The sequence below is a fragment of the Dermacoccus sp. BD5 genome, from assembly GCF_044878485.1.
Classification (GTDB): Bacteria; Actinomycetota; Actinomycetes; order Actinomycetales; family Dermatophilaceae; genus Dermacoccus; species Dermacoccus nishinomiyaensis.
The window spans coordinates 230687-288020 of record NZ_JANJER010000001.1 but is presented as its reverse complement, the minus strand read 5'-3'; the positions used below and the strand labels follow the sequence as shown (position 1 = coordinate 288020).

General features: G+C 69.0%; 48 protein-coding genes and 2 riboswitches (2 of these 50 cut by a window edge). Of the genes, 33 read left to right on the top strand and 15 right to left on the bottom strand.

The window, feature by feature from the left end; all coding sequences use genetic code 11:
* Positions 1 to 1120: the 3' portion of an ATP-dependent Clp protease ATP-binding subunit ClpX gene (gene clpX / locus NQ706_RS01175; protein ID WP_038567554.1), read on the top strand. 122 nt of this gene lie to the left of the window's left edge; only the last 1120 of its 1242 coding nucleotides appear in the window; its start codon lies off the left edge, out of view; the stop codon is at positions 1118 to 1120.
* A gap of 66 nt (positions 1121 to 1186) precedes the next feature.
* Here clpX and valS read toward each other — a convergent pair whose 3' ends face one another.
* Positions 1187 to 3901 (bottom strand): valine--tRNA ligase, encoded by a 2715-nt coding sequence (valS, locus tag NQ706_RS01170; RefSeq protein WP_038567557.1) that lies wholly within the window; start codon positions 3899 to 3901, stop codon positions 1187 to 1189.
* Positions 3902 to 4077: 176 nt separating this feature from the next.
* Between valS and NQ706_RS01165 the strand changes: the two genes are divergently transcribed.
* The 4 genes from NQ706_RS01165 (at position 4078) to NQ706_RS01150 (ending at position 7730) form a co-directional block, all read left to right on the top strand.
* Complete coding sequence (locus tag NQ706_RS01165; protein WP_006944396.1) at positions 4078 to 4665, top strand: GAD-like domain-containing protein; 588 nt, start codon at positions 4078 to 4080, stop codon at positions 4663 to 4665.
* Positions 4666 to 5009: 344 nt separating this feature from the next.
* Positions 5010 to 5270 (top strand): hypothetical protein, encoded by a 261-nt coding sequence (locus NQ706_RS01160; RefSeq protein WP_038567561.1) that lies wholly within the window; start codon positions 5010 to 5012, stop codon positions 5268 to 5270.
* A gap of 91 nt (positions 5271 to 5361) precedes the next feature.
* A complete protein-coding gene (glmS, locus tag NQ706_RS01155) occupies positions 5362 to 7182 on the top strand; it encodes a glutamine--fructose-6-phosphate transaminase (isomerizing) (protein WP_038567564.1) in 1821 nt (606 codons plus the stop codon).
* 53 nt (positions 7183 to 7235) lie between these two features.
* Entirely contained in the window at positions 7236 to 7730 is a 495-nt protein-coding gene (locus NQ706_RS01150) for a DUF6584 family protein (protein WP_038567567.1), read from the top strand.
* Positions 7731 to 7767: 37 nt separating this feature from the next.
* Here NQ706_RS01150 and NQ706_RS01145 read toward each other — a convergent pair whose 3' ends face one another.
* On the bottom strand, positions 7768 to 8463 hold the full coding sequence (locus NQ706_RS01145; RefSeq protein ID WP_038567570.1) for an SDR family oxidoreductase: 696 nt from the start codon (positions 8461 to 8463) through the stop codon (positions 7768 to 7770).
* Positions 8464 to 9095: 632 nt separating this feature from the next.
* Here NQ706_RS01145 and ileS point away from each other — a divergent pair.
* The 5 genes from ileS to ndk all read left to right on the top strand — a co-directional run bounded on the left by ileS (position 9096) and on the right by ndk (position 15984).
* Positions 9096 to 12512 (top strand): isoleucine--tRNA ligase, encoded by a 3417-nt coding sequence (gene ileS, locus NQ706_RS01140; RefSeq protein ID WP_404360215.1) that lies wholly within the window; start codon positions 9096 to 9098, stop codon positions 12510 to 12512.
* Positions 12509 to 14200, top strand: a complete 1692-nt coding sequence (locus NQ706_RS01135) for a folylpolyglutamate synthase/dihydrofolate synthase family protein (RefSeq protein ID WP_081873618.1) — start codon at positions 12509 to 12511, stop codon at positions 14198 to 14200. Before ileS ends, NQ706_RS01135 begins: the two co-directional genes overlap by 4 nt.
* A complete protein-coding gene (locus NQ706_RS01130; protein WP_051805758.1) occupies positions 14197 to 14607 on the top strand; it encodes a DUF4233 domain-containing protein in 411 nt (136 codons plus the stop codon). Before NQ706_RS01135 ends, NQ706_RS01130 begins: the two co-directional genes overlap by 4 nt.
* Positions 14604 to 15467 (top strand): undecaprenyl-diphosphate phosphatase, encoded by an 864-nt coding sequence (locus NQ706_RS01125; RefSeq protein ID WP_006944409.1) that lies wholly within the window; start codon positions 14604 to 14606, stop codon positions 15465 to 15467. Before NQ706_RS01130 ends, NQ706_RS01125 begins: the two co-directional genes overlap by 4 nt.
* Positions 15468 to 15564: 97 nt before the next feature.
* The gene (gene ndk, locus NQ706_RS01120) at positions 15565 to 15984 is read left to right on the top strand and encodes a nucleoside-diphosphate kinase (protein ID WP_038567576.1); all 420 of its coding nucleotides are present in this window, start codon (positions 15565 to 15567) and stop codon (positions 15982 to 15984) included.
* A gap of 256 nt (positions 15985 to 16240) precedes the next feature.
* On the opposite strand, the gene NQ706_RS01115 is transcribed toward ndk, so the two are convergent.
* Positions 16241 to 16588 carry a TraR/DksA family transcriptional regulator gene (locus tag NQ706_RS01115; RefSeq protein ID WP_038567579.1) on the bottom strand — a complete coding sequence of 116 codons (348 nt, stop codon included), beginning with the start codon at positions 16586 to 16588 and terminating at the stop codon, positions 16241 to 16243.
* A 151-nt stretch (positions 16589 to 16739) separates the two neighbouring features.
* The gene (locus tag NQ706_RS01110; protein WP_200874245.1) at positions 16740 to 17273 is read right to left on the bottom strand and encodes a DUF2087 domain-containing protein; all 534 of its coding nucleotides are present in this window, start codon (positions 17271 to 17273) and stop codon (positions 16740 to 16742) included.
* A gap of 253 nt (positions 17274 to 17526) precedes the next feature.
* On the opposite strand from NQ706_RS01110, the gene NQ706_RS01105 reads away from it, so the two are divergent.
* The 11 genes from NQ706_RS01105 (at position 17527) to NQ706_RS01055 (ending at position 30316) form a co-directional block, all read left to right on the top strand.
* On the top strand, positions 17527 to 18552 hold the full coding sequence (locus NQ706_RS01105; protein ID WP_038567581.1) for a rod shape-determining protein: 1026 nt from the start codon (positions 17527 to 17529) through the stop codon (positions 18550 to 18552).
* A gap of 146 nt (positions 18553 to 18698) precedes the next feature.
* Positions 18699 to 19457 carry a rod shape-determining protein MreC gene (mreC, locus tag NQ706_RS01100; protein WP_051805761.1) on the top strand — a complete coding sequence of 253 codons (759 nt, stop codon included), beginning with the start codon at positions 18699 to 18701 and terminating at the stop codon, positions 19455 to 19457.
* On the top strand, positions 19454 to 20017 hold the full coding sequence (locus NQ706_RS01095) for a hypothetical protein (RefSeq protein WP_038567584.1): 564 nt from the start codon (positions 19454 to 19456) through the stop codon (positions 20015 to 20017). Before mreC ends, NQ706_RS01095 begins: the two co-directional genes overlap by 4 nt.
* Positions 20018 to 20085: 68 nt before the next feature.
* Positions 20086 to 22191: a penicillin-binding protein 2 gene (locus NQ706_RS01090; protein WP_051805763.1), complete on the top strand. Its 2106-nt coding sequence runs from the start codon at positions 20086 to 20088 to the stop codon at positions 22189 to 22191.
* Positions 22166 to 22663, top strand: coding sequence for a hypothetical protein (locus tag NQ706_RS01085; protein WP_051805765.1), 498 nt, complete (start codon positions 22166 to 22168; stop codon positions 22661 to 22663). Before NQ706_RS01090 ends, NQ706_RS01085 begins: the two co-directional genes overlap by 26 nt.
* A 116-nt stretch (positions 22664 to 22779) precedes the next feature.
* Positions 22780 to 23049: a 30S ribosomal protein S15 gene (gene rpsO, locus NQ706_RS01080; RefSeq protein ID WP_006946370.1), complete on the top strand. Its 270-nt coding sequence runs from the start codon at positions 22780 to 22782 to the stop codon at positions 23047 to 23049.
* A 170-nt stretch (positions 23050 to 23219) separates the two neighbouring features.
* Positions 23220 to 25700, top strand: coding sequence for a polyribonucleotide nucleotidyltransferase (locus NQ706_RS01075; RefSeq protein WP_038567588.1), 2481 nt, complete (start codon positions 23220 to 23222; stop codon positions 25698 to 25700).
* A 135-nt stretch (positions 25701 to 25835) separates the two neighbouring features.
* A complete protein-coding gene (locus tag NQ706_RS01070; protein WP_038567591.1) occupies positions 25836 to 26942 on the top strand; it encodes a YihY/virulence factor BrkB family protein in 1107 nt (368 codons plus the stop codon).
* 14 nt (positions 26943 to 26956) lie between these two features.
* Positions 26957 to 28726, top strand: a complete 1770-nt coding sequence (locus NQ706_RS01065) for an alkaline phosphatase D family protein (protein WP_288756465.1) — start codon at positions 26957 to 26959, stop codon at positions 28724 to 28726.
* Between the two features lie 10 nt (positions 28727 to 28736).
* The gene (gene dapB, locus NQ706_RS01060; RefSeq protein WP_038567606.1) at positions 28737 to 29483 is read left to right on the top strand and encodes a 4-hydroxy-tetrahydrodipicolinate reductase; all 747 of its coding nucleotides are present in this window, start codon (positions 28737 to 28739) and stop codon (positions 29481 to 29483) included.
* Between the two features lie 155 nt (positions 29484 to 29638).
* Entirely contained in the window at positions 29639 to 30316 is a 678-nt protein-coding gene (locus NQ706_RS01055; RefSeq protein ID WP_038567608.1) for a DedA family protein, read from the top strand.
* Here the strand turns inward: NQ706_RS01055 and NQ706_RS01050 are convergent.
* The 3 genes from NQ706_RS01050 to NQ706_RS01040 are packed head-to-tail and all read right to left on the bottom strand — an operon-like array spanning position 30303 to position 33417.
* Positions 30303 to 31022: an LUD domain-containing protein gene (locus NQ706_RS01050; RefSeq protein ID WP_038567611.1), complete on the bottom strand. Its 720-nt coding sequence runs from the start codon at positions 31020 to 31022 to the stop codon at positions 30303 to 30305. The genes NQ706_RS01055 and NQ706_RS01050 overlap by 14 nt on opposite strands.
* Complete coding sequence (locus tag NQ706_RS01045) at positions 31019 to 32659, bottom strand: LutB/LldF family L-lactate oxidation iron-sulfur protein (RefSeq protein ID WP_038567614.1); 1641 nt, start codon at positions 32657 to 32659, stop codon at positions 31019 to 31021. Before NQ706_RS01045 ends, NQ706_RS01050 begins: the two co-directional genes overlap by 4 nt.
* Positions 32656 to 33417, bottom strand: coding sequence for a (Fe-S)-binding protein (locus NQ706_RS01040; protein ID WP_038567617.1), 762 nt, complete (start codon positions 33415 to 33417; stop codon positions 32656 to 32658). Before NQ706_RS01040 ends, NQ706_RS01045 begins: the two co-directional genes overlap by 4 nt.
* A gap of 96 nt (positions 33418 to 33513) precedes the next feature.
* On the opposite strand from NQ706_RS01040, the gene NQ706_RS01035 reads away from it, so the two are divergent.
* Positions 33514 to 34410 (top strand): FadR/GntR family transcriptional regulator, encoded by an 897-nt coding sequence (locus NQ706_RS01035; protein WP_038567618.1) that lies wholly within the window; start codon positions 33514 to 33516, stop codon positions 34408 to 34410.
* A gap of 110 nt (positions 34411 to 34520) precedes the next feature.
* Here the strand turns inward: NQ706_RS01035 and NQ706_RS01030 are convergent, their stop codons facing one another.
* Together NQ706_RS01030 and NQ706_RS01025 are read right to left on the bottom strand one after the other, a co-directional pair.
* Positions 34521 to 35345, bottom strand: coding sequence for a hemolysin III family protein (locus NQ706_RS01030; protein ID WP_038567621.1), 825 nt, complete (start codon positions 35343 to 35345; stop codon positions 34521 to 34523).
* Entirely contained in the window at positions 35342 to 36490 is a 1149-nt protein-coding gene (locus tag NQ706_RS01025) for a helix-turn-helix domain-containing protein (protein WP_038567624.1), read from the bottom strand. The genes NQ706_RS01030 and NQ706_RS01025 overlap by 4 nt, the downstream gene beginning before the upstream one ends.
* An 85-nt stretch (positions 36491 to 36575) precedes the next feature.
* Here NQ706_RS01025 and NQ706_RS01020 point away from each other — a divergent pair, with 85 nt between their 5' ends.
* The 3 genes from NQ706_RS01020 (at position 36576) to NQ706_RS01010 (ending at position 39428) form a co-directional block, all read left to right on the top strand.
* Positions 36576 to 37724, top strand: a complete 1149-nt coding sequence (locus NQ706_RS01020) for a ferredoxin reductase (protein ID WP_404360206.1) — start codon at positions 36576 to 36578, stop codon at positions 37722 to 37724.
* Positions 37725 to 37838: 114 nt separating this feature from the next.
* Positions 37839 to 39002: an acyl-CoA desaturase gene (locus NQ706_RS01015; protein WP_038570627.1), complete on the top strand. Its 1164-nt coding sequence runs from the start codon at positions 37839 to 37841 to the stop codon at positions 39000 to 39002.
* Positions 39003 to 39077: 75 nt separating this feature from the next.
* Complete coding sequence (locus tag NQ706_RS01010) at positions 39078 to 39428, top strand: FitA-like ribbon-helix-helix domain-containing protein (protein WP_404360247.1); 351 nt, start codon at positions 39078 to 39080, stop codon at positions 39426 to 39428.
* 16 nt (positions 39429 to 39444) lie between these two features.
* Here the strand turns inward: NQ706_RS01010 and NQ706_RS01005 are convergent, their stop codons facing one another.
* Genes NQ706_RS01005 through NQ706_RS00990 form a run of 4 tightly spaced genes read right to left on the bottom strand, consistent with a single transcriptional unit; the run spans position 39445 to position 41940 of the window.
* Positions 39445 to 39750, bottom strand: coding sequence for an AzlD domain-containing protein (locus NQ706_RS01005; protein ID WP_038567630.1), 306 nt, complete (start codon positions 39748 to 39750; stop codon positions 39445 to 39447).
* Entirely contained in the window at positions 39747 to 40655 is a 909-nt protein-coding gene (locus NQ706_RS01000) for an AzlC family ABC transporter permease (protein WP_038567633.1), read from the bottom strand. Before NQ706_RS01000 ends, NQ706_RS01005 begins: the two co-directional genes overlap by 4 nt.
* Entirely contained in the window at positions 40652 to 41149 is a 498-nt protein-coding gene (locus NQ706_RS00995) for a dihydrofolate reductase (protein WP_038567635.1), read from the bottom strand. The genes NQ706_RS01000 and NQ706_RS00995 overlap by 4 nt, the downstream gene beginning before the upstream one ends.
* A complete protein-coding gene (locus tag NQ706_RS00990; protein ID WP_038567638.1) occupies positions 41146 to 41940 on the bottom strand; it encodes a thymidylate synthase in 795 nt (264 codons plus the stop codon). Before NQ706_RS00990 ends, NQ706_RS00995 begins: the two co-directional genes overlap by 4 nt.
* A 130-nt stretch (positions 41941 to 42070) precedes the next feature.
* Here NQ706_RS00990 and dapA point away from each other — a divergent pair, with 130 nt between their 5' ends.
* Together dapA and NQ706_RS00980 are read left to right on the top strand one after the other, a co-directional pair.
* Complete coding sequence (dapA, locus tag NQ706_RS00985; protein WP_038567641.1) at positions 42071 to 42961, top strand: 4-hydroxy-tetrahydrodipicolinate synthase; 891 nt, start codon at positions 42071 to 42073, stop codon at positions 42959 to 42961.
* A complete protein-coding gene (locus NQ706_RS00980) occupies positions 42961 to 44640 on the top strand; it encodes a ribonuclease J (protein WP_038567644.1) in 1680 nt (559 codons plus the stop codon). The genes dapA and NQ706_RS00980 overlap by 1 nt, the downstream gene beginning before the upstream one ends.
* A gap of 283 nt (positions 44641 to 44923) precedes the next feature.
* Here the strand turns inward: NQ706_RS00980 and NQ706_RS00975 are convergent, their stop codons facing one another.
* Entirely contained in the window at positions 44924 to 46489 is a 1566-nt protein-coding gene (locus NQ706_RS00975; protein ID WP_038567647.1) for an aminotransferase class V-fold PLP-dependent enzyme, read from the bottom strand.
* A 43-nt stretch (positions 46490 to 46532) separates the two neighbouring features.
* A riboswitch (SAM riboswitch) is annotated at positions 46533 to 46647 on the bottom strand.
* A gap of 319 nt (positions 46648 to 46966) precedes the next feature.
* Between NQ706_RS00975 and NQ706_RS00970 the strand changes: the two genes are divergently transcribed.
* From NQ706_RS00970 to NQ706_RS00950, 5 genes are all read left to right on the top strand, one after another.
* Complete coding sequence (locus NQ706_RS00970; protein WP_081873622.1) at positions 46967 to 50080, top strand: DNA translocase FtsK; 3114 nt, start codon at positions 46967 to 46969, stop codon at positions 50078 to 50080.
* Between the two features lie 185 nt (positions 50081 to 50265).
* A riboswitch (SAM riboswitch) is annotated at positions 50266 to 50355 on the top strand.
* 264 nt (positions 50356 to 50619) lie between these two features.
* Complete coding sequence (locus NQ706_RS00965; RefSeq protein ID WP_081873623.1) at positions 50620 to 51174, top strand: flavin reductase family protein; 555 nt, start codon at positions 50620 to 50622, stop codon at positions 51172 to 51174.
* A complete protein-coding gene (locus tag NQ706_RS00960; protein WP_038570633.1) occupies positions 51174 to 52307 on the top strand; it encodes an LLM class flavin-dependent oxidoreductase in 1134 nt (377 codons plus the stop codon). Before NQ706_RS00965 ends, NQ706_RS00960 begins: the two co-directional genes overlap by 1 nt.
* A 126-nt stretch (positions 52308 to 52433) precedes the next feature.
* Entirely contained in the window at positions 52434 to 53351 is a 918-nt protein-coding gene (locus tag NQ706_RS00955; protein WP_081873624.1) for an ABC transporter permease, read from the top strand.
* Positions 53348 to 55180 (top strand): ATP-binding cassette domain-containing protein, encoded by a 1833-nt coding sequence (locus tag NQ706_RS00950; RefSeq protein WP_081873625.1) that lies wholly within the window; start codon positions 53348 to 53350, stop codon positions 55178 to 55180. Before NQ706_RS00955 ends, NQ706_RS00950 begins: the two co-directional genes overlap by 4 nt.
* A gap of 104 nt (positions 55181 to 55284) precedes the next feature.
* On the opposite strand, the gene NQ706_RS00945 is transcribed toward NQ706_RS00950, so the two are convergent.
* A complete protein-coding gene (locus NQ706_RS00945; protein ID WP_150112737.1) occupies positions 55285 to 56862 on the bottom strand; it encodes a MauE/DoxX family redox-associated membrane protein in 1578 nt (525 codons plus the stop codon).
* Positions 56863 to 56994: 132 nt separating this feature from the next.
* On the opposite strand from NQ706_RS00945, the gene rimO reads away from it, so the two are divergent.
* Positions 56995 to 57334, top strand: the beginning of a protein-coding gene (gene rimO, locus NQ706_RS00940) for a 30S ribosomal protein S12 methylthiotransferase RimO (protein WP_038567661.1). The gene runs 1148 nt beyond the window's last position; 340 of the gene's 1488 nt are visible here — the first part of the coding sequence; it begins with the start codon at positions 56995 to 56997; its stop codon lies beyond the right edge, outside the window.

Genomic DNA, 57334 nt, shown 5'->3' with positions numbered 1-57334 from the left:
GTGCAACGAAATCATCGAGGAAGAGCTGACCGACTCGGTCGACATCGGCCTCGAGAAGCTGCCGAAGCCGCGCGAGATCTTCGACTTCCTGCGTGAGTACGTCATCGGACAGGACGCGGCGAAGCGCTCGCTCGCCGTCGCCGTCTACAACCACTACAAGCGCGTCCAGGCCGCCGAGGCGTCGGGCTCGAAGGATCCGGTCGAGATCGCGAAGTCGAACATCCTGCTCATCGGCCCCACGGGCTGCGGCAAGACCTACCTCGCGCAGACGATGGCGCGCATGCTCAACGTCCCGTTCGCCATCGCCGACGCGACAGCCCTGACGGAGGCCGGCTACGTCGGTGAGGACGTCGAGAACATCCTGCTCAAGCTGCTGCAGGCGAGTGATTTCGACACCAAGCGCGCCGAGACCGGCATCATCTACATCGACGAGATCGACAAGGTGGCGCGCAAGAGCGAGAACCCGTCGATCACGCGTGACGTCTCCGGTGAGGGCGTGCAGCAGGCGCTGCTCAAGATCCTCGAGGGGACGGCCGCGTCGGTGCCGCCGCAGGGCGGGCGCAAGCACCCGCATCAGGAGTTCATCCAGATCGACACGACGAACGTGCTGTTCATCGTCGGTGGCGCGTTCGCGGGCCTGGAGAAGATCATCGAGGACCGCAAGGGCAAGAAGGGGCTCGGCTTCGGCTCGCAGCTGCACCTGCCCGCCGGTGGGGATGCGTCGATGACCGACGTGCAGCCCGAGGACCTCATGAAGTTCGGTCTCATCCCCGAGTTCATCGGCCGCCTGCCCGTCATCACGACCGTCGAGCCGCTCGATCGCGAGGGCATGGTGAGCATCCTCACCGAGCCGAAGAACGCACTCGTCAAGCAGTACAAGCGCATGTTCGAGATCGACGGTGTGCAGCTCGAGTTCACACCAGACGCCCTCGACGCCGTCGCCGAGCAGGCGATGAGCCGCGGCACCGGCGCGCGCGGGTTGCGCGCCATCCTCGAAGAGGTCCTGCTGCCCGTCATGTTCGACGTGCCGAGCGAGGACGACATCGACAAGGTCGTCATCACGCGCGAGGTCGTGCTCGACCGCATCACCCCGACGATCGTGCGACGTCGCGCTGCCTGACGCGCGCGTCCTGACGCACTGAGAGCCGCGATCCTGCCGGGCAGGGTCGCGGCTCTCAGTCGTTCGTCAGTTCTTGACCTTCGGCGGGGGAGCGAGCAGCTCGGTGTCGCGCACGAGCAGGACGCCGTTCTCCGTCTCCTCCTCGACGCTCGTCATGGCGCTGATGCGACCGGCTGCGCGCAGGTCGGCTTCACCCTTGGTTGCGGCGGCGAGGGCCTCCGCCGGGCCGGCGAGCGTCATCGCCGTCACCTCGGCGCGCATGCCGAGCTTGGCCTCTGACTTCGCGCGGCGCACACCGGCGAGAGCCTGAGACACGGCGGTGAGGACGAGCGGGTCACCGTCGGGCAGGGACGCGAGCTCGTCGCGCGTCGGCCAGGTGGCGCGGTGCACCGACTCGGCGTGCTGCCACGACCACACCTCTTCGGTGGCGTACGGCAGGAACGGCGCGAACAGGCGCAGTAGGACATCGAGCGCGATGCGGACGGCGGCACGCGCCGACGCCGACTCGGCCTCGTCGAATGCACCGTCACGGTTGTTGGCGCGCTCCTTGACGAGCTCGATGTAGTCGTCGCAGAACGCCCAGAAGAACGTCTCCGTCAACTCGAGCGAACGCGTGTAGTCCCACGTCTCGAAGCTCTTCGTCGCGTTCTCGACGACGTCGCGCAGGGCCGTCAGCAGCGAGACGTCGAGAGGCTGCGTGACGTGCGGCAGCAGCGCCTCGATCGTCGGTGCGGCGTCGGCATCGGGCGTCACCGGAGGCGTGATGAGCGCGAACTTGGAGGCGTTGAGCACCTTCATCGCGAGGCGACGGCCGACCTTCATCTGGCCCGTGTCGTAGGCGGCATCCGTCCCGAGGCGGCCCGAGGCGGCCCAGTAGCGCACGGCATCGGCGCCGAACTCCCTGACGACGTCCTCCGGTGTCTGCGCATTGCCCTTCGACTTCGACATCTTCTTGCGGTCGGGGTCGAGGATCCAGCCGGAGATGGCGGTGTTCTTCCACGGCACGGTGCCGTTCTCGTGATGGGCGCGCACGACCGTCGCGAACAGCCAGGTGCGGATGATGTCGTGGCCCTGGGGGCGCATGTCCATCGGGAAGATCTTGTCGAACAGCTCGGGGTCGCTCTTGTGCGCGGTGCCGTCGGCGATCGGCCAGCCCGTCGCGATCTGCGGGGAGAGCGACGACGTCGCCCACGTGTCCATGACGTCGGGGTCGGCGATGAACCCGTCGGCCCGGCCGCGCTGGCTCTCGTCGTAGCCCTTCGGCGCCTGGCCCTGCGGGTCGATCGGCAGCTCGGACTCGTCGGGCACGATTGGGTGGTCGTAGTCGGCCTCGCCGTTCGCGTCCAGCGGGTACCAGATCGGGAACGGGACGCCGAAGAAACGCTGACGGCTGATGAGCCAGTCGCCGTTGAGGCCCTCGATCCAGTTCGTGTAGCGGCTCTGCATGAACGCGGGGTGCCAGTCGATCTCGTTGCCGCGTGCGACGAGCGCCGACTGCAGATCCTTGTCACGGCCACCGTTGCGGATGTACCACTGGCGGCTCGTCACGATCTCGAGGGGCTTGTCGCCCTTCTCGAAGAAGTTGGCCTTGCGCTGCGTCTTCTTCGGCTCACCGTCGAGGTCACCGGAGGCGATGAGCGCCTTGACGACGTTCTCGCGTGCGGTGAACGTCGTCTTCGTCGCGAGCTCGTCGGCAAACAGCTGCTCGCCCGGGCCGCCCGCGATCCACTCGGGCACCTCGCCCGTGATGCGGCCGTTGCGCGTGATGATCGAGCGCGTCGGCAGCTGCAGCTCGCGCCACCACTGGACGTCGGTGAGGTCACCGAAGGTGCAGCACATGGCGATGCCGGCGCCCTTGTCCATCTCGGCGCTCGGGTGCGCGAGGACGGGGATCTCGACATCGAACAGCGGGCTCTTGACGCTCGTGCCGAACAGCGGCTGGTAGCGCTCGTCGTCGGGGTGGGCGATGAGGGCGACGCAGGCGGGCAGCAGTTCGGGGCGCGTCGTCTCGATGTAGACGTTCTCGCCGTCGCTCGTGTGGAAGGCGACGCGGTGATAGGCGCCCGGGTAGTCGCGTGCCTCGAGCTCAGCCTGGGCGACGGCCGTCTGGAACGTGACGTCCCACAGCCCCGGTGCCTCCTGCTGGTAGGCCTCGCCGCGCTTCAGGTTGCGCAGGAACGCCTGCTGCGCGACGGCGCGCGAACGCTCGTCTATCGTGCGGTACTGCACGTTCCAGTCGACACTGATGCCGAGGCGGCGGAAGAGTGCCTCGAAGGTCTCCTCGTCCTTGACGGTGAGCACGTCGCACAGCTCGATGAAGTTCTTGCGCCCGATCGGCTGCTGGTCGGCGGCCTTGACGCTCTTGCCCTCGGCGCCCTCGAGTGGCGGGGTGTAGTTCTCGATGTAGGGCTTCGTCGCGTCGCCGCGCACGCCGTAGTAGTTCTGGACGCGACGCTCCGTCGGCAGGCCGTTGTCGTCCCAACCGATCGGGTAGAAGACCTCGCGCCCCTGCATGCGCTGGTAGCGCGCCATGCAGTCGGTGTGGGTGTAGCTGAACACGTGCCCGACGTGCAGGCTGCCCGATGCCGTCGGCGGGGGAGTGTCGATGGCGAAGACCTGCTCGCGCGGCAGCTGCAGGGCGCGCTCGCGGTCGAACGTGTACGTGCCGCGTTCCTTCCATACCTGGCCCCAGACGTCCTCGAGGCCGTCGACGGTGGGCTTGTCGGGCATCGTGCGGGCGCCGGGCGGCGTCTGCTGGGCTGGGGTGGTGTCGGAAGTCATGGGGTCATTTTTCCATGCCTGACGTCCTGGTGCGACCGGCGGCGGCGAGGCGGGCTCGGTGCGACAACGCAGGGGCGGGGGCCTAGGCTATGAGCAGATGGCCGACGACGCGCCCACATGCCGGGCGCGCAGGAGAATCAGGGCGAGACGTCGCTCGGACGAGGGAGCACACGAACATGAACGCCACGCCGCGCGGCGCCGCCGCGATCGAGCCCTTCGTCGCGCGTTTCGCGCCGAGCGACGTCACCCCCGTGGGGCCCGCGTTCGTCGAGTACGCGGCCGACCGGCTGCCGCAGTCGCTGCTCGCGCTGTACCGCGACCACGGCATCGGCTGGTACGGCAAGCAGGAGCTGCAGCTCGTCGACCCCGCCGTGTGGACGCCCGTGCTGCAGGAGTGGTTCGGTGTCGGCGTCGCGAGCATCCCCTTCGCCGTCACGAGCTTCGGCCACGTCTACCACCTCGACGAGGACGGCCGCGTGCAGTGCCTCGACCCGCACTTCCTGACCAACCTCGTCGTTGCAGAGTCGGCCGACGAGTTCTTCGCCGAGCACCTCGTCGGGCCGTCGTCGCACCTCGCGGACCTGCGCGGACCGCACCAGGGTGCGCGCACCAAGCTGGGGCTGCTCGGTGAGGGCGAGCTCTACTCGTTCACGCCGATGCTGCCGCTCGGCGGCACCGTCAGCCCCGACGCACTGACGAAGGGTGACGGCGTCCAGCACGCCCTCCTGACGCACCGCATGGTGCGCGAGCAGCGTCAGCGCTGATCCGTCAGCCTGTGGTCATGCGCTGACCTGCGGGAGCCCCGAACACCCACCTCGGTGAGGATCGACAAAGCACGCCCCACTTCAATGGAAGTGGGGCGTGCTTTGTCATACCGGGCGAATGGCGCGCCAGCGCTGAGCGACTGCCATGCGGTGCGCGCCTTTGCTCGCAGCGGTGTTAGTGGGGGTGAACGGCGACCAGGTCCTAGTCGCACGTGAGCTGGTCCTGGCCGCGGCTGAAGGGCGCGCCCGCGGGATCTGGTTCTGAGAGCGCCGACGGCACGGCTTCGTTGCCCGATTTCGGGCAGATTCTTGGTAATCGCCGTTCTCGGATTCATCGTTGGCTCATGGCCGATGACGAGCTCGTTGAGCGAATCGCAGTGACGACCGGGCTTCCCACCAACGAAGCGACGCGCGTGATCGACGACGTGCTCGCGTGGTACCGCGAGCCCGTCGAGGATTACGTGCGCCGTCGGCACGCTTCGCTTCAGCTCTATGGCACGCGGAATGCCGAGGCGTTTCGTGTCATCGCCTCAGAGTTGGCCGAACGCGCCGTCGCCGCGCCGGCACTGACTGAACGGCAACTGCGCCGCATCATCTACGGCTGAGCGCTCAGCTCACCCCATGGCCGTGACGCCGTGTCGTCGTGTTCGCGGTCGACCCCGGATCAGCCCCAGCAACCCGAAAACAGGAGACACCATGTGCGGAATCGTCGGATACATCGGAGCGCAGCCCGCGGCGCCCTTCCTCATCGAAGGACTGACGCGGCTCGAATATCGTGGCTACGACTCAGCCGGAATCGCGGTTCTCGGCACCAGTCGCACCACGCGCGTGAGGACGGTGGGCCGAGTTCGCGCTCTCGAGGCTTCGCTTCCCAAGCGTCTGAACGGCAAGGTGGGGATCGGCCACACGCGCTGGGCCACTCACGGGCCCGCCGAGGAACGCAATGCCCACCCGCACATCAGCGCCGACGGCCGCATCAGCGTCGTGCACAACGGCATCATCGACAACGCTGCGTCAGTGCGAGCCCAGTTGCAGGCGGACGGCGTTGAGTTCAGCAGCGACACCGACACCGAGGTGCTCGCGCACCTGATCGCGCGTTCGGACGCCACGACGCTCGAAGCTGCGGTCCTCGAAACACTCGGCCGGGTCACAGGCACCTACGCGCTCGCAGTGATCGACGAGCAGCACCCCGAACGCGTCGTCGTCGCGCGAAGCGGCTCGCCGCTCATCATCGGTGTGGGGGAGAAGGAGATGTTCGTCGCCAGTGACGTGGCGGCGCTCGTGCGCCACACCAACCGTGTCGTCCACCTCGAGGATGGCGAACTCGCCACGGTGACGGCCCAGGGATTCCGCACGTTCGACCGGGCGTCCAACGCCACGGACAGGACGCCCGTAGAAATCTCTGTGGCTGCCGAGGACCTGGAACTGTCCGGTCATGAGCACTACATGCTCAAGGAGATGCGCGAACAGCCCGACGCGGCCGAGACCTGCCTACGGGGGCGCCTCGATGAGCGCTTCGCAACGGCCCGACTCGACGGGATCGGTCTGGACGCGCGCGAGATGCGCGGATTCCGACGCGTCAAGGTCCTCGGCTGCGGTTCGGCGTACTACGTCGGGCAGATGGGTGCACAGATGATTGAAGACCTCGCACGCATTCCGGCGGACGCCGAAGCTGCCTCGGAGTTCCGCTACCGACGGCCGATCATCGAACCGGACACCCTGTACGTCGCCGTCAGTCAGAGCGGGGAGACCGCTGACACAGCCTTCGCCGTCAGTGAGATCAAGCGCAAGGGCGGCCGCGTCATCGGGGTGGTCAACGTCGTCGGCTCGACGATCGCCCGGGAGGTGGACGGCGGCATCTACCTGCATGCCGGCCCCGAGATTGCTGTGGCGTCGACGAAGGCGCTGACGAACATGGGGTTGGCGTTCGCGATGCTCGCCCTGCACCTCGGACGTTTGCACGACCTGTCGTTCGCCGACGGCCAGCGCATACTCAGGGGTCTCGAACGCATCCCGGCCCAGATCACGCAGATCCTCGACGACGAGCCGGCCATCGCCGAGGTAGCCGGCGAGATCGCGCAAGCGGCGAGCACGTTCTACATCGGCAGGGTCAGGGGCTTCCCTGTGGCCCGTGAGGGCGCACAAAAACTGAAGGAGATCAGCTACGTCCATGCCGAGGCGTATCAGACGAGCGAGTTGAAGCACGGTCCCCTGGCGCTCATCAACGCGCAGATGCCGACCATCGCCATCATCCCCGGCGACGATCTTGCCAAGCGCAATGTCGCCGCAGCTGAGCAGGTGCTGGCACGCAAGGGGCCCCTCGTCTCGATCACCCACCCCGGCGTCGAACTCGACCACCTGGGCGTGCGATCCATAGTCGTGCCGAAGAACGAGCCGGAGTTGGATCCGATCCTGCTCACCATTCCGACGCAGATCCTTGCCTATCGGGCCGCAGTTGTGCTCGGGCACGACGTCGACAAGCCCCGCAACCTCGCCAAGTCGGTGACGGTGGAATGACGCGCTGAGAATGGGGTCGTGCGTCGGCCCGCCGGTAGGGCATCATCAGGGCCATGACCGCCCTCGACCGAGCCCGCGGCGACATTGCGCAAGGCCGCCTCTGGATGGCTCGTCAGCGCTTGACGAGTTATCTCGTGGAGTCGCCCGACGACGAGGTCATCGCGCTGCTCGCGCAGGTGCACCTCGAGATGGGGGATCTGCCCGCGGCGGGCGCGCTGCTCTTCGTCCTGGGGCGCGACGACGAAGTGGCGCGAGAAGCAATTGCCGCGTGGCGGACCTTCCGCGGAGGGCCTGCGGCGCAGTGGCGCAGCATCCCCAGACGGGTTCGTATGGTGTCCACGGCGCCGCAGGTTGCGCAGTTGCGTGTCGAGGCGGGCGAGCCGCGGCGATGGCACGGGGATCGGGCCCCGCAGGAGTGCTACACAGCCGGCTGGCGTGAACGCGCCGGAGACATCGGGTGCGGATTGACGATGGTGCTGGTCACTTCGTGGTGCCTCTTCCTCATGCTGTGGGGCGCGTGGAGCTTCTCTCAGTGGGTGCTGCACTGACCAGGGACACGCGTGCCCATGGTGTCGCTCAGGTGATTCAGCGCGGGCCGGGGCGGACGGAGATCATGTCGACGTTCGCGTCCGGCGTCGCCGTGAGGGCGAGGCGGACGGCGCTCGCGACCGACTCGGGCCGCAGGTAGTTCGCCTCGTCGTACTCGCGGCCCTCGAAGGAATTGAGCTCCACCTGCATGTCCGTCGCCACCCGCCCCGGGTGCACGGACGAGACGCGAATCCCCATCGGGCGCAGTTCCTCTCGCATCGCGTCCGTGAGGGCGCGGGCTGCGAATTTCGACGCCGAGTAGACGCCGCCGGGCCCACCCGCCGTCAGCCCCGAACCGGAGTTGATGACGACGACGGTGCCGCGAGCCGCCTCCAGGGCGGGCAGGAGCAGCCGTGTCAGATCGGCGACGGCGACGACGTTGATCTCGAACGTGCGGCGCCAGTCGTCCCGACGCAGATCCGTCAGCGCGCCGTTGCCGAGCACGCCGGCGGAGTGGACGACGCCGTCGAGACGCGTCAATCCGAGAGCTTCGACGGCTCGAGTCGTCGAGGCCTCGTCCGCCAAATCCGCGACGAACGGCCGGGCGTTCTCGTATCGCGCACACGCCTCGGCCACGGCGTCGGCAGACGCGCCGCCGATGATGAGGTCGTGATCGGCGGCCAGGGCGTCACAGATGGCGCGGCCGATGCCGCGCGTGCCGCCGGTGACGAGGACGGTGGGGCGAGACGTCATGATGTTCTCCTCAAAAGGGTGGGCCCGTCGACAGGCATGGGTCAGCAGGGCGGCGGGGCTGGACTCACGGTAACGAAGACCTGGCGGCGGGCCCGGCTCCGTCTGCTCGGGGGGCCCGTTGCTGCGCTTCCCGGCCCCACAGACCCCGCCCGCAGCGGCCCGTTTCTCAGCTGCCCGAGAATCGTGCATCTGCACGAGGAATGTGCGTCATGAAAGTCGTGCAGATGCACATTACTCATGCAGTCGGCCCGGGCTGGTCGACTCACCACTGGTGCAGCGGGTCCGGGCTCGTCGAGTCGCTCCGGGGCCGGTGGCAACAGGCCGGGGGCGCCGGCTTGCCCGTGCGATCGAGCACTCCGCCACGGCGGGTAGCATGGTGGCAACGACGTTCGAGCCGTCATCAGCGGCGAGTCCCCGGAAGAACAGGTTGCGCACACCGCGAGCGCACCCCAGTAGAACCGGGCGGGAGTGGCCCGTCACAGCCGGCATGAAGCGGTCATATCGCTCCTCGTGCGCCCGCCACCGGGCGAGAGCGCGGGTTCGAGATGGCAAGCAAGGTGGTACCGCGGCCACCCGGCACACGCCGGCGACGTCGTCCTTGCTCGACGATCTGACGCGCAAAGGATGCCACCATGACCTACCCCAAGGTCGACCTCACGCGAGAGCACGCGGCAGCGACCCCCGATGACGCAGCGGGAGCGGCCGCCACGACCCCCGGCACCGGCGAGGCGTTCGGCATCCCCAAGGGCGTGCCGAGCAGCCCGAACTTCCCGTCCATCGAGAAGGCCGTCCTCGACTACTGGCGGCGCGACGACACGTTCCAGGCCTCGATCGAGCAGCGCGACGCCGGCGAGAACGGCGACAACGAGTTCGTCTTCTACGACGGCCCGCCCTTCGCGAACGGCCTGCCGCACTACGGCCACCTGCTGACGGGTTACGTCAAGGACCTCGTCCCGCGGTACATGACGATGCGCGGAAAGCGCGTCGACCGCGTCTTCGGCTGGGACACGCACGGCCTGCCCGCCGAGCTCGAGGCGATGCGCCAGCTCGGCCTCAAGACCAAGGACGACATCCTCGACATGGGGATCGAGAAGTTCAACGACGCCGCGAAGAAGAGCGTCATGAAATACGCCTCCGACTGGGAGGACTACGTCACCCGCATGGGCCGCTGGGTCGACTTCGAGCGCGGCTACCGCACGTACAACTCGGGCTACATGGAGTCGGTCATCTGGGCGTTCAAGTCGCTCTACGACAAGGGCCTCATCTACGAGGGCCTGCGCGTGCTACCGTACTGCTGGAACGACGAGACGCCGCTGTCCAACCACGAGCTGCGCATGGACGAGGACGTCTACAAGAACCGTCAGGACCCGGCGGTGACGGTCGGTTTCACGCTCGAGACGGGGGAGAAGGCCCTCATCTGGACGACGACGCCGTGGACGCTTCCGAGCAACCTCGCCGTCTCCGTCGGCCCGGACATCGACTACGTCGTCGTCGAGGCCTCCGGCCCGACCGGCAGCGACGAGAAGTACGTCATCGCCGAGGCGCGCCTCGCGGCCTACAGCAAGGACCTGTTCGGCGAGAAGCTCGACGCCGACGCGCTTGCCGCGAAGGTCGTGCGTCGCATGAAGGGCTCCGAGCTCGTCGGCCTCACCTACACCGCGCCGTTCACGTACTTCCTCGACGACGAGCGCGTCGTGGGCAAGGCGTGGCGCATCCTGTCGGCCGACTACGTCACGACCGACGACGGTACGGGCCTCGTCCACATGGCTCCCGCGTTCGGTGAGGAGGACAAGGCCGCGACCGACGCGGCCGGCATCCCCGTCGTCGCGCCCGTCGGCCCCGACGGCCGGTTCACCTACCCGGTGAGCGACTACGAGGGCATGCAGGTGTTCGACGCGAACCCGCACGTCATCGACCACCTCAAAGCGGCGACGAAGGGCGACATTGCGAACGCCGGGCACGCCAGCGACGGCACCGTCCTCGTGCGCCGCGAGAGCTACGACCACTCCTACCCGCACTGCTGGCGCTGCCGTCAGCCGCTCATCTACATGGCGGTGAGCTCCTGGTTCGTCGAGGTGACGGCGATCAAGGAGCGCATGCTCGCGCTCAACGAGGAGATCGACTGGGTGCCGGGCAACGTCAAGCACGGCCAGTTCGGCAAATGGCTCGAGAACGCGCGCGACTGGTCGATCACCCGAAACCGCTTCTGGGGCAGCCCCGTTCCCGTCTGGAAGTCGGACAGTCCCGAGTTCCCGCGCCTCGACGTCTACGGTTCGTTCGACGAGATCGAACGTGACTTCGGCGCCTTGCCCCGCAATGCTGACGGCGAGGTCGACCTGCACCGTCCGTTCGTCGACGAGTTGACGCGCCCGAACCCCGACGACCCGTCGGGGAAGTCGACGATGCGTCGGGTCGACGACGTCCTCGACGTCTGGTTCGACTCGGGCTCGATGAGCTACGCGCAGGTTCACTACCCGATGGAGAACGAGGCGTGGTTCGAGAACCACTTCCCGGCCGACTTCATCGTCGAGTACATCGGTCAGACGCGCGGCTGGTTCTACACGCTGCACATCCTCGCGACGGCGCTGTTCGACAAGCCCGCGTTCTCCTCCGTCATCTGCCACGGCATCGTGCTCGGCAGCGACGGGCAGAAGATGAGCAAGTCGCTGCGCAACTACCCGGACGTGTCCGAGGTGTTCGACCGTGACGGCGCCGACGCGATGCGCTGGTTCCTCATGTCGAGCCCGATCCTGCGCGGCGGCAACCTGTCCGTCACCGAACAGGGCATCCGTGACGGCGTGCGTCAGGTCATGATGCCGCTGTGGAACGCGTACTCGTTCTTCGCGCTCTACGCGAACGCCGCAAACGGTGGTGAGGGTTACGACGCGCAGTGGTCGACGGCGTCGAACGACGTGCTAGACCGTTACCTGCTCGCCAAGCTGCACGACTTCGTCGCGCAGGTGCAGACGCAGATGGACGCATACGACATCGCGGGGGCGTGCGACAGCGTCCGCAGCTTCCTCGACGTGCTGACGAACTGGTACATCCGTCGCAGCCGCGAGCGTTTCTGGGGCACCGGATCGTCCGCGAGCACGGGCACCGAGCACGAGGCGTCGAGCAACGAGGCGTTCGACACGCTCTACACCGCGCTCGAGGTCGTGACGCGCGCCGCGGCGCCGCTGCTGCCGTTCGAGACCGAGCAGATCTGGCGCGGCCTGACGGGCGGACGCTCGGTGCACCTCACCGACTTCCCCGTCGCCGACGACCTGCCCGCCGACGCCGACCTCGTCACGGCGATGGACCGCGCCCGTGAGGTGTGCTCCGCGACGCTCGCCATCCGAAAGGCCGAGAAGCTGCGCGTGCGCCTGCCGCTGGAGTCGGTGACGTTCGTCGGCGAGAACCCGCACCCGCTGGAGCAGTTCGCCGATCTGATCTCCGACGAGGTCAACGTCAAGAACGTCGTGCTCGCCGACTCGGCGAACGTCGACGCGGATGCGCTCGGCGTCAGCCGGCGCCTCACCGTCAACGCTCGCGCGGCCGGCCCTCGGCTCGGCAAGAACGTGCAGCAGGCCATCAAGGGCAGCAAGTCCGGTGACTGGTCGCTGGGCGCCGACGGCGTCGTCACCGCCGGTGGGCTCGCGCTCGAGCAAGGCGAGTACACGGTAGACATGGTCGTCGACACCGAGAAGGCCGGCGCCGACACAGCCGCCGGGATGCTGCCCGGTGGTGGCTTCGTCGTCCTCAACACGCAGGTGACGCCGGAGCTCGCCGCCGAGGGCCTCGCGCGCGACATCGTGCGCGCCGTCCAGCAGGCCCGGCGCGACGCCGGTCTCGACATCTCCGACCGTATCTCGCTCACCATCACCGGTGACGACGAGGTGTGGGCGGCGACCGTCGCGCACCAGGACCTCATCATGCGTGAGACGCTCGCGGTGCAGTTCGGTTCGGCGGGCGCGGCGCACCAGCTGCCCGACGGCGTCGGCACGAGCGCCGAGGTCGGCGACAAGCAGCAGGTGCGTATCGTCGTGAAGAAGGTGGAGAACAAATGAGCGACCAGCGTCCGCGCGACGAGAACGACTACGACGGCGACGGATTCGACGGCGCCGACGTCAACGAACACCTCGTCGAGGGTGAGAGCCCGCGCGACGGGTACGCGACATTCGGCATCCAGGGCGAATCGTTCGGACACGCGAACGAGGAGATGGATCTCGACGAGTACGTCGCCGAGCACGTCATCGGTGACGGCTCGGCCGGCCCGGGTGGTGAGACGGGCGACGCCGCCGACCCCACGGAGCGCGCCCTGACGACGGGCATCGTCGGCGACAACCTCGTGAGCAAGAAGGCCCAGCGCAGCGGCGACCCCCGGGCCGCCGCTCGCGAGGCCGAGGAAGCTGCAGCGCTGCGGCTGCGGGCGCGCGAGATCGAGGACGAGATCCTCGCGCGCACCCCGGAGAACAACCCCGAACCGTCCCTCGAACGTGTGCGTCGCGCGATGGAACTGCTCGGCGACCCGCAGACAAGCTTCCCGATGATCCACCTCACGGGCACGAACGGCAAGACGTCGACGACCCGCATCGTCGAGCGGCTCGTGCGCGAACACGGTTTGAAGACAGGGCGGTTCACCTCACCGCACCTGCACGACTTCCGTGAGCGCATCAGCCTCGACGGCGAACCCGTCGACGTCGAACGACTCGTGCGCGTGTGGGACGACATCGATCCGTTCATCGCGATGGTCGACCACGAGAGCACGAGCAACGGCGGCGTGCGGATGACGTACTTCGAGGTCATCGTCGTCCTCGCCTACGCCGTGTTCGCGGACGCGCCCGTCGACGTCGCAATCGTCGAGGTCGGCCTCGGCGGCGCGTGGGACGCGACGAACGTCGCCGACGGCGTCGTCAGCGTCGTCACGCCCGTGGCGCTCGATCACCAGCGGCTGCTCGGTGACACGGTCGAGGACATCGCGCACGAGAAGAAGGGCATCATCAAGCCCGGCGCGTTCGCCGTCGTCGCCGCGCAGGTGCCCGAGGTCGACGAGATCCTGCGCGAACAGTGCCTCGAGGTCGACGCGACGATGCTGCGCGAGCGCGACGCGTACGCCGTCACCGCGCGCGAGGCGGCCGTCGGCGGGCAGATGATCTCCGTCAAGGGCCTCGCCGGCGAGTACGACGACCTCTTCCTGCCACTGTTCGGCGCGCACCAGGCACACAACGCCGCGACGGCGATCGCCGCCGTCGAGGCGTTCCTCGGGGGAGGAGAGACGAAGATCGACGACGGCGTGCTGCGCGCCGCTCTCGACGCCGTCACCTCGCCCGGGCGACTCGAAGTGGTGCGGCGCTCGCCGACCGTCCTCGTCGACGCCGCCCACAACCCGGCCGGCGCGCAGGCACTGCGTGAGGCGCTCGCGGATTCCTTCCAGTTCAACCGCCTCGTCGGGCTCGTCGCCGTGCTCGCCGACAAGGATGCCGAAGAGCTGCTGCTCGCGCTCGAACCGACGCTCGACCACGTCGTCGTCACGCGCAACACGTCGCCGCGCTCGATGGATCCGCGCGAACTCGGCCAGCTCGCCGCCGAACTGTACGGCGACGATCGCGTCACCGTCGTCGACAGCCTGCCGGACGCCCTCGACCGCGCGGCGGCCCTCGCCGACGACGAAGGCGTCGGAGGTGGCGTCCTCGCGACGGGCTCCGTCGTCACGGCCGCGGACGTGCGCATGCTGCTGGGGGTGACGTCGTCATGATCGCCGAATGGATCCGTCGCCTCCGCTTCACCGGCGTCGGCGAGAAAAAGACGCGACAGCTCGCGGGCGCCGTCATCGGCTGCCAGGCGTTCGTCCTGTTCTTCTTCGCGCTCGTCGCGTGGGGCCTCGACCACTCCCGACACCCCGACGGTGGCGGCAACGCGACGACGTTGCTCTGGGTCGGCATTGCGCTGGCTGTGCTCTGCCTGTATTCCAGCGCGTCGATGCGCAAACCGCTCGGCATTCCGCTGGGATGGGTGCTGCAGGCAGCGACGCTGCTCACCGCGTTCATCGTCCCGTCCATGCTCGTCGTCGGACTCATCTTCCTCGCGCTGTGGATCACCGCGCTCGTACAGGGCGACAAGATGGACGAGCTCACCCGTAACTTCATGAGGGAGTATTCATGAACTGGCTCGAGGCCGTCGTCCTCGGCATCGTGCAAGGGCTCACCGAGTTCCTGCCGATCTCGTCGTCGGCGCACCAACTGCTCGTCGGTCGCGTGTTCTTCGACAACGACGGCGGCGGCGCCGCGTTCACCGCCATCAACCAGCTCGGCACGGAGACGGCCGTCCTCGTGTACTTCTGGAAGGACATCGTCCGCATCATCAAGGCGTGGTTCGGCTCGCTGCGCGGCCACGTCGCGAAGGACGACCCCGACGCGCGGATGGGCTGGCTCGTCATCATCGGCACCCTGCCGATCGGCATCCTGGGCATCCTGTTCAAGAGCGCCATCGAGGGCACGCTGCGCAACCTGTGGATCACCGCGACGATGCTGCTCGTCTTCGCGCTCGTCATCATGCTGGCCGATGTCGTCTCCGACAAGCGCGTCGAGGAAGGCCATCACGAGAAGGGCCTGGACGAGCTGACGTGGGCCGACGGCGTCAAGTACGGCTTCTTCCAGGCGCTCGCCCTCATCCCCGGCGTCTCGCGCTCGGGCGGCACCGTCGCCGGTGGTCTGTTCATGGGCTACTCCCGCCCGGCCGCGGCGCGCTACTCGTTCCTGCTCGCCATCCCGGCCGTGCTGTCGTCCGGTCTGCTCGAACTCATGGACGTCATCAGCAAGGGCAAGGATCACGACTCCGGCAGTTGGGGCATGATCGCCATCGCGACACTGCTCGCGTTCGGTGTCGGCTACGCCGTCATCTCCTGGTTCATGCGATACATCTCGACGCACAACTTCCGCCCGTTCGTCATCTACCGCATCGCGCTCGCACTCGTCGTCTTCGGGCTGCTCGCGACCGGCACGATCGACGCCGCCGTCAACTGAGCGATCCACGCGCCCGCCGCGACGAACGGCATTCATGATCTGCCCCCGACCTTCGATAGGTTGGGGGCAGATCCGCACTCTCTGCCTGGAGGACACCATGACCGCACAGCTCGAACGCTCCCTCGTCATCATCAAGCCCGACGGCTACCGCCGCGGCCTCACCGGCGAGGTGCTGCGCCGCATCGAAGCGAAGGGCTACACGATCGCCAAGCTGCAGGTGACGGAGGCGACTCGCGACCAGCTCGATGCGCACTACGCCGAACACGAAGGCAAGCCCTTCTACGAACCGCTCGTCGAATTCATGAGCTCCGGCCCCATCGTCGTCGCCGTCATCGAAGGCAACGACTGCATCAAGGGCTTCCGCTCCCTCGCCGGCGCCACCAACCCCACCGAAGCGGCCCCCGGATCCATCCGCGGCGACCTCGGCCGCGACTGGGGCCTCAAGGTGCAGCAGAACATCGTCCACGGTTCCGACTCCACCGAATCCGCCGAACGCGAGATCGCGATCTGGTTCTGACCTTCCCTCGCTGTGTCTTCCGGTGAGCGACACAGCTTCGGGCGGGATGACGGACGCCGCCTCGACCGCTCACCTCGCACGCTCGGTATCCGGCCGGGGCGGCGTCCGTCATCCCGGGTCCGCGTTCGCGTAGATCGAGGGTCGATTCCGGTGAGGCGCTGATCGGATGCGCATGCCACCGAGCGAGGATCGGTGTGCGGTGAGGCGTTGACTGCACATCGGGCTCACCCGGACAGCAGTGGGCAGGGGGTGGGGCTCAGCGCGCTGCCGCGCACGTGACGCAGCGGGTGGCTGTCGGGCGAGCCTCGAGACGAGCGTCCGGAATCGTCGCGCCGCAGCGTTCGCACACACCGAACGTTCCCGTATCGACGCGTGCGATCGCAGCGTCGATCGCGGCGAGTTGGCCACGTCCCTCGTCAGCCAGCGACGAGACCTGCGCCCGGGCGACGGCGACCGTCGAACCCTCCGGGTCGTGCTCGTCGTCGATGTTCGCATCGCGCGCCGACTCGACGATGTCGGCCCAACTCTCATCCAACCCCCGCAGGCGAGCCACCGTCTCCCGACGTTTCTCGACCAGCAGCGCGCGAGCAGCGTCCGGGGTCATGCCCCCATCGTACGGTCACCGTCGGCCAACCCGCCACGGCACCGGGACGAGCGACAATGGGCCGAGCTGCACCGCAATGCGTCGCGTTGGGACGGGGACGCCTCAAGACGACCGCCGCGTCACGCGTCCCGTCGAAGTGCCACGCCGGGCGTCACCGCTGCGGCGTGCGCTGCCACAGCGCCGCGAACACGTCGGCCTCCTCGCGAGGAAACTCCTGGGTCCACCGCGCGTCGCGGGCCGGCGGCGCAGGTGCCAACGTGGACTCACCCGCTTCGCGCCGGAGACAACCGACGTTGACGAGCTCGCGGCGCAGATACGCAGGGTCCTCGTGGACCTCAGCCAGCATCCGCGACACCTCGGCCTCCGGGTACGTTCGACGCGGTTCGAAACGCGTGACGAGAACGAGGAGCACCGCCATGCGCTTCGTTCGCTTCGTGGGGATGGTGCGCAGGCGGCTGTCGTCGAAGAACTGACGAACCGAGTTCCCCAGAGCCGTCGGGATGATGGGGTCCTGGGCGAGAGGGCTCGGCGCGCCGTTCGGGATGGGGGACGCCGCCCGGTCGGTCGGAGGCTGTTCGATCGCAGGCTGCGTCTGCATCAGTTCGGTGCGTGCCTGCAGGTAGGTCGCGTCAGACGCGGCCATCCGGGCGCGCACGAGCTTCTTGAAATCGGCATCTCGGGTCATGTCAATCGCTTTCGCGCGTCGAGAACGCCCCAGTCGCACGACGCGTCAGTCGCATGATGCGAGAGATGATCCGCCCGGGAATCCGCTTCCCTTCGCGCCGACGCATGCGGGCTGAGGCCGGGCGTGAGCTGGGCGCAGGCGGCGCCACGGTCATCGTGCCGTGCCGTGCCGGCGCGGCGCTCGGCCAGCGAATTTGCGTCCGCCCCTAGCTCGGCGAACGGCGGCACCCAGACAACTTTGAAATACTCACCCGGTGCTCGGACGACTGAAGACCCCCTCGCGTGATCTCGCGATCGACCTCGGGACGGCGCACACGCTCGTCTACGAGAGCGGGCAGGGCATCGTCGTCGACGAACCCAGCGTCGTCGCCCTCGACGCGGCGACCGGCGACCTGCTCGCCGCCGGCCACGACGCCAAGGAGATGCTCGGACGAGCCCCCGGGCGCGTCTCCGTCGTCCGCCCCCTCGTCGGCGGCGTCATCAGCGACGCCGACGCCGCCGAGCGCATGCTGCGCTACTTCATCGCCCGCTCGCGACCCTCCCGCCTCATCCGCCCACGCGTCGTCGTCTGCGTCCCCGCGGAGGTGACCGGCGTCGAACGCCGCGCCCTCGAGGACGCCGCGATGCGCGCCGGCGCGCGCCACGTCGACGTCATCGAAGAAGCCGTCGCCGCCGCAGTCGGCGCCGGGCTCAACGTGCAGGCCACGCAGGCGTCGATGGTCGTCGACATCGGCGGCGGCACGAGCGACGTCGCCGTCACGAGCCTCGGCGGGGTCGTGCGCTCACGCTCCGTCCGCCTCGGCGGCCACGAACTCGACGACGCGATCGCAGCCCACCTGAAGAACGAATACGCGCTGCTGCTCGGCGAACGCACCGCCGAACGCATCAAGCTCGACGTCGGCAGCGCCTTCCCGCTCACCGAGGAACTGACGTGCGAGGTGCGCGGACGCGACCTCATCGGTGGGCTGCCGCGCAGCGTCACCGTGACGAGCGTCGAGATCCGGCGCGCGCTGGAACCGACCCTGCTCGCGATCTGCGACACCGTCCGCGCCACCCTCGACGCATGCCCGCCGGAGCTGGCCGGCGACATCCTCGACACCGGCATCGTGCTGACCGGCGGGGGAGCGCAGCTGCGCGGGCTCGACGTGCGCCTGCACCACGAACTCGCCGTTCCCGTCCGCGTCGCCGCCAACCCGGCGAACGCCGTCGTCCTCGGCGCCGGTACGTGCGTCGAGAACTACGACCTCATGCGTGGGCTGCTCATGCCCGTGACGCGGTGAAGAACCCGCGCCGGGCGCGAACAGGGTCGACGTCGTCACCGACGGCGAGATCCGGGCGCGGGGGGCGATCGGTTCGGCGGACGCCGGGTGACATCGGTGCTGCCCCGCCGCGACGCGACCCGCACCGCCGCGGCCGACTCGCCGCGGTGACCGTCCTCGCCGTCCTGCTGCTCGCCCTCACCGCCTCACCCGGGCTGCGCGCACGGGGTCAACACTTGACGTCGGGTGCGCTCGGTGCGATCGCCGGCTGGGTGACCCCCCGCGACGACGCGTTGCGCGAGGCGAAAGAAGCGCGCATCCGCGCCGAAGCGCGAGCGGCTGCCGTCGGCGACGCCGACCGTGTCGTCGACGAGGCTTCGAAGCTGTCGCGCTCGTTCGCCGCGTCGGGACGCGACGTCGTGACAGCGCGCGTCGTCGCGTTCACGCCCGCGACGGCGGCCGGTGACGCCCGGCGCGTCCAGATCGACGCGGGCCGGGACGCCGGGCTCGAGACGGCGCAGGCCGTCGTCGCGGCCGGCGGGCTCGTCGGACGGGTCACGGCGGTCGACGAGCACGCCGCGACGGTCACGCTCATCACTGACCCGGCGAGCGTCGTCGGAGCGCGCCTCGAACCGGGCGGCACGCTGGCCCGCGTCAGCGGAGCGGCGCCCGACGGGGTGGCCGCGCGCGCCGAGGGATCCGTCAGTCTCGTTCTCGCGGCGGGCGGTTCGGCGACGAAGGGAGCCCGCGTCGTCACCGCCGGCAGCCCCCAGGGCCGGCCGTACCCGGCGGGGTTGCCCATCGGGACGGTCACCTCGATCGACCCCGACCGTGGCCGCCTGGAGCGCAGCGCCACCGTCCGCCCCGCCGTCGACCCCAGCAGCCTCGACGTCGTCGGCGTGCTGCGCCCGCGGGCGTCGCGATGACGAGCGCCGAACAGCGCGTCCTCTTCGCGCCCGAACCGCTGCGCGAGCCCGCGACGATCCTCGCGCGCCCGTCCGCGCTCGCCGCGACGCGGGCTCTGTGGACGCTCGGCGCGGGCGTCGTCGCCGCCCTGCTGCCCCCGCACCTGGGCCAATGGGTGGCGTGGCTGGGCGCGCCGCTCGCGGTGAGTGTCGTGCTCGACGCGGGGGCGCTCGCCGCGCTCGGCTGGCTGCTCGCCGGGCTCGTGCTCTCCGTCGTGCTGCCGCCCGGCGGCGTCGACATCGTCGCGCATGCGGCGGCGATCATCGCCACCGTGCTCGTCCTGCGACGCCTGCGGGTGGCCGCGACGGTGAGTGCCTGGTCGGCTGCGGCGCTCGCCGCTCTCGCCGTCCTCGTGCACGACCTGACGCTCGTCGCGCTCGCCGCGGCACAGAGCGGCCGCGTCGGCGTCGCCGTCCTGCCGCTGCTCGTGCGTGTGGTCGTCGGCGGCGTCATCGGCCTCGCCGTCGTCGGGCGCTGGAACCGCTGGGCGGCTCGTGAACGAGCGCGAGGCCGGGCATGAGGCGGCTCGCGCGGCTCCGTCGTCGCGTCGGCTCGAGGCCGGGGCGACGTGCCTCTCGTGGCCATGCCGTGCCCGGGCGCCGCCGTCAGGCCAGCCGGCCACGAACCGGTTCGCGTGCCGCGGGTGGCCGACGCGCCACGCTGGGGCCGTTTCTCCTGCCGGAACGCATCGGTTCTCGGCGAGGTACGGGTGGCACCTCGGCGGCCCAACGGCGCCTCGCGATCTACCTCGTCCTGACGTTCGTCGCCGCGATCGTGCTCGTCGGACGCCTGGCCCAGCTGCAGCTCGTCGACGCTCGGGCGAGCCGCGCGGCCGCCGATGCGATGACGACGCGGGCCGTCGTCGTCCCCGCCGTGCGCGGACGCATCCTTGCCGCGGACGGCAGTGTGCTCGTCGGCAACGGCTCCACGACGACGCTGACGATCACGCCCGACCAACTGCGCCGTCCGGAGAACGCTCATCGCATCCTGAGCCGCGTCGCGCACGCCATCGACCGCCCCGTCGCCGACCTCGAACGGCGCACCGCGACCTGCGGCACGAAGGGCGCCGCGCCGGCACCGGTGTGTTTTTCCGGCCAGCAGTTCGAGCCCGTGCCGATCGCCTCGGACGTCCCGACGGAGGCCGTCAGCGGCATCCTCGAACAGCCGGAGCGCTACCCGGGCGTCGCGGCGACGACCCGCCCCACACGCACGTACGGCCCGAGCGGCAGCTCGCTCGCGCAGGTGCTCGGCTACCTCACGACGACGACGGCGGACGACGTCACCGCCGCGCGCGAGGCCGGCCGCGAAGCTCCCGCGACGACGGCGCTGCTCGGGCGCGCGGGCCTGGAGCAGCAGTACGACACGCAACTGCGCGGCCGCGACGGACGCCGCGTCGTGAGCATCACGCCGACGGGGGAGGCCGAGCGCGTCGTGGCGAACGAGGCGCCGACGAACGGCGCCGATGTGCGCACGAGCCTCGACCCCGGGCTGCAGAAGTCCGCGGCCGACGCGCTCGCGAAGGGCATCGCCGCAGCCCGCAAGGGCGGGTCGAAGGCCGATTCGGGTTCCGTCGTCGTCATGGATGCCGATTCGGGTCAGGTGGCGGCGCTGACGAACCAGCCCACCTACGACCCGAGCGTCTGGAACGGCGGCATCACCCAGGCCGAGTGGGACACGTTGACGCGCGGCGGCTCCGACCCGCTCTCGAACCGTGCGGTGACGGTGGCAGGGCCGCCGGCGTCGACGTTCAAGGCGGTGTCGCTGTTCGGGGCGGCCGCGGCTGGTGTCGACCCGAAGGGGACGTACGACTGCCCGAGTTCGCTGCGCATCGGCAACCGCACGTTCACCAACTTCGAGTCGGAGGCGCACGGTCGCATCGACATCCCGACGGCCCTCGAGGTTTCCTGCGACACCGTCTTCTACCGCTGGGCCTACCGCAGCTGGCTCGACGCAGGCGGGGCGAAAGCCTCCGTCGACGCACCCGACGCACCCGACGCGTTCGCCGCAGCCGCCCGCACGTTCGGCTTCGGTGCCCGCACCGGCGTCGACCTGCCCGGCGAGGCGAGCGGCGCCGTCACCGACCGGGCGCAGAAGCGACGCGACTGGGAGGCGACGCGCGCCCAGAGCTGCGATCGTGCGAAGCGCGGCTACCCCGAGGTCACGGACAAGGCGCGGGCGGCTTACCTCAAGCAGGTGGCGCAGGAGAACTGCACGAGCGGGTACGTGCTGCGCGCCGGTGACGCGGTCAACCTCGCGATCGGTCAGGGCGACGTCAGCGCAACGCCACTGCAGATGGCGGCGACGTACGCCGCGGTGGCGACGGGCGGCACACGCGTGACGCCGACGCTCGTGCCCAACGCGACGTCCGCGCAGACGGAGACCACGAGCCTGCACCTCGACCCCGCGATGCTGGCCGTCGAGCGCGACGGTCTCGCCCGCGTCCTGCGCTCGGGGACGGCGTCGGACGCCTTCGCCGGGTTCGACCTCGCGCGCTTCCCGATCAGTGGCAAGACCGGCACCGCCGAGGTGTACGGCAAGCAGGCGACCGCGTGGTTCGCCTCCTACATGCCCGAGCCGGTCGCGGGGCACCGCTACGTCGTCGTCGTGCGCGTCGACCAGGGCGGCGAGGGCGGACGCGTGGCGGCACCCATCGGGCGCGCTGTGTGGGATGCCATCGCACATCGGGGCGCCTGAGGCGGGCGCGGGGTTCGGTTTCGCGCTCGGCGCGACGAGCATGTTCGCCTCGGCGATCCTGACGGCCGGCATCGGCCCGTGGCTGCCTTACCAGATGCTCGGTGCGAGCTGGGTCGCGCTCGGTGCCGGCCTGCTGCCGTGGCGGCGCGGGCTGCGTTGGCCCGCCGAGCTCTCGCTGCTGTGCGGCTACACGGCGTTCGCGTCACTTGCGTACGGCTTCGTCCTCAACATGTGGTTCTGGCCGTTCTCGACGAGCGGCGACCCCGGCATCAGCCCCGTCCCCGGGGCGCCGCTTGCGACGAACCTCGCACACTTCGTCGCGTTCAGCCTCGCCACGTCGCTGGGCTGGGATCTGGGGCGCGTCATCACGAACGTCGCCCTCGTCCTGGCCGTCGGCCGGCCCGTGATGACGGCGCTGCGACGCGCATCGCGCCGGGCCGCGTTCGAGGCGCGGGGCGAGTTCGTCGATTAGGCCGCCACCTCCTGCCGCTGATAGCCTGAACAAAGCCGTAGACCGGCCGCGGATCGAGAGCGCCCCAGTGAACAGGCCTGGGAGCACCGCGCAGCGAGAGTTCAAAGGAGTCAGGTATGCCCCTGGACGTTGAAACGAAGAAGAAGATCATCGCCGAGTACGGCACGTCCGAAGGCGACACCGGCTCGCCCGAGGTTCAGATCGCCCTGCTGACGCAGCGCATCAAGGACCTGACGGAGCACTCGCGCACGCACAAGCACGACCACCACAGCCGTCGTGGTCTGCTCCTGCTCGTCGGTCAGCGCAAGCGCATGCTGCGTTACCTCGAGTCGGTCGACATCGAGCGTTACCGCTCGCTGATCAAGCGTCTCGGCCTGCGCCGTTGATCGCATTGATCACCATGATCTGACGCCGAGTGGCGGTCATCCCTGAAAGGGTGGCCGCCTCTCGGTGTTTTCGAGGCACGCGCCGTGTCGCCTCGAAGCAGCAAGAAACGGGCCGCGCACAACGACGATGCACGTCCCGAGACGAAGATGAAACAAGAAGGAGGCCCCACATGGAGGGTCCCGAGATCCAGTTCGCCGAAGCCGTCATCGACAACGGCTCGTTCGGCACCCGCACCGTCCGCTTCGAGACGGGCCGCCTGGCCAAGCAGGCCAATGGCGCCGTCATGGCGTACCTCGACGACGACACGTGCCTGTTGTCGACGACGACGGCCAGCAAGCAGCCGAAGGAGCACTTCGACTTCTTCCCGCTGACGGTCGATGTCGAGGAGCGCAGCTACGCCGCCGGCAAGATCCCCGGCTCGTTCTTCCGCCGCGAGGGTCGCCCCTCGACGGACGCCATCCTCACCTGCCGTCTCATCGACCGCCCGCTGCGCCCGGCCTTCAAGAAGGGTCTGCGCAACGAGGTCCAGGTCGTCATCACCGTGCTCGCGCAGAACCCGGACGTGCAGTACGACGTCCTCGCGATCAACGGCGCGTCCGCGTCGACGCAGATCTCCGGTCTGCCGTTCACGGGCCCGATCGGTGGCGTCCGCGTCTCCCTCATCGACGGTCAGTGGGTCGCGTTCCCGAACTTCTCCGACATCGAGCGCTCGGCGTTCGACATGGTCGTCGCCGGCCGCATCGTGGGTGATGACGTCGCCATCATGATGGTCGAGGCGGAGTCGACGGAGTCGACGTGGAACCTCGTGAAGAACGGCACGCAGGCCCCGACCGAAGAGGTCGTCGCCGAGGGCCTCGAGGCCGCGAAGAAGTTCATCCGCGTCCTGTGCGAGGCCCAGATGGAGCTCGCGAAGCAGGCGGCCAAGGAGGTCCAGGACTTCCCGGTCTTCCTCGACTACCAGGACGACGTGTACGAGGCCGTCGCGAAGGACGGCACCGACCAGACGGCCGCCGCGATGACGATCGCGGGCAAGGCCGAGCGCGAGAGCAAGCTCGACGAGATCAAGGACGCGCTCAAGGCCGAGCTGGCCGGCGAGGGCAAGCCGTTCGAGGGCCGCGAGTCCGAGGTCTCCGCCGCGTTCCGCTCGCTGCAGAAGCAGCTCGTGCGCGAGCGCATCCTGCGCGACAAGGTCCGTATCGACGGCCGCGGCCTCGCCGATATCCGCGCGCTCTCGGCCGAGGTCGAGGTGCTGCCGCGCGTGCACGGTTCCGCGATCTTCGAGCGCGGCGAGACGCAGATCATGGGCGTCACGACGCTCAACATGCTGCGCATGGAGCAGCAGATCGACTCGCTGTCGCCGACGACGCGCAAGCGTTACATGCACCACTACAACTTCCCGCCGTTCTCGACGGGTGAGACGGGTCGCGTCGGTTCGCCGAAGCGTCGCGAGATCGGTCACGGCGCGCTCGCCGAGCGTGCGCTCATGCCGGTGCTGCCGACGCGTGAGGAGTTCCCGTACGCCATCCGTCAGGTCTCCGAGGCACTCGGCTCGAACGGTTCGACGTCGATGGGTTCGGTCTGCGCCTCGACGCTGTCGCTGCTCAACGCCGGTGTGCCGCTGCGCGCGCCCGTCGCCGGTATCGCGATGGGTCTCGTCTCCGCCGAGATCGACGGTGAGACGCAGTACGCCGCGCTCACCGACATCCTCGGCGCCGAGGACGCGTTCGGCGACATGGACTTCAAGGTCGCCGGTACGCGCGAGTTCGTCACGGCCATCCAGCTCGACACGAAGCTCGACGGCATCCCCGCGCAGGTGCTCGCCGGCGCGCTGACGCAGGCCCGCGACGCGCGTCTGCACATCCTCGACGTCATGAACGAGGCGATCGACGCTCCCGACGAGATGTCGCCGTTCGCTCCGCGCGTGCTCGCCGTCAAGATCCCTGTTGACAAGATCGGTGAGGTCATCGGCCCGAAGGGCAAGATGATCAACCAGATCCAGGAGGACACCGGCGCCGACCTGTCGATCGAGGACGACGGCACGGTCTACATCGGTGCGACGGACGGCCCGAGCGCCGAGGCCGCGCGCAACGCCGTCAACGCCATCGCGAACCCGCAGATGCCGGAGGTCGGCGAGCGCTTCCTCGGCACCGTCGTCAAGACGACGACGTTCGGCGCGTTCGTCTCGCTCCTGCCGGGCAAGGACGGCCTGCTGCACATCTCCGAGGTGCGCAAGCTCGTCGGCGGCAAGCGTATCGACGCCGTCGAGGACGTCCTCAAGATCGGCCAGAAGGTCCAGGTCGAGCTCAAGGAGATCGACCCGCGCGGCAAGCTGTCGCTCGGTGTCGTCGAGGAGGCCAAGGCCGACGACGCGCCCGAGGCGCCGACCGAGACGACGCCGGCCGCCCCGGCCGACGCCGACGCCGACAGCGCTGACGCCGCCGCGAAGATCGCCGACGCTGCGGGCCACATGGACTCCGGTCACGCGAGCGACGAGGACGGCGAGCGCAAGCCGCGTCAGCGTCGTCGTGGCGGCCGTGGCCGTGGCCGCGGCAACGACGCTGCCGAGGGCCGCGGTGACGCCGCGTCCGACCAGCTCGTCGACGCCGGTGACGACGACCAGGCGGCGTCCGCGACGTCCGAGGACGCCTGAGCCGCTCACGTGAGGGAGCGCGCTCACCGTTGAGGTGAGCTGCTTCGTCCGCCGAACCCGCCCCCGATCCGCGACCCGCGGATCGGGGGCGGGTTCGTCATCTCACCCGTGTGGGGCGCATGGGATGATGCGCAGGTGAACTCAGTGGAGCGTGCCGACAGGTTCCAGCGTCGACATCCGGCGCTGGGCTACCCGATCGGTGTCATCTACAAGTTCGTCGACGACCAGGGCGCCTACCTCGCGGCGCTGATCACGTACTACGGGTTCCTGTCGATCTTTCCGCTCTTGCTGTTGCTGCAGTCGGTTCTCGGCTTCGTCATCGACGGTGACGACCGGCTGCGTCAGCAGATCCTCGACTCGGTGCTCGCGCAGATCCCGGTGCTCGGGCCGTCGCTGCACTCCGCGTCGATCGAGTCGCTGACGGGCAGCGTGTCGGCCATCGTCATCGGCGCGATCGTGGCGCTCTACGGTGGCCTCGGTGTGGCGCAGGCGATCCAGCACACGAGCAACCACTGCTGGGCGGTGCCGCGCAACAGCCGCCCGAACCCGATCCTCATGCGCGTGCGCAGTGGCGCCATCATCATGTTCCTCGGGGCGGCGCTCATCGCCATCGGCATCCTGCCGACGCTGTGGAAGCCGTTGCAGAGCTGGGCGTGGTTGCTCAACGTCGTGTTCGGCACGGGCATCTTCCTGCTGCTCATGAAGATGACGAACGCGCGCGGCGAGGGCTGGGGGCGTCTCGCGCCGGGCGCGTTCTTCATCAGTTTTGCCTGGCAGTTCTTCGTCGCGAACAGCACGACCTTCACGAACATCTTCGGGGCCCGTTCGACAGGCACCTACGGCACCTATGGCGGCATCCTGACGCTGCTGCTCGCCAGTTACCTCATGTCGTTGTCGTTCGTCATCGGCACCGAGATCAACGTCGTGCTGCACAAGCATCTGTACCCGCGTTCCCTCATGACACAGTTCACCGACGACGTCGACCTGACGCTCGCCGACCAGCAGGCGTACGCGGGGCAGGCGCAGATGCAACGGTTCAAGAACTACGAATCCATCGACGTGGTCTTCGACAAGGACGGCGACGGTCTCGCCGATCAGCCCTCGGATCTCGACGTGCGATGGAAGGATGCGGTGCGGGCCCACGACGACTGGTTGCAGACTCGCCACCCGATGCGCCCGAGCGGCATGTGGGGCCTGAACGCCGAGAACGAGGATCGCAGCAGCGCGGACGGGAGCGAATGATGGGGGAGCAGACCATGGTGGCGAACGAGAATGACACGGTGATGCAGGCCGGCGACGAGCCGATCGTCCTGGGGCCGATGGTGCGCTACACGAGCGAATGCGAAGCGTCGGTGTGGGTCGAGACCCGCGACGCCGGGGAGGTCGCCGTCATCACCGACGGTGGGCGCTGGAGCGCGCGCACGTTCGGCGCGCACGGGCATCACTACGCCCTCGTGATCCTGGACGCTCTCGAGCCGGGGCAGACGTACGGCTATCGCGTCGAGGTGAACGGCGAACAGGCGTGGCCCCTGGCGGACTCGCCGTTCCCCGACCCGTTCTTCAAGACGCTGCTGCACTCGCGCCCCACGAAGATGGCGTTCGGCAGCTGCCGCACGAGCGAACCGCACGATGCGAAGAGCAACCGCAAGAACGGCATCGACTCGCTGCGCGCCGTCGCGCACGAGATCGCCCGCGACCCTCACGACGAGCGGTGGCCCGACCTCGTCGTGCTGCTCGGCGACCAGGTCTACGCCGACGAGACGTCGGAGGCGATGCAGGAGTACATCGAGGCGCGCCGCGGGCTCGACGCGCCGCCCGGCGAGGAGCTCAAGGACTACGTCGAGTACGCGCACCTGTACCGCCTCGCCTACAGCGAACCGGCAGTGAGGTGGCTGCTGTCGACGCTGCCGAGCGCGATGATCTTCGACGACCACGACGTGCGTGACGACTGGAACACGTCGCAGACGTGGCACGAGAAGATGAACGCGACGCCCTGGTGGCACGAGCGCATCGTCGGCGCGCTCGGGTCGTACTGGGTCTATCAGCACTGTGGCAACCTCTCGCCCGAGGCGCTCGCCGATGACGAGCTGTGGCAGCTCATCACGTCGCACACCGGGGACGACGAGCTCGACATCACCGTCGCCGTCGACGCGTTCGCCGAGCGGGTTGATGAGGACCCGACGACATACCGCTTCTCGTACACCCGTGATCTGGGCGAGTCGAAGCTCATCGTCGTCGACTCGCGGGCGGCGCGCGACCTACGTCCCGATCACCGCGCGATGCTCGACGCGGACGAACTGCGCTGGCTCGATGACGAGTTGCGCGGCGACGTCGAGCACCTGTTCATCGGCACCTCGCTGCCGTTCTTCATGCCCGAGGGCCTGCACATGCTCGAGGCGCTCGACGAGGCCGCGGCCGAGGGGGCGTGGGGCCGTCCGGCGGCGTTCTTGGGGGAGAAGCTGCGTCAGGCCGTCGACCTCGAGCACTGGGCGGCGTTCAGCGACACGTTCTTCAAGGTCAGCGACATGCTGTTCGAGGTCGCGCGTGGTGAGCGTGGCCGAGCGCCGAGGACGATCACGTTCCTGTCGGGCGACATCCACAACTCGTTCCTGTCGGAGGTCAACGGCGGCGAGGAGCTGACGTCGCGCATCTTCCAGGCCGTCTGCTCGCCGATCCGCAACCCGCTGCCGCGCCACGTGCGCGCGCTGCAGGCGATGATCGGCAAGGGCCTCGCGTTCCCACTGCGCGCCGTCGTCGAGCGCACGAGCGTGCGCACGCCGTCGTTCCGCTGGCGCACGACGCACGGGCCGTGGTTCGACAACAACCTCGCAGTCGTCGAGGTGACGGGCGACGGTCTCGACTTCCGCTGGCTGACCGGCGAGATCCGCGACGGCGACCTCGAGCACCCGCACACGCGGGTCGTCAGCGACATCCGCATCGAGGGTGACGGTGAGTCGAAGCGTCTCGACACGTGGCAGCCACTCGGCATTCGGATCCTGACGCGCGTGGCGCACCTTCGTCGATAGGGTCGCGTCCATGAGCGAGACGATCAAGGTTGCAGTCATCGGTGCCGCCGGGCGCATGGGCAGCGAGGCGGTCAAGGCCGTCGAGGCCGCGGACGACATGACGTTTGTGGGTGGCTTCGACGCCGGGGACGACCTGGGCGACCTCGGGGGTGCCGACGTCGCGATCGAGCTGACGGTGCCCGCCTCGTCCCCGACGAACGTCGCGTACTGCATCGAACGCGGCGTCAGCGTCGTCGTCGGCACGACGGGGTGGGACGACGCGAAGCTCGCGACGCTCCGGGCGCAGCTCGACGCGGCGCCCGGCGTCGGTGTGCTCATCGCGCCGAACTTCTCGATCGGCGCGCTGCTCATGATGAAGTTCGCCCGCGAGGCGGCGAAGTTCTACGAGAGCGTCGAGGTCGTCGAGATCCACCACCCGAACAAGGTCGACGCGCCGTCCGGCACGGCCGCGCACACGGCGCGCGCCATCGCCGAGGCACGTGAGCAGGCGGGGCTGGGGCCGGTGCCAGACGCGACGGAATCCGACCCCGACGGCGCGCGCGGCGCCCGCGTCGACGGCATCCCGGTGCACGCGATCCGCATGCGCGGGCGCGTCGCGCACCAGGAGGTGCAGTTCGGCGCCGAGGGTGAGGCCCTGACGATCCGTCACGACAGCTTCGAGCGCGTCAGCTTCATGCCGGGCGTGCTGACGGGCGTGCGCGGCGTCATCACGACCCCGGGGCTCACGGTGGGCCTGGAGAACTTCCTCGGGCTCTGAGCTCGGATGCTCCGTCTGGGCCTGAGGTCAGCCCGGACGGTGCGCCGACAGCATCCGTCCGGGTGAACTTCGAAGGTCCGGACGGTCGCGCTGGCGTCGCCTGCCGGACACCTGGGCGTCAGCTCCGGGCCACGTCGCGCGGCTAGCGTTCTGCAATGCTCGATGCCGTGCTCGCGCCGCTCGAACACCTCATGACGTCGTGGTGGATCTACCCGGCGCTCTTCGGCCTGTGCACGCTCGATGCGTTCGTGCCTGTTTTTCCCAGCGAAGCCCCGCTCATCCTCGCCGGGGTGTACGCCGCGTCCGATCCGAACGGGCCGCAGCTCGTGCTCGTCGTGCTCGTGGCCACGCTGGGGGCGGCACTGGGCGATCACCTCTCCTACGGCATCGGCCGGGTCGTCGGTGCCCGCTCGCTCGGGGCGCACGGTTCGCGGCGTGCTCGCACGTTCGAGAAGGTCTCGCGCGTGCTGCACGAACGAGGGTCGTGGGCGTTGCTCGTCGTGCGCTTCATCCCGGGCGGACGCAGCGTCGGCACGATGTCGCTCGGCGCCGCGCGCTATCCGTTGCTCACGAAGTTCACGCCGTACGACCTGCTCGCGACGCTGTTGTGGGCGCTGCACGGCTGCCTCATCGGCTACGTCGGCGGGCGCGCGTTCGGCGACAACCACCTCGCGGGGATCCTCACCGGCATAGGGCTCGCGATGGCGGTCGCGGCACTGCTCGAGGGCGTTCGCCACGTCCGAACGAAACGCCGCGTGACGCGCGAACGCCGCGCCGCGAGTGGTGATTCCACCCGAGACGCGGCGTCGTCCGTCGAGGTCAGTCAGTCGTGACGATGACGTGCAGGCGCCGCGGGCCGTGCACCCCTTCGACGCGGTCGAGCTCGATGTCGCTCGTCGCGCTCGGACCGGAGATCCACGTCAGCGGATGCCCCGCCTCGACGCTCGCGCGCAGGGCGCTGACGGCGGCCGGCACGTCCGCGTGGACCTGGTCGGCCCGCACGAGACAGACGTGCAGATCGGGCACGAGCGTCAGCGCACGACGCCCCTGCCCCGCAGTGTGATCGAGGACGATCGTGCCCGTCTCGGCGATGGCCGCGGCACACGTCGTGACGACCGCCTCGATGGCGTCGAGACCGTCGGGCGTGCCCGGGTCTTCGCGCGCCATCGACGCATCGACCGCGCCGACGACTGCCTCGGGCAGCCCGGCCGGCAGCAGGACGCCGTTCGCGCCCTCGAGCGCCGCGGCGACACGCGCGCCGGCGCCAGCTGCCGAGGCACGTTCGACGACCGCCTTGTAGTCCTCGGTGCGCTCGACGAACAGGTCGACGAGGTCGGGCGACCCCGCCGCGGGGGTGGCGTCGGCCGCAGCGCGCGAACCGTCCGCATCAGGTGACGTCGCCTGGGCGCCGGCGCTGCCCGACGACGAATCCCGCTGCGTCGTCGCCGAATCGGCCCGCTGCGACGACGTGCTCGTCACCCCGGCGTTCGCGTTGGCCGTCCGGATGCGCTGCAGGATCTCCTCGCGTGCGCTGCTCATGCCTCGTCCTCGCTGTCGCTGGTGGGGTGGGGGAGCCCGGCGTCGCGGGCGCTCGTGCCGTAGTGGCCCTCGACGTCGACTCCGGCGCGGTTCGGACGCGACCCCGCTGCGGCCTGGCCGCTCTCGTCGAGCCGGCCGCTGTCGGTGCGCGCGAACCACTCGCGGAACGTCTCGGTCGGGGGAGCGGGGATGTCACGCGCTGCGCTCCACGGCGCGAGGGGCCCGGGAATCGCGCCGAGGTAGGAGACGTCCTCACGCTTGAAGACCTTGCCGGCCACCGTCGCGAGCGTCTGCAGACGCCCCATGCGCTTGCCGGAGGCGAGCGCCCATTCGGCGCCCGCGATGGCGGTGCGCTCGAAGCTCGGGACGCGCGAGGCGGCGCGCTTCTTCTCGACGACCTGCGTGCGCAGTTCGACGAGGATCTTCGGAAAGTCGATCTTGACGGGGCACACCTCGCTGCACGCGCCGCACAGTGACGACGCGAAGGGCAGCGCCTTGTCGCGATCGGAGTCGAGGCCGCGCATCTGCGGGGTGAGGATGGCGCCGATCGGTCCGGGGTAGACGCTCGTGTAGGCGTGCCCGCCCGCGCGTTCGTAGACGGGGCAGACGTTGAGGCACGCCGAGCAGCGGATGCAGCGCAGCGCCTCGCGCCCGACGGTGTCCGACAACACGCGCGTGCGGCCGTTGTCGACGAGCACGACGTGGACGTCCTGCGGGCCGTCGGCCTCGCTCGACCCCGTCCACATCGACGTGTAGGGATTCATGCGCTCACCGGTCGACGAACGTGGCAGCAGTTCGAGCATGACGGCGAGGTCGTCCCACGTCGGCAGCACCTTCTCGATGCCGACGACGGAGATGAGCGTCTCCGGCAGCGTCAGGCACATGCGTCCGTTGCCCTCGGACTCGACGACGGCGAGCGTGCCCGTCTCCGCGACGGCGAAGTTGGCGCCCGAGATCCCGACCTTGGCGCGCAGGAACTTCTCGCGCAGGTGACGACGGGCAGCGTCGGCGAGCGCGGCGGGATCGTCGCTCAGGTTCTCGGGGGCCGGGCGGCCGACCTCGCCCATCTCGGTGCGGAAGATGTCGCGGATCTCGCTGCGGTTCTTGTGGATCGCGGGCACGAGGATGTGCGACGGGCGGTCGTGGCCGAGCTGGACGATGAGCTCGGCGAGGTCGGTCTCCCACGCGTCGATGCCCGCGGCTTCGAGGGCCTCGTTGAGCTCGATCTCCTGCGTCGCCATCGACTTGACCTTGACGACTTCCTGCGTGCCTGTCGCCTTGACGAGGTCGACGACGATGCGGTTGGCCTCCTCGGCGTCACGCGCCCAGTGGACCGTCGCGCCGGCGCGCGTCAGCGACTCCTCGAGCGTGACGAGCAGCGTGTCGAGGTCGGCGAGCACGTCGTCCTTGACGGCGGCGCCGCGCGTGCGCAGTTGCTGCCAGTCGTCGACCTCGCCGACGACCTCGGCGCGCTTGGCGCGGATCGTGCCGGTCGCGTGACGCAGGTTGGCGCGCAGTTGGGCGTCGTCGAGGGCGTGCTTCGCCTCGTGCGGGAAGGCCGGCATCCCGACGAACGTCGCGGTCGTCGTGCCGACGGGCAGACCCGCGTCGGCGGCGGTGCGGGGCTGGCAGCTCATGCGGGGTCCTGTTCGGTCGAGGCGAGCACTTCGGCGAGGTGGATGGTCTTGACGCCGGTGCGTCCGCGGTGCAGCAGACCGCCGATGTGGGCGAGGCACGAGTTGTCGCCGGCGACGACGTACTCCGCGCCCGTCTCGACGACGTGGCGCGCCTTGTCGTTTCCCATGGCGACGGAGACGTCGGGGTTCTTGACGCTGAACGTGCCCCCGAAACCGCAGCACTGCTCGGCGGCGGGCAACTCGCGCAGGTCGGCACCGGCGACCGCGCGCAGCAGCTGCAGCGGACGGTCGCCGACGCCGAGCATGCGCAAGCTGTGGCAGGTGGGGTGGTAGGTGATGCGGTGCGGGAAGTAGGCGCCGACGTCAGTGACGCCGAGCACGTCGACGAGGAATTCGGACAGTTCGAGCACCCGCGGGGCGAGCGCGTCGACCTCGCGGGCGAGGCCCTGGTCGCCGACCCGCTCGGCGATCATCTCGTGCTGCTCGCGGACGGATCCGGTGCAGGAGCCGGAGGGGGCGACGACGTAGTCGAACGCGTCGAACGTGTCGACGAACCCGCGCACGAGGCCCTTAGCGTCGTTCGCGTACCCGGTGTTGGTGAACATCTGGCCGCAGCAGGTCTGCTCGGTGGGGAACTCGACGTCGACCCCGAGGCGGCGTAGGAGCTTCACCGTCGCGATCGGCGCCTTGGGAAACATCGTGTCGTTGAAGCAGGTCGCGAAGATCGCGACGCGTGGGCGGGTGGGGGCGATCGTCACGACGGCATCCTTAATGGTCTGACCAATGTGCTGCGTCTCACTCTAGAAGCATGACCCCCGACGGTCAAGAAGTCGAGGCCGCGTAGCATGCCGCCCATGACCCACCCCTGCGCGCCCGCCTCGCCCGAACCGGGCCCGCCGCCCGCAGCCGAGGAATCCGGTCTGTCGAACCCGGGGCAGCCGGCGTCGGATTCAACTCCCGCGTCAGACGCGGCGCCCGCCCAGGTCGAGACTCCGGCTGCCGCGCCGGGTGCCAACCCGGTCGCGTCACGATCGGGGCGTGCCTACGAGGGTGTCGTGCAGTGGGTCGAGGACGGCATCGTCTCGGGCCGTCTGCGTGTCGGCGACGTGCTGCCCGCCGAGCGTGACCTCGCCGCGCAACTCGCCGTCAGCCGTGCCGTGGTGCGTGAGGGCGTGCGCGCCCTGCATGCCATCGGGGTCGTCGACTCGCGCGTCGGAGCCGGTGCGGCTGGCGGCACCGTCATCACGGCCGTGCCGACGGAGGCGCTCAACCGGTTCTTGCGCATGCACGTGGCGCTCGCGCAGTTCAGCCTCCTCGACGTCGTCGACGTGCGCTGCAGCCTCGAGGGCCTGTCGGCGCGGCTGGCCGCGCGCAACGCGACCGACGCCGACCATGCGCGCCTCGCCGACCTGATCACCGCGATGCGTGACGACGACCTGCCGCCCGATGTCTTCAACGCGTGCGACACCGATTTCCACGTCGCCATCGCGCGGGCCGCGGGCAACGCGCTCGCCACCGACCTCACCGTTGCCATCCGCGAATCCATGCGCAGCCCCATCCGTCACGGCATGAACCACGTCGACGACTGGCCGGCTGTGCGCGCGCGGTTGCGCGAGGAGCACGAGGCCATCGCCGCGGCGCTCGCGGACGGCGACGGCTCACGCGCCGCCGATCTGCTCGACGCGCACATCCGACGCGCGAGCGAGCAACTCCTCGGGGACGGCGCGCAGGCAGCCGGCGACACCGCCTGACGGGACGACTTGCGCTGGTCGGTGCTCGCGTGGCGGAGGCGAGGCCCACGGTGGCGATCCTGTGGCCCGCGCCGACGCCCGGGCGGGCAGTGCACGCGGGGAGGCCGCCGTCAGCGCGTGAGGACGATGGCCGCCGCGATGAAGTGGGCGATGAACGCGGCGACGGTGCAGGCGTGGAAGATCTCGTGAAAGCCGAACACGCGCGGCCACGGATCAGGGCGTTTGAAGCCGTAGACGACCGCTCCGAGCGTGTAGAGGATGCCGCCCGCGGCGATGAGCGTCATGACGAGGGTGCCGCCCGCGGCGTGCAACGGCCCGGCGTAGAAGATCGCGACCCAGCCGAGCGCGACGTAGATCGGCGTGTAGAGCCAACGCGGCGCATGCACCCAGAACGTGCGGAAAGCGACGCCGAGCAGCGCGCCGACCCACACGATGACGAGCAGACTCACCCGTTGCCGGCCCGCGAGCAGTGTCAGCGCGAACGGCGTGTACGTGCCGGCGATGATGAGGTAGATGTTCGAGTGGTCGAGGCGGCGCAGGATCGTGTCGGCGCGCGGGCTCCAGTATCGGCGGTGATACAGCGCCGACGTGCCGAACAGCATCGTCGCCGTAGCACCGAGGACGAGCGCCCCGACGCGCGCCGGGGTCGTGTCGGCGAGAAGGCCGAGCACGAGACAACCGATGAGGCACAGGGGCGCGAGGACGAGGTGCAGCCACCCGCGCAGCAGGGGTTTCATCGCCACCGCCAGGGCCTCGCCCGCGAGGTGCTCACCATGTTCGCCGTGCCCAGTGGACTCGCCGTGCCCGTCAGGCAGAGCCGACCGTGTGGGTTCATGGATCATCGGGTCGAGGGTCATGGCGTCGGGGTTCGTGTTGTCGGCGTTCGTCGGTTCGGCTGCTGCGGGTTGCGGACGGTCGGTTGCGGGGGTGTTCACTGCGGGGTCCTCGATCGGTCGGCGATCAGCCCGAGCGTCAGCTCCAGGCCGGTGCGGGCGTCGGTGAGCGTGTCACCGTAGTGTTCGCGCAGGGTGCCCAGGCGGTAGCGCACCGTCTGGGGGTGGACGTGGAGGGCCTCGGCGACCTCCTCGCGGCGTCCGTGGTGCAGCAGCCAGGCGAGCAGCGTCTCGGCGAGCACGGCCCGCTTGGCCTCCGAGACGTCGGCGAGCGGCGCCAGGGCGCGCTCGCGCAGCATCTGCGCGACGAGCGGGTCGGCGTCGAGGATCAGTTCGGGCAGCAGCGTGTCGGCGTCCGCCGGTTCACTCACCCGGGCGAATCGCAGCGCGCGTCGGGCGCGCGTCACCGATTCGGCGGCGCGGCTCCAGGCGAGCGTCGGCCCGAGGGCTGCTGTGGTCGTAGCGCAGGCAGCGAGGACGCGCGCGCGGTTGCCGGGTGGGAGGTCGGGCACGAGGACGAGCGGCGAGCCGTCCGGGGTGCGCGACCACAGGGCCTTCTCACCGACGGCGCTCGCGACGGCCGCCGGGGCGTCGCCCGTCAGTGCCAGCGCCGTGAGGGTGCGCGGCGGGTTCCAGTGAGCCCGTTCGGCGAGATGCTCGAGCGTGTCGGGCTGGTCGCCCGCGACGAATGCCGCCGCCAGCTGGTCGCGTCGGCGCGCGAGCTCACGGGTGCGGGCCGTCATGGCCGCGGTGTGGCCGGCGAGGCTCTCGACGGACAACTCGTCGATGAACGCGAACGTGCCCGCAGCGAGGCTCGCGATGCTCGCGGCCGACTCGCCCTGCGCGACGGCGCGTTCGGCGAAGTGCGTCCACGCCTCGCGGGCGCCGACGCGGTAGGCCGTGAGCAGCGCGTCGCTCGAGCGCCCCGTCTCCGCCTCGCCCTGGCCGAGGCGGTAGGCGCCGGTGCGCATGGCCGTGGCAGACGTCGTGTCGCCGTCGTCACCGAGGGTGTCGAGGAAGGCCGCGAGGGCCATCGCGACGGCCGCCTCGATGTTCGCGCGCAGTGTGTCGCCGAACTCGCGGTCGTAGCCGGGTACCTCTCGGATGATGGCCTCGACGCACCCGCTGGCCGTGTTCGGCAGGTGCTTTCGCAGGGTGGCAATGGTGTCTTGCCGCAGAGTCGACATGTTCACACTCTACGAACAAATCCCGAAAAGATCATGTGAGATCGCAGTCAAGAATTATCTCCTGCGCGCCAAATACGCTGGTCGCATGCCGCACGCTGTCTCCTCATCAACCACGATGGCCCGCTCGTCGGACGAGCGGCGGGCCTCCGCCCGCCTGAAGCATCTCGCCTGGAACGCCGTGCGCACCCTGACGACGCCGCTGCTGCCCGACGACTACCTCGACCTCGTCGACCCGTTGCGCAGCCCCCGCTACCTGCGCGCCCGCGTCGTCGACGTGCACCCCGAGACGGCGGACGCCGCGACCGTCACGCTGCAGCCGGGCCTCGGTTGGACAGGGCACGTGCCGGGGCAGTTCATCCGCGTCGGCGTCGACGTCGACGGGGTGCGCCTGTGGCGCGCGTACTCGGTGACGTCGGGGCCGCGCGACGACGGGCGCATCACGATCACCGTCAAGTCGCTCTCCGGCGGGCTCGTCAGCTCCCACCTGCACGAGTCGTTGCGCTCCGGCCAGATCGTGCACCTCGAACAGGCGAGCGGCGAGTTCGTCTGGACGGGAGGTGTCGAGCCGACGCTGTACGTCACCGGCGGCTCCGGCATCACCCCCGTCATGGGCATGCTGCGCCACCGTCTCGCCGCCGAGGGCGAGCGTTCCGACGGCGAAGGCACGCACGACATCGTCGTCGTGCACTCGGCCGGCCACCCCGAGGACGTCATCTTCGCCGACGAGCTGCGCGGGCTGCACGAGCGTGGCGCCATCACCCTCGTCGAGCGCCACACACGCCTCGAGGGCCGGCTGGATCCGGCCGAGCTCGACCATCTCGTACCCGACTGGCGCGATCGTGAGGTGTACGCGTGCGGCCCCGCCGGGATGCTGCGGATGCTGCGCGAGTTCGCCGAACTCAATGGCGTCGAGGACAAGCTGCACACCGAGAACTTCGTCGTCGAGCTCGCCGAACCGGGGGAGGGCGGCACCGCGACCATCGTCATGGGCACGACGACGCGGGAGGTCGCCGTCAGCGGCGAGACGTCGATCCTCGACGCGGCCGAGGCCGCCGACATCCTCGTGCCGAGCGGGTGCCGCATGGGCATCTGTTACGGCTGCGTGCTGCCGCTGCGTTCCGGCGCGGTGCGCGACATGCGCACCGGCGAGGTGACGAGCGGCACTGACGGCGACGGCGTCATGGTGCAGACCTGCATCTCCTCCGCCGCCGGGGACTGCACGATCGGACGCTGAACTCGACGCCTGTGCAGGGCGCCGGCCGGGCGCGAGATCGGCTCGGGCGCCTCACGACGAACCACGACCATGACGAACCGCACGACGAGAACGACGAAGAAGGATGGCTGTCGCATGACCGCACTGCAGAAGAAGGACCACAACCCGATCGCTCACCTGAGCCGCGCCGACATCGAGCGTCTCGGTGAGGAGCTCGACGCGGTGCGTGCACGGGTCGTCGAGAGCCGGGGCGAGAAGGACGCGGCGTACATCCGTCGTGTCATCCAGGTGCAGCGTGGCCTCGAGATGGGGTCGCGGGCACTGTTGTTGTTCTCGAAGAAGAAGCCGGCGTTCGTCATCGGGACGGCGGGGCTCGCCGTGGCGAAGATCCTCGAGAACATGGAGATCGGCCACAACGTCATGCACGGCCAGTGGGATTGGATGCGCGACCCGAAGATCCACTCGAGTACGTGGGAGTGGGACAACGCCTCGCCCGCCGACCTGTGGAAGCACAGCCACAACGAGCTGCACCACACGTACACGAACGTCATCGGGCGCGACAACGACCTCGGGTTCGGCATCATGCGCGTCGACGAGGATCAGAAGTGGGTGCCGTTCTACCTCGCACAGCCGATGTGGAACTTCATCAACGCGTGCTTCTTCGAGTACGGCATCGCCGCGTACGACCTGGAGATCGGCAAGTACCTCAAGGGGCGCAAGGACAAGGACGTATTCGCCCGCGACGGTCGCAAGGTGCTGCACAAGATCCGTGAGCAGGTGACGAAGGACTACATTGCGCACCCGCTGCTCTCGGCGCTGACGGGGTCGGGCAAGCAGACGATCAAGGCGAACTTCATCGCGAACCTCACGCGCAACCTCTGGACACACTCGGTCATCATGTGCGGGCACTTCCCGAGTGGTGTCGAGACGTTCACGAAGAAGTCGATCGTCGGGGAGACTCGCGGCGACTGGTACCTGCGCCAGATGCTCGGTTCGGCGAACATCAGCGGTTCGCGGGCCATGCACATCGCGACGGGCAACCTGAGCTACCAGATCGAGCACCACATGTTTCCCGACCTGCCGAGCAACCGGTACGCGGAGATCAGCGAGCAGGTGCAGGACATAGCTCGCCGTTACGGGTTGTCCTACGTGACGGGGCCGCTGCCGAAGCAGATCGCGTCGGCCTGGTGGGCGATCATCCGCCTGTCGCTGCCGAACGAGTACGCCGCGAAGCTCGAGCGGAAGCCCCAGAACGTCACGCAGCTCGTGCAGCGGCAGGTGCAGCCGCAAGCCGCCTGAGTCTCGCCATGGGCTGACGAGCACCTCCTTGCTCGCTTTGCTGCCGAGGAGGTGATCGTCTTGGCCACTCTGAGGATGCCAGATGTCGATGAGGTCGTCCACGAGCGCCTGCGCCGTCAGGCTGCGGAGCCTGGACGTTCCGTCGAGGCCGAGGTGCGGGCGATTCTCGCGGCAGCGACCCACGTGCCGGAGAAGAATTTCTTGCAGACGCTGCGTGAGCGCACGCGACCGCCCACGTTCTCGCGAGTGGCACGTCGGTCGGGCGAGTCATGGGAACGGTGGATGCCCAGATCGCCGGTATCGCTCTGGGCGCCGGCTCTGCACTCGCCACGCGCAGGATTTCGCCGGGGTCGGCGGGCTGCGCCTCATCGATCCCCTCGAAAGCTCGTCCTGAGGTCTCACTCCACCAGAGGGAGCGAGACATGAATCCAGGAGCGTCGGCTCAGAACAACCGGATGATCGCGGCCGTCGCGGCCGCGACGATGACGACGACGATGAATGGCGCGCGCAGAACCAGGGCGATGATCGCTGCGACGGCCGCCGCTGCGCGCGCGTCGATGACGACCCGGCCGCCGTCGCCGACGAACGCCTGGACGCACACGAGGCCGGTGAGCAACGCCACCGGTAGCAGCGCGACGATGTTGGACGTCCGCTTGCCCTCGAGGTAGCGCGGCGGCACGAGATAGCCGATGAACTTGAGCACGAACGACAACGCGCTCGCGAGCAGAACCGTCGTCCATGTGCTCATGTCGTCGATCCGATCCGGCCGGCGTCGGACGGGCCACCGGGCGTCGTGCCGTCACCGGGCGCATCGGCGCGAGACGTCTCGACGCCGGGAATGTCGGCGCTCGGCTCGCCGTCGGCTGAGGGGGAATCGTGCCGTGTCGAGTACCACCAGCCGACGACGACGGCCGCGACGACCGTCGCGAGAACGGGCACGCCGGCGTGCGTGAGCGGCGACAACCCGAGCGCGATGCACGCGGCGAGCGCCGCCGTCACCTTGCCCTGCAGCGTGCCGAGGCGCGGCCACAGCAGCGCCATGAAGGCGCCGACGGCGGCGGCGTCGAGGCCGTACTTCTTCGGGTCGCCCATCGCGTTGCCGGCGACTGTGCCGACGAACGTCATCGTGTTCCACATGACGTAGACGCCGAGGCCCGTCCACCAGAATCCGGTGCGTGACAACTGTTCGGTGGGGCGCCCGACCGACATGGCGGCCGACTCGTCGATCGTCACCTGCGCGGCGAGGAGGCGTCGCAGCCCGCGCGGGCGCAGGAACTGGTTGATCTGCAGACCATAGATGCCGTTGCGCACGCCGAGCAGTGACGACGTCGCGACGGCCGACGCTCCCGACCCACCGCCACCGAGCACCCCGACGACGGCGAACTGCGAACCGCCGGAGAACAACAGCAGCGACAGCGCCATCGTCTGCCAGGTCGTGAGGCCCGCAGCGATGGCGAGCGCGCCGAAGCTGACGCCGTACACGCCCGTCGCGATCGCGAGGGAGACCGAGTCCTTCTTGACGGCCGCGGCGTCCTCGTGGAGGGCGTCGGGATGGTCGTGGTCGGAGTGGTCGCCAGGGGTGTGCGCCGTCCGGTGATGACGGACGTCGACGGGCGCGTCACCTCCCGACGTCTCGTGCCGGGCGTCGCTCACGAGGTGCGGCGTTCGTACATGACGAGCGTGAACCCGTCGCGCGGTGCGCGCTGCGTCTCGACCCACACGGCCGGGTCGATCGTGGGAAAGTGGGCGTCGCCCTCAGGCGCGAGGGGGATCTCGCTGATGAGCAGACGGGTGACGTGGTCCATCGTCGCGGCGTAGATCTGCGCGCCGCCGACGACGAACGCGTCCTGGCCGGCGACCTGTTCGAGGGCTTCGTCGACAGAGTGAACGACGGTGACGGACGTGTCGTCACGCGCCGGCTGTGCGGGGGCGAACTCGGGATCGTGCGTCACGACGATCGAGCGGCGACCAGGCAGGGTTCCCATCGTCGCGAACGTCGTGCGCCCCATGATCATGGGGTGAGCCATCGTCGTCACCTTGAAGTGCGCGAAGTCGGCGGGGATGTTCCACGCCATGTCGCCGCCCGCGCCGATGACGCCGTTCTCGGCGACGGCGGCGATGCTCGTCAGCTGGGGCGCATCGCTCATACCGCCACCTGGGCCTTGATCGCGGGGTCGGCCTCGTAACCGTCGAGGCGGATGTCATCGAGCTCGAACGCGTCGAGCGCCGTCAGGTCGGGGTTGAGCACGAGCGTCGGCAGCGTCTTCGGCGTACGTGTCAGCTGGAGGCGCGCCTGGTCGAGGTGATTGACGTAGAGGTGCGCATCGCCGAGCGTGTGGACGAAATCGCCCACCGCGAGGCCCGTGACCTGCGCGACCATGTGGGTCAGGAGGGCATACGAGGCGATGTTGAACGGGACGCCGAGGAAGACGTCACCACTGCGCTGGTAGAGCTGGCACGACAGCTTTCCGTCGGCGACGTAGAACTGGAACATCGTGTGGCACGGCGGCAGCGCCATGTCGTCGACGTCGGCGACGTTCCACGCCGAGACGATGTGACGACGGCTGTCGGGGTTCGTGCGGATCGACTCGACGACGCGCGCGATCTGGTCGATCGTCTGGCCGCTCTGCGTCGGCCACGAGCGCCACTGGTGGCCGTAGATCGGCCCGAGGTCACCGTCGGCGTCGGCCCATTCGTCCCAGATCGAGATCTTGCGCTCGTGCAGCCATGCGACGTTCGTGTCGCCGCGTAAGAACCACAGCAGTTCGCCGAAGATCGAGCGCAGGTGCAGCTTCTTCGTCGTGAGAACGGGAAACCCCTGGGACAGGTCGAAGCGCATCTGATGACCGAAGACGCTGAGCGTCCCCGTGCCCGTGCGGTCGTCCTTGCGGGTGCCCTCGTCGAGAATGCGCCTCAGCAGTGCGTGATATTGCTCCACGCGCCTCACTGTAGGACGCGCCGGTGACAAGGCGCCTGCGGCGTCCGCTTCGTGGTGGTGAGTTGGTGGTGGCGACGTCGCGCGCGGCGGGCGTCCGCACACGTGGACGCTCGTGCACTAACCTGGGCGCATGACGACGACGACACCTTTCGGGCGCATGGTCACGGCCATGGTGACGCCCATGAAACCGGACGGCTCGATCGACTACGACGGAGTGAAGAAGCTCGCCGAGCACCTCGTCGCGAACGGGCACGACGGCCTCGTCGTCAACGGCACGACGGGGGAGTCGGCGACGACGACCGACGAGGAGAACATCGAGACGGTGCGCGCCGTCGCCGACGCCGTCAAGGGCCGCGCAGCGATCACCGCCGGGGTCGGTACGAACGACACCGCGCACTCGGTACGCGCCGCCAAGGCACTCGCGGACGCTGGGGCGGACGCCGTCCTCGTCGTCACGCCGTACTACAACAAGCCGACGCAGGCGGGCATCGTCGAGCACTTCAAGGCCGTCGTCGGCGCCACCGACCTGCCGGCCATGGCCTACGACATCCCCGGGCGCTCGGGGACGGCGCTCGCGAGCGACACGATCCGTCAGCTCGCGACGATCGACCAGGTGCGCGCGGTCAAGGATGCCAAGGGCGACTTCTTCGAGGCGACGAAGCTCATGGACGAGACCGACCTGCTGTGGTACTCGGGCGACGACGTCGTCAACCTCGCGTGGCTCGCGCTCGGCGCCGTCGGCGTCGTCTCCGTCGTCGGCCACGTGGCCGGCAACGAGTTCCGCGCGATGATCGACGCTGTCGACGCGGGCGACCTCGCGACGGCGCGCGCCATCCACACCAAGCTCATCCCCGCGATCGACGCGCTGATGAACACCTCCCAGGGCGCCATCATGGTGAAGGCCGCACTCAAGGAGCAGGGCGTCATCGACTCCGACGCCATCCGCCTGCCGCTGCTGCCCGCGGACGAGGCGATGTACGCCGTCCTGCGTGACGGCCTGACGAAGGCGGGGCTGCTGTGATGGAGAGTTCGCTCGAACTCGGCCCGCCGCCCGCGCTGGCGAAGAACGGTGCGCGCGTCATCGCGCTCGGCGGTCTCGGCGAGGTCGGCCGCAACATGACGGTTGTCGAGTACGGCGGACGCCTGCTCATCATCGACTGTGGTGTCCTCTTCCCCGAGGATCACCCGGGCGTCGATCTCATCCTGCCCGACTTCGACTACCTCAAGGATCGCCTCGACGACATCGAGGCCATCGTTTTGACGCACGGTCACGAAGACCACATCGGCGCGGTGCCGTACCTGCTGCGCATGAAGAACGACATCCCGCTCATCGGCTCGACGCTGACGCTCGCGCTCATCGAGGCGAAGCTCAAGGAGCACCGCATCCGCCCGTACACGATGGCGGTGAAGGAGGGCCAGCTCGAGAAGATCGGCCCGTTCGACTGCGAGTTCGTCGCCGTCAACCACTCGATCCCCGACGCGCTCGCCGTCTTCGTCCGCACGCCCGCAGGCAACCTGCTGTGCACCGGCGACTTCAAGATGGACCAGCTTCCGCTCGACGGCCGCATCACCGACCTGCGCGCGTTCGCGCGGCTCGGTGAGGAGGGCGTCGACCTGTTCCTCACCGACTCGACGAACGCCGAGGTGCCCGGCTTCACGACGCCGGAGAAGGACATCACGCCCGCGATCGAGCGCGTCTTCGAGAAGGCGGAGCGACGCATCATCGTCGCCTGTTTCTCCTCGCACGTGCACCGCGTGCAGCAGGTGCTCGACGCCGCCGAGGCCCACGGCCGCAAGGTCGCGATGGTCGGGCGCTCGATGGTGCGCAACATGACGATCGCCGCCGACCTCGGCTATCTCAAGGTGCCCGACAACGTGCTCGTCGACATCAAGAAGCTCGAGCAGATGCCCGAGGACAAGCAGGTGCTCATCTGCACCGGCTCGCAGGGTGAGCCGATGGCGGCGCTCGCGCGCATGGCGAACCGCGACCACCGTATCGACGTGGGGGAGGGCGACACCATCCTCATGGCGAGCTCGCTCATCCCGGGCAACGAGAACGCCGTCTACGGCCTCATCAACGGCCTCATGCGTCTCGGCGCCAATGTCGTGCACAAGGGCAACGCGATGGTGCACGTCTCCGGCCACGCCTCCGCCGGCGAGCTGCTGTACTGCTACAACGTCGTCAAGCCGAAGAACGTCATGCCGATCCACGGCGAGTGGCGTCACCTCGTCGCCAACGGCAAGCTCGCCGCCGCGACGGGTGTGCCGAGCGACCAGGTGCTGCTCGCCGAGAACGGCGTCGTCGTCGACCTCGTCAACGGCAAGGCTGCCATCACGGGCGCGGTGCCGGTCGGGTACGTCTACGTCGACGGTTCGCTCGTCGGTACGACCGACGAGGACATGCTCAAGGACCGCCGCATCCTGCGTGACGAGGGCTTCGTCACCGTCATCGTCGTGCGCGACGCGAAGACGGGCGCGATCCTCGCAGGCCCCGACATCCGCACGCGCGGCTTCGCCGAGGGCGACGAGGTGTTCGACCGCGTCCGGCCGAAGATCGAGCAGGCGCTGCTCGAGGCACGCAACAAGGGTGTCAAGGACAGCCACCAACTGCAGCAGGTCATCCGCCGCGCCGTGGGCGGTTTCGTCGGCGGCAAGCTGCGCCGCCGACCGATGATCATCCCGGTGGTCATCGACGCCTGACCCTCGGGGGTATGACAGGGGGCTGTGTGAGGCGGCTGAGATCGCCTCTGGCTGCCCATCTCGGATGAATGAAGGGTGCGACGCGTGTGACGCGTCGCACCCTTCATCCGTTGGGGTGCAACGGGATTCGAAATAGACTTCCAGGTTTGCTCTTGAGCGTGGTCAAAAAAACTCGCATCAGCGCGCGAGCGGACCGTTCGACAGGAGCCACCGCGTCGGCATCCCGTATCTGACGAAATGCGGCGGTGAGCCCCTCGCTGGGGCCCACCGCCGCTCGTTCTCCTCACCAGGGACGGGGCTCTGAGAGGTCGCGTCGGTCGGTGACGGGGCTCCATCCGAGGCCCGGGGTGTGGGTGTAGTCGAAGGCGGGCCCATGGGTGACGAGAGCACGCACGGCGTCGACGAGGCGTCGTGCGTGCTCTGTCGTCGTGGCGAGACCGATCGAGGCGCGCACTGCCGTCGCGCCCTCGCCGAGGCGCGCGTCGCAGAGCAGGTGAGCGCAGAATCGCCCGTCGCGCACAGCGATGCCGTGCTCGTCTGCGAGCACCTGAGCGACGAGCGTCGGGTCGTACCCGGCGACGGTGAACGTCGTGACGCCGACGTTGTCGCTCGCATTCCGCCTTGGCGCGCCATCGTCGAGGTGAGCGTCCGCGGCATTCTGCTCGTCGAAGAGTTCGACGATCCTCACGCCGTCGATCGAGGCGAGACCGTCGCGGACGATGGCGTGGATCTTCTCCTCGCGCGCCTCGGCTTCGCCGCGCTGCGCGGACAGCGTCGAGGCTGCGGCCGCGAGCGCGATGGCCCCGACCGCGTTCGGGGTGCCGCCCTCGTGGCGTGCGGGCGCGGGCGCCCAGGCGACGTCGCCGGCGCCTGATGCATCTTCGCTGACGCGGTGGCTCGCGCCGCCGGCGCGGAAGTACGGAGGGGCGGTGTCGAGCCAGTCGCGGCGCCCGACGAGGGCTCCTGAACCGTACGGCGCGTAGGCCTTGTGGCCGGACAGAGCGACGTAGTCGATGCCCCAGGCGTCGATGTCGACGCGGCGGTGCGGGGCGAGCTGCGCGGCGTCGAGAGCCGTCCGCGCCTCATGCCGGCGGGCGACGGCGGCGAGGCGCTCGATGGGCCACACCTCGCCCGTCACGTTGCAGGCGCCGGCGATGAGGACCAACACGGGAGCATCGTTGTGGGCGCGGAATTCCGCCAGAGCGACGTCGAGGTAACCCTCAGCCTCGGCGTGAGAGTGAGGGATCGGCAGCCGCGTCGTCCGCTCGTCCGCCCACGGCAGCAGCGCTGCGTGGTGCATCGAGCGGAACACGAAGACCTGCGTCTGTTGCGGCAGACAGTGGGCCAACAGGTTGAGCGCGTCCGAGGTGTTGCGCGTGAAGACGGTCACGTCGTCCTCGCGCGCGCCGACGAACGCGGCGACCTCCTGCCGAGCCTCCTCGTACCACCGGGTCGTCAGCTGCGACGCCCGTCCCGCACCGCGATGCACCGAACCGTACGTGCGCAGGGTCGTGTCGACGGCCCGTGCGACGGCCTGCAGCGCGGGAGCCGTCGCGCCATGGTCGAAGTTCGCGTGCTCGACGACGCGCCCGTCGAGCGTCGCGACGCCGAGATCGGCGCCGATCGTGGCCAGGGCGACATTGGCCTGCTGCGACGCGTCCGCGCGATGATAGGTAGCCGTGGGCGTCTCGCGACGGGACCCGCCGGGGTGCGCGGGCTGGGTGTGGTGACGCTCGGGGTCCGCGACGGGAGTTCCGGGGGTTACGGCATGAGCGGGGCGGCTCGTGTGGCTCGCAGCGTGGCGGCGCGCGTCGGAGTCAAGGATCGAGAGAATGGCAGAACGGGGCATCGAGGCTCCTCGAGTCAGGGGCCTCGCCGTCGCCAGATGGCTCGGCCCGCGCTTGCCGACACCGGTGCTGGTGGCGGCCAGGTCGTCACCCGGAGCACCCCACCGCGGTGGAGGGTTGCCGTCCAGCAAGCCGGGGCTGTGCGCTGGAACTCATGACCTACGTGAACGCTCGCACCCGGCCCTCCGCCGCGTCCACCGACGAGCGGCCGGAGGTTCGCATCGTGAGATCAACTGTGGCATCGCGGATGGCGAGCGCCGCGCGCAAGAGTCGGCGTCTCGCGGTGGGGGTGCCCGTGGTCCCCGGGCAGCTGGCGGCGCCCCCGACACGGGTCAGGGCGCTGTCGGATGCGAGCGCGTCAACGCGCCAGCGCGTCGGGACGCGGATTCGCAGGTGTCGAGCCGACCCGCCGTCACCATTGGACCCGTGTCACGGCGTGGGTCCACGAAAACGGCCGGAACCCCCACTAGCCTTGCGGGGTGGCGACCCGAAACAGACCAGCGAACGACAGCGTCCTCGTCGCGAAGAAGGCCTCTTCGCAGCCGCGCGCCAAGAGCTCGCGCCCGGCCGGCGCATCTGCGGCCTCGACGACGCGCGCCCGCACGACCCCGCCGAAGTCGAGCGCAACACGTTCGGGCGGCACGACGAAGAATGCACCCGCGCGCAAGACCGGCTCGTCCGGCTCGTCGCGAGGGGCTGCTGAAGCGCGTCCCTCCGCGTCCGGTCGCGCCGCTCGTGGCGCGTGGATGGGTGTTTCGCACGTCGCCGGCGGCACCGTCCGCCGCGTCGGCGCCGCCGCTTCTGACCTCGAACCCGAACACCGTCGCGACGGGCTCGGTTTCGCCCTCCTCGCCCTCGGCATCGTCGTCGCTGCGCGGGAGTGGTGGGGGCTGCCCGGCATGTTCGGGGACGTCGTCCACGCCGTCGCGGCCGGCACGTTCGGCGTCATCGCCTACGTCCTGCCCGTCGTCCTCATCGGCATGGCCATCCACATGTTCCGCCACCCGCGGGGGCACCAGCCGACCAACCGCATGACGATCGGGCTGACGATCCTCGCGCTCGGCTCGACGGGGATCGCCCACCTCGTCGGCGGGCGTCCGTCGACAGGGGATTCGACCGCGGTGCGCGGCGCAGGCGGCATCCTCGGCGTCATCACGGGAGGGCCGCTGTCTGCCGCGCTCACGGTGTGGGGCGCGGGCATCATCCTCGCGCTCGTGTCGTTCTTCGGTTTCCTCGTGCTGACGCGCACGCCCGTCAATCGCATCCCGCAGCGCATCCGCGAGGTCGAGGCGCAGATCTTCGGCCACCCCCTCGATGAACGCGACGACGAGAGCGAGCTGCGTCAGCGTGACGCCGTCGCCGACGACCTGCACGGCGCCGACATCGGCAACCGCGCGCGGGGCGGCTCGCGTCGCGGCGCGGGTGACGACGCCCGGCGCGGCGATGAGCCCTACGAGCAGGCCGCCGAGGTCGTCGGCAAGGGGCCGCGCGGCAAGGGCCGTGGCACATCACGCAACCCGCTCAACCGCGGTCGCGGTGAGCAGCAGATCTACGACATCGACACGATCGACGGCGCCCCGGCGGGCGTCGATCAGACGCGAGAGATGCCCGCCGGCGGCTCTGACGACGAGCGCGCCGGTGACGCGAGCGCCGCTGCGCTCGCGCGAGCCCGGGCATCGCGCTCCGGAGCGTCGCCGGCAGGGGAGGCGGCAGGTGGGGCAGTGCGCCGCTCCGCACCCATGGATTCCGTCGACGATGCCGTCGTCGACCAGGCCTCCGCACGTGCGGCGCAGGCGTCGCGCCCGGCGTCGGCACAGCGGCCGGGGGAGTCGCCGAAGGCCGCGGCGCCCCGTCAGGATGCCGGTGCCACGCGCGTCGAGCAGGCTGCGCCGGCCGCAGCCGTCCCTCAACGTCAGGTGGAGGCTCAGCCCACCGAACAGCTTCCACCTCGTGTCGAGCAGCTCGCAATGGGCGGCGACGTCACGTACACGCTGCCCGATTCGAACGTCCTCGAACAGGGGACCCCGCCCAAGGAGCGTTCCGCCGCGAACGACCGTGTCGTCGACGCGCTGACCGAGGTACTCGAGCAGTTCGGCATCGATGCCGTCGTCAGCGGGTTCACGCGCGGCCCGACGGTGACGCGCTACGAGGTCGAACTCGGCCCGGGCGTCAAGGTCGACCGTGTGACGGGGTTGAGCAAGAACATCTCGTACGCCGTCGCGAGCGCCGACGTGCGCATCCTGTCGCCGATCCCCGGCAAGAAGGCCATCGGTATCGAGATCCCGAACGCCGACAAGGAACTCGTCAGCCTCGGCGACGTGCTGCGCAGCCAGGCGGCGCGCAACAACACGCACCCGATGGTCATGGGTGTCGGCAAGGACGTCGAAGGCGGCTACGTCGTCGCGAACCTCGCGAAGATGCCGCACATGCTCGTCGCGGGTGCGACGGGCGCCGGCAAGTCGAGCTTCGTCAACTCGATGATCACGTCGCTGCTCATGCGGGCCACGCCCGAAGAGGTGCGCATGGTGCTCGTCGACCCCAAGCGCGTCGAACTGACGGCGTACGAGGGCATCCCGCACCTCATCACGCCGATCATCACGAACCCGAAGAAGGCCGCCGAGGCACTCGAGTGGGTCGTGCGCGAGATGGACGCACGCTATGACGACCTGGCCGCGTTCGGCTACAAGCACATCGACGAGTTCAACAAGGCGGTGCGCGCGGGCAAGGTGCAGCTGCCGCCCGACAGCAAGCGCAAGCTCGCGCCGTACCCCTACCTGCTCGTCGTCGTCGACGAGCTCGCCGACCTCATGCTCGTCGCGCCGCGCGACGTCGAGGCGTCGATCCAGCGCATCACGCAGCTCGCGCGTGCCGCGGGCATTCACCTCATCCTCGCGACGCAGCGCCCGTCCGTCGACGTCGTCACCGGCATCATCAAGGCCAACGTGCCGTCGCGCCTGGCGTTCGCGACGTCGTCGCTCGCCGACAGCCGCGTCGTGCTCGACCAGCCCGGTGCCGAGAAGCTGCTCGGCCAGGGTGACGCGCTGTTCCTGCCGATGGGTGCGAGCAAGCCGATGCGCGTGCAGGGCGCATGGGTCAACGAATCCGAGATCCACGCCGTCGTCGCGCACGTCAAGAGCCAGCTCGCGCCGAACTACCGCAAGGACGTCGCGCAGGTCGCGCCGAAGAAGGAGATCGACGACGACATCGGCGACGACCTCGACGTGCTGCTGCAGGCCGCCGAACTCGTCGTCACGACACAGTTCGGATCGACGTCGATGCTGCAGCGCAAGCTGCGCGTCGGATTCGCGAAGGCCGGTCGCCTCATGGACCTGCTCGAATCGCGCGCCATCGTCGGCCCGTCCGAGGGGTCGAAGGCGCGCGACGTGCTCGTCAAGCCCGACGACCTGCCGCAGACGCTCGCGTTGCTCAAGGGCGAGGACGTGCCGGAGCCGGACGGTGCTGGCGACGGCCCCGTCGACCTTGTGGCCCAGTCACAGGACGCGATCCCCGCCCAGGGGGAGCAGTACTACGACGGGCACGATGGCGGTGACGGTAGTGAGGACGCCTGGGAGCTCACGCAGCACGGTCGCTGAGGTCGCCAGGTCGGCGGCGCCAGCCTGATGGAGGAGTCCCTGCATCCCGGATCATCGGGATGCAGGGACTTTTGTGTCCCGGACAGTCCCGTGTGGCGTCCGAGGTGGTAGTTGCGATACAGGTGTCGTGTCCCAGTATGTGGATTCTGCTTGTGGGTGGCGCGACCGGCCAGTTGACTGCATTCATCCCATCCAGAGCGGCCGAGAGATCTGGCTCGTCGACGCCGCAGCAACCGACCCTCACGGAACGGTGCTCACGCCAGAAGCGATGGAGTTGATTCTCATGTCGGAACACCGCGTTTCGTCTTTTCGTGCCTGCCGACGTCGGACGGTTGATTTGATGCGCCGTCGCGTCAGTGCATGTCGCTGAAGAACGCACGACGATCTCAACGCCTCCGTGGGCGCGACCCTCGCGACTTTCGACTCTCGGGTCGTAGCCCGCCCATGCCATGGATGCCGTCCGGTCGGATCACCGATTGTCGATGTGACCCGGTACGTCGCACGCGCGCTAGACGCCCTTCCCCCTCACTGATCAAGAGATGAGTTTCATGTTGCCCACAGCACCACCTCACACCGAGATCGTTGTCTCGGTGGTGAAGCCCGATCTTCGTCCCGTGTTTCGCCGCGCGGTCTCGAGCGTCTGGGTCATCACGACTGCAGGGGAGGCAGGGCCGGTCGGCTTGACCGCTTTGTCTGTGCACTCGGTTTCGGTCGACCCACCCCTCGTGTCCTTCAACATCAGTCGCACGTCTCACTCGCTGGCTTCAATCGTGCGAACCGGACGTGTCGCCCTCCACCTTCTCGACGAGAACCAAGGGCAGCTCATGACCCGATTCGCCGGCCCGCGTGAGGCCCGGTTTCGGGACGACGGTCTCTGGTCGTGGGACAGGACCGGTCTGCCGCGACTCACGGACGTCGCAGCTCGATTGACAGCCACGGTCCGTGATGCCCATGAGGCGGGAGACAGCTGCCTCATCGTCGCCGAGGTGGATAGCGCCGAGCATGTCGCAGATCGCGGTCCGCTTGCCCACCACAACGGAGCGCATCACAGCGTCTCGCCCTCAGTGTCACGAACGACGAACGGAGTCCGATGATGAGCACGTCCACGAACCAGCCGACCTTCCACTGGTTCCTACCGACCTCCGGCGACTCGCGTGGAATCGTCTCTGGAGGTCATGGGGCCGCGGTCGAGGGCACTGATCGAACCCGTGAACCGTCCGCGGGCTACCTGCGTCAGGTGGCACAGGCGGCGGAGGCCAACGGTTTCGAATCCGTCCTGACGCCAACGGGTCTGTGGTGCCAGGACTCCTGGGTCATGGCCGCTGCGCTTTCCCAGCACACTGAGCGGCTGAAGTTTCTCGTCGCCTTCCGCCCAGGGTCCGTCTCGCCGACTCTGGCAGCGCAAATGGCCACCACCTTCCAGACCATCACTGACGGTCGACTCCACGTCAACATCGTCACCGGGGGAGAATCGTCCGAGCAGCGGGCGTTCGGCGACTTCCTCGGCAAGGACGCCCGATATGCGCGGACCGGAGAGTTCCTCGACGTCGTGAGTCGGTTGTGGGATTGCGAGGATTCGTTCGACTATCGCGGCGAACACCTGGTGGTGGAACAAGCGCGACTCTCGCGGACGCCGACCCCGCGTCCCGAGGTCTTCTTCGGCGGATCTTCGCCAGCCGCACTCGAGATCGCGGCCCGCCACGCCGATGTGTACCTCACCTGGGGGGAGCCGCCGGCCCAGGCCAAGGAGAAGATCGACCGAGTCCGCGAACTGGCCGCCCGGCAGGGCCGCACTGTGCGATTCGGTATTCGGTTGCACACGATCTCCCGAGACACGTCCGCCGAGGCCTGGGCGGTCGCGGAAGGGCTACTCAAGCGCATCCCCGCGGAACTCATCGAACGTCAGCAGGACGCGCTGCGTCGGTCTGAATCCGAAGGGCAGCGGCGCATGCTCGCGCTGAACGGAGGGACCACTGCCGATTTGGAGATCCACCCCGGGCTCTGGGCTGGCGTGGGGCTGGTGCGCGGTGGAGCCGGAACGTCGCTGGTCGGTTCACATGCTGAGGTCGCAGACCTGATTCGGCAGTACCGCGACGTCGGCTTTGACGATTTCGTGTTGTCCGGATACCCGTGCCTGGAGGAGGCCTACTGGTTCGGTGAGGGGGTGCGCCCACGGGTGGAGGCGCTCCCGACGGAAGAGCATTCGCACGACCGAGCCGTGAGCTGAGGATCTTTCTCGAATTCGAGGGTTTGCACCGGCCAGGTCGTGGCCACTGACCTGGCCGGCATTCTTTTCGCAATTGCATAAGCAAATGTTTGACAAAGCCTAATGAAAACCTATGAGGAGTGACTCATGAACGTGACGAGCAGCACAGCTCGGGCGTCGACGGCGGCAGCTGTTGCTTCGCCGGGATCGGCCGACGACACCTTGCCTGCCCGAGTGCGCTTGGGCAGCGCCGGCTCCAACGCGCGCCGTAGGAGGCGGCGGAATCTCATCCGTAGTGATCACGAGCCGCCGAGTTGGGAGGTGCGGGCTCTGAGCCCGCTGGCAATCATCGCGGTGTGGCAATCCGTGAGTGTCATCGGTTGGTTGCCACAGGACGTTCTCGCACCGCCATCCCGGGTCCTCTCAACGCTGGGGTCGCTGATCTCCGACGGCACGCTCACAACTGCCCTCAGCGTCTCGGTGCAGCGTGCCGGGTTCGGATTCGCACTGGGGTCGCTCATTGCCTTGGGTGCAGCGCTCCCGGTGGGCCTGACGCGTACCGGTGAGGCGATCATCGATCCGCCGATGCAGATGCTCAGGACTCTGCCCCTGCTGGGGCTGGTTCCGTTGTTCATCGTCTGGTTCGGGATCGGGGAAGCGCCGAAGATCCTCCTGGTGGCGCTCGGGGTGTGCGTGCCGTTGTACCTCAACGCGGTAGGTGCGCTTCGATCCATCGACCCAGATCTGTACGAGCTCGCCGACGCGCTGGACCTCACGGCGTGGCAGCGCTTTAGGCACGTCATTATTCCCGGTGCCCTGCCCGGAACCCTGGTGGGCGTCCGGCAAGCTCTCGCCTTCGCCTGGTTGGCCCTCATCGTTGCAGAGCAGATGAGCGCGACGGCCGGACTCGGCTTCATGATCAACAACGCCCGCGACTTCATGCAGACCGACACCATCGTCGTGGGCCTGCTCACCTACGCCGCCCTCGGGCTCATCACGGACGCCGCCGTCCGGGTGGCGGAACGCCGCGCCCTGCGGTGGCGAACGGAAGGAACGTCACGATGAGCGACAACCAGTCGAAGCACCCTGGTGGGCCCACCGATCGGTGGACGTCCCCGGGACTGGACGGCCGAAAGGGCCTTGCCGTCCATCTCGAGTCCGTCTCGAGGCGATTCGGGGACAACGTCGTCCTTGATGACCTCGACCTCGACATCCCCGCCGGGCAGTTCGTTGCGGTCCTGGGGCGGTCGGGCGCGGGCAAGTCGACCCTGCTGCGCCTCCTGGCCGGTCTCGATCGCGGCGAGGTCTCTGGGGCGGTGGGCACGAGCGAGCGTGTGTCCGTCGTGTTCCAGGACGCGCGGTTGTTGCCGTGGGAGGACGTCGCTGCGAACGTGCGGCTAGGCGCACAAAGTATGGGTGTCAACGGGGCGGAACTGGACGCGAGGATAACGCAGACGCTCGCAGAGGTGGGGCTCGGCGACAGGGCCCGCGCCTGGCCGCGTGCCCTGTCGGGTGGACAACGACAACGTGTCGCTCTTGCGCGAGCACTCGTCACCGCACCCGACCTCCTGCTCCTCGACGAACCGTTTAGCGCCCTGGACGCGTTCACGCGTCAGGAGGCGCAGGATCTGGTCGTCCGCCTCTGGCAACGTCACGGACCGGCTGTCGTGATGGTCACGCACGATGTCCATGAAGCGGTGCTCTTGGCCGATCGGGTCGTTGTACTCAACGAGGGCGCAGTGGTTGCGGATCGCACGGTGGACCTGCCCCGTCCGAGGCGACGTGAGGACGCGGAAGTCAACGCCCTCGTCGCCGGTCTGACGGCGGATCTCGACAAGGCTCGAGCTCTGACCGTGCAGGCCCAGCCGCAGGGGAGTTCCTCCTCGGCTGCAGGCGACCGTTCGAGTTGGACACGGCGTGGCGTCTTGGCCGGGGGTCTTCTGGGAACGTCGGCGCTGGTGGGATTCACCCGCCCCTCGGATGCTTCCCGCACCGCGACGGTGCGTGTCGCACAAGGCGGATCGGCGCGTGGCGCCACGCTCCGAGTCGCCGTCCAAACCGACGGAGTACGATCCCTGCTGCGCGCGTCCGGCCAGCTCGACGACACGCCGTACACGATCGAGTTCTCGCAGTTCACCTACGGGATGGCCATCGTCGAAGCTCTCCAGGCTGGCAAGGTGGACGTCGGCGGAGTCGGGTCGACCCCGCCAATCTTCGGAGCAGCGGCGGGCTCGGGATTCCGCATCGTGGCAACGACCGCGTTGCGGAACCATCGCGACTCATCCGTCCTCGTGAAGAAGCACTCGGGTTTGTCCACCGCCGCCGATCTGCGGGGCAAGCGGATCACGGTGCCCAAGGGCAGCTCGGCTCACGGGTTGCTTCTGAATTTCCTGCACCGAGGTGGTGTGAAACCGTCCGAGGTCACCTTTGTCTACCTTCCGCCGGCCGACGGTGCGGCCGCTTTCACCCGCGGAGATGCGGACGCGTGGGTCATCTGGGAGCCGTTTGTCACCCAACAGCTCCGCAGCGGGGCGCGGGCCATCGGAGGCGGTCCCCCGGACGAGGCTGGGCTGAACTTTTCGCTCGCGTCGACCGATACGCTCGGGGACGCCGATCGGGTGGCCGCCTTGCGCGATTACCTTCGACGTCTGCAGAAGGCCTATGCCTGGGGAGCAACACACCTCGACGCCTACGCCCGGGCCTGGTCCCAGGAATCCCGGCTGCCGCTGTCCGTCACCCGATCCGCGATCTCGCATAAGAAGACCGATCAACGTCCGGTCACGGCAGCTGACATCCGGCTCGAACAGACGCTCGCCGATCGGTTGTTCGAGGACAAGGTCATCCCGAAGAAGGTCCATTTCACCGACATCGTCGAAACGGGTCTGATGCGGTGAGCTCAGGCGTGTCGACCACCTGACTCCCGTGACCGCGCGAATCGCGTGACCGCGGGAGTCAGGTGGCGTGTCGACCGCTCACTACACTCCGTTGTCACGCTCCGTTATCCGCGCGCCGAGACGGTGAGGGCGTCGGCCCGATCACCGTCTCCAGCCTCAGGCCGGGCCGCGGCCACCTCAGCGATGATCTCCTCCATCGCCTCGGCGATGGCCTGCGAGCCGCTGACCGGACCCGCCAGCAGGTACCGGTCCGGCCCGAGCGCGACCAGGGTCGGCGTGCCGGATCCGAACATCTGCAGCAGGGCGTTGTGCTCGTCCATGAGGATGCTCTTGGGCGCGTAGCCCTGCTCCTGCAATGGCTGCAGATGGGATTCGTGCGTGACGACAAGTCGGACGGGGATGCCGCGCAGCTGCGCCTCCCAGCCCTGCGCCTGCTCGATGACGGGCAGGCAGGAGCCGCAACCAGGGCTGACCATGAGCAGGACGACCGGGCCGGAATCGGCCATGGAGATCATCGAGACGCGGTTGCCCTCGCCGTCGGCCAACAGGGCGAAGGGGGTGGGGCGCCGCTCGTAGTCCTCGATGCCGTCGTCCGTGACCTCAGCCAGCGGGGTGGTCGTCACGGAGGTGCTGGTGTAGTCGAAGGTGGGGTCTTCCGGCACCATCGTGCCGGTCGTGACGGTAGGCGTCGCCACCTTGTTCATGGCGGGCTCCTGCTGGGCGGCAATGTCGTCCATGAATGACGCGACGGCGGGGCTGCCGATGGCCGGCCCAGCGGCGATCAGGTCGTCGGCGCCGAGGAGGAGGGCCGTCGGCGTCCCGCCTCGAACCATCTGCGTGAGGGTGGCCTGTGGATCGAAGTAGACCTCGAAATCCTGCGGGTCGATGAGGCCGTGGTAGGTATCCGTGGCGAACGAGGGCAGGACGATCACCGTGCGCACGTGCGGCACGGTGTGCTGCCAGGCGCGGACCTTTTCAATGACGTTGACACAGGATCCGCAGCTGGGGGACACGACGAAGACTGCCGCGGGGCGCCCTGTCGGCAGGTCTCGCAGCGCGATCGTCGTGCCGTCTACCGTCTCGAGCGCAACGAAGGGCGTAGGCGCGCGGAGGTACTCGTCGTCCGCGGACGGCGCAGCCGCGTTGACGGCACCGGCCTCTCCGCGGTGCCCAGCAATAAGCCACGTGAGGACGACGGCGGCGAGGACACCCGCCAGCCAACACCACTGGCCACCGTCGAAGTTGGCGAGCCGGGCCGCGATGCTGCGGTGCACCGCGGCGTCCACCAGCGTCAGGGCTGCGAGGCCGACCAGGAGGAGGTTACGGACGGCGGTGAAAACATCGACGTCACCGAGGCCGAGTTTGCCGAAGCAGGAGCACTGCACGGGCTCACCAAACGTCAGGGCGCGAACAATGACGACCGTGTATGCGATGAACAGCAGGACGGCGGCAACGGCGGCAAGCAGCTGCAGCCAGCCCCAGGCGAACACCAGCACGACGGCCAACGCGAGTTCGCCGAATGGCAGCAGAGCGGGCGCCTTGATCTTCCGCAGGATGACAGGGAGACGGAGGCTGATGAAGGCCTCATCCGCCGTGGAGCGGGCAGCAAGCTTCGCGCAACCGGAGACGGTGAGCACGAGCACGAGCAGGATCGCAGGGACAGTCGAGGGGGCGTCATACACGTCATTCATGGTAGGCGTCACCACTGACAGGCCCCTCTCACCGAATGGCCGATGTGATGCCTCGTCATCGTTGGCCGCACCGCAGCCAACGATGACGGCAGGGTGGGCCCCGGGCGCCACTAGACTGACGCCATGACTTCAGCCCCGTCCCGCAGCGTCGCCGTCGTCACCCTCGGGTGCGCTCGAAACGAGGTCGACTCCGAGGAGCTGGCCGGGCGCCTCGCGTCTGAGGGGTGGACCCTCGTCGACGATGCCGCGGACGCCGACGTGGCCGTCGTCAACACCTGCGGTTTCGTTGAGCAGGCCAAGAAAGACTCGGTCGACGCACTACTCGAGGCCAACGACCTCAAGGACACCGGCCGCACCCAGGCCGTTGTCGCCGTCGGGTGTCTAGCCGAGCGCTATGGCAACCAGCTCGCCGAGCAGCTGCCGGAGGCCGACGCCGTCCTCGGCTTCGACTCATACCAGAACA

What these genes read in the sequence shown, in the direction of transcription:
- NQ706_RS01005 (WP_038567630.1), bottom strand. Translation starts at nt 39,750, where the DNA reads ATGAGCACATGGACGACGGTTCTGCTCGCGAGCGCGTTGTCGTTCGTG.
- NQ706_RS01150 (WP_038567567.1), top strand. Translation starts at nt 7,236, where the DNA reads ATGACCGCCCTCGACCGAGCCCGCGGCGACATTGCGCAAGGCCGCCTC.
- NQ706_RS01165 (WP_006944396.1), top strand. Translation starts at nt 4,078, where the DNA reads ATGAACGCCACGCCGCGCGGCGCCGCCGCGATCGAGCCCTTCGTCGCG.
- NQ706_RS01055 (WP_038567608.1), top strand. Translation starts at nt 29,639, where the DNA reads ATGCTCGATGCCGTGCTCGCGCCGCTCGAACACCTCATGACGTCGTGG.
- NQ706_RS00955 (WP_081873624.1), top strand. Translation starts at nt 52,434, where the DNA reads ATGAACGTGACGAGCAGCACAGCTCGGGCGTCGACGGCGGCAGCTGTT.
- NQ706_RS01075 (WP_038567588.1), top strand. Translation starts at nt 23,220, where the DNA reads ATGGAGGGTCCCGAGATCCAGTTCGCCGAAGCCGTCATCGACAACGGC.
- NQ706_RS01110 (WP_200874245.1), bottom strand. Translation starts at nt 17,273, where the DNA reads ATGACCCGAGATGCCGATTTCAAGAAGCTCGTGCGCGCCCGGATGGCC.
- NQ706_RS01125 (WP_006944409.1), top strand. Translation starts at nt 14,604, where the DNA reads ATGAACTGGCTCGAGGCCGTCGTCCTCGGCATCGTGCAAGGGCTCACC.
- NQ706_RS01015 (WP_038570627.1), top strand. Translation starts at nt 37,839, where the DNA reads ATGACCGCACTGCAGAAGAAGGACCACAACCCGATCGCTCACCTGAGC.
- NQ706_RS00975 (WP_038567647.1), bottom strand. Translation starts at nt 46,489, where the DNA reads ATGCCCCGTTCTGCCATTCTCTCGATCCTTGACTCCGACGCGCGCCGC.
- NQ706_RS01085 (WP_051805765.1), top strand. Translation starts at nt 22,166, where the DNA reads ATGCCATCGCACATCGGGGCGCCTGAGGCGGGCGCGGGGTTCGGTTTC.
- NQ706_RS01045 (WP_038567614.1), bottom strand. Translation starts at nt 32,659, where the DNA reads ATGAGCTGCCAGCCCCGCACCGCCGCCGACGCGGGTCTGCCCGTCGGC.
- dapA (WP_038567641.1), top strand. Translation starts at nt 42,071, where the DNA reads ATGACGACGACGACACCTTTCGGGCGCATGGTCACGGCCATGGTGACG.
- glmS (WP_038567564.1), top strand. Translation starts at nt 5,362, where the DNA reads ATGTGCGGAATCGTCGGATACATCGGAGCGCAGCCCGCGGCGCCCTTC.
- NQ706_RS01135 (WP_081873618.1), top strand. Translation starts at nt 12,509, where the DNA reads ATGAGCGACCAGCGTCCGCGCGACGAGAACGACTACGACGGCGACGGA.
- NQ706_RS01095 (WP_038567584.1), top strand. Translation starts at nt 19,454, where the DNA reads ATGACGAGCGCCGAACAGCGCGTCCTCTTCGCGCCCGAACCGCTGCGC.
- rpsO (WP_006946370.1), top strand. Translation starts at nt 22,780, where the DNA reads ATGCCCCTGGACGTTGAAACGAAGAAGAAGATCATCGCCGAGTACGGC.
- NQ706_RS00950 (WP_081873625.1), top strand. Translation starts at nt 53,348, where the DNA reads ATGAGCGACAACCAGTCGAAGCACCCTGGTGGGCCCACCGATCGGTGG.
- NQ706_RS00980 (WP_038567644.1), top strand. Translation starts at nt 42,961, where the DNA reads ATGGAGAGTTCGCTCGAACTCGGCCCGCCGCCCGCGCTGGCGAAGAAC.
- NQ706_RS01050 (WP_038567611.1), bottom strand. Translation starts at nt 31,022, where the DNA reads ATGAGCAGCGCACGCGAGGAGATCCTGCAGCGCATCCGGACGGCCAAC.
- NQ706_RS01130 (WP_051805758.1), top strand. Translation starts at nt 14,197, where the DNA reads ATGATCGCCGAATGGATCCGTCGCCTCCGCTTCACCGGCGTCGGCGAG.
- NQ706_RS01035 (WP_038567618.1), top strand. Translation starts at nt 33,514, where the DNA reads ATGACCCACCCCTGCGCGCCCGCCTCGCCCGAACCGGGCCCGCCGCCC.
- NQ706_RS01160 (WP_038567561.1), top strand. Translation starts at nt 5,010, where the DNA reads ATGGCCGATGACGAGCTCGTTGAGCGAATCGCAGTGACGACCGGGCTT.
- dapB (WP_038567606.1), top strand. Translation starts at nt 28,737, where the DNA reads ATGAGCGAGACGATCAAGGTTGCAGTCATCGGTGCCGCCGGGCGCATG.
- valS (WP_038567557.1), bottom strand. Translation starts at nt 3,901, where the DNA reads ATGACTTCCGACACCACCCCAGCCCAGCAGACGCCGCCCGGCGCCCGC.
- NQ706_RS01020 (WP_404360206.1), top strand. Translation starts at nt 36,576, where the DNA reads ATGCCGCACGCTGTCTCCTCATCAACCACGATGGCCCGCTCGTCGGAC.
- NQ706_RS01145 (WP_038567570.1), bottom strand. Translation starts at nt 8,463, where the DNA reads ATGACGTCTCGCCCCACCGTCCTCGTCACCGGCGGCACGCGCGGCATC.
- NQ706_RS00995 (WP_038567635.1), bottom strand. Translation starts at nt 41,149, where the DNA reads ATGAGCGATGCGCCCCAGCTGACGAGCATCGCCGCCGTCGCCGAGAAC.
- NQ706_RS01010 (WP_404360247.1), top strand. Translation starts at nt 39,078, where the DNA reads ATGCCAGATGTCGATGAGGTCGTCCACGAGCGCCTGCGCCGTCAGGCT.
- NQ706_RS00965 (WP_081873623.1), top strand. Translation starts at nt 50,620, where the DNA reads ATGAGTTTCATGTTGCCCACAGCACCACCTCACACCGAGATCGTTGTC.
- NQ706_RS01065 (WP_288756465.1), top strand. Translation starts at nt 26,957, where the DNA reads ATGGTGGCGAACGAGAATGACACGGTGATGCAGGCCGGCGACGAGCCG.
- ileS (WP_404360215.1), top strand. Translation starts at nt 9,096, where the DNA reads ATGACCTACCCCAAGGTCGACCTCACGCGAGAGCACGCGGCAGCGACC.
- NQ706_RS01025 (WP_038567624.1), bottom strand. Translation starts at nt 36,490, where the DNA reads ATGTCGACTCTGCGGCAAGACACCATTGCCACCCTGCGAAAGCACCTG.
- NQ706_RS00960 (WP_038570633.1), top strand. Translation starts at nt 51,174, where the DNA reads ATGAGCACGTCCACGAACCAGCCGACCTTCCACTGGTTCCTACCGACC.
- ndk (WP_038567576.1), top strand. Translation starts at nt 15,565, where the DNA reads ATGACCGCACAGCTCGAACGCTCCCTCGTCATCATCAAGCCCGACGGC.
- NQ706_RS01115 (WP_038567579.1), bottom strand. Translation starts at nt 16,588, where the DNA reads ATGACCCCGGACGCTGCTCGCGCGCTGCTGGTCGAGAAACGTCGGGAG.